At 64.8% G+C, this 54,387-nt stretch carries 65 protein-coding genes (1 of these 65 running past the window's edge); 62 read left to right on the top strand and 3 right to left on the bottom strand.

Annotation, left to right across the window (positions count from 1 at the left end):
* The first annotated feature begins 96 nt into the window (after positions 1–96).
* The 29 genes from G6R31_RS05190 to G6R31_RS05050 all read left to right on the top strand — a co-directional run bounded on the left by G6R31_RS05190 (position 97) and on the right by G6R31_RS05050 (position 22,650).
* Positions 97–348: a helix-turn-helix domain-containing protein gene (locus G6R31_RS05190; protein ID WP_040383957.1), complete on the top strand. Its 252-nt coding sequence runs from the start codon at positions 97–99 to the stop codon at positions 346–348.
* Positions 349–585: 237 nt separating this feature from the next.
* Complete coding sequence (locus tag G6R31_RS05185) at positions 586–1,044, top strand: hypothetical protein (RefSeq protein WP_152423440.1); 459 nt, start codon at positions 586–588, stop codon at positions 1,042–1,044.
* Positions 1,041–1,388, top strand: coding sequence for a hypothetical protein (locus G6R31_RS05180; protein ID WP_017869234.1), 348 nt, complete (start codon positions 1,041–1,043; stop codon positions 1,386–1,388). Before G6R31_RS05185 ends, G6R31_RS05180 begins: the two co-directional genes overlap by 4 nt.
* Before the next feature lie 87 nt (positions 1,389–1,475).
* Positions 1,476–2,369, top strand: coding sequence for a Rad52/Rad22 family DNA repair protein (locus G6R31_RS17150; protein ID WP_017869232.1), 894 nt, complete (start codon positions 1,476–1,478; stop codon positions 2,367–2,369).
* Positions 2,369–2,890 carry an HNH endonuclease gene (locus G6R31_RS05170; RefSeq protein WP_152423439.1) on the top strand — a complete coding sequence of 174 codons (522 nt, stop codon included), beginning with the start codon at positions 2,369–2,371 and terminating at the stop codon, positions 2,888–2,890. Before G6R31_RS17150 ends, G6R31_RS05170 begins: the two co-directional genes overlap by 1 nt.
* Complete coding sequence (locus G6R31_RS05165; RefSeq protein WP_017869230.1) at positions 2,877–3,473, top strand: hypothetical protein; 597 nt, start codon at positions 2,877–2,879, stop codon at positions 3,471–3,473. Before G6R31_RS05170 ends, G6R31_RS05165 begins: the two co-directional genes overlap by 14 nt.
* Positions 3,470–3,907 (top strand): GIY-YIG nuclease family protein, encoded by a 438-nt coding sequence (locus G6R31_RS05160; RefSeq protein WP_017869229.1) that lies wholly within the window; start codon positions 3,470–3,472, stop codon positions 3,905–3,907. The genes G6R31_RS05165 and G6R31_RS05160 overlap by 4 nt, the downstream gene beginning before the upstream one ends.
* Positions 3,904–4,857 (top strand): hypothetical protein, encoded by a 954-nt coding sequence (locus G6R31_RS05155; protein ID WP_152423438.1) that lies wholly within the window; start codon positions 3,904–3,906, stop codon positions 4,855–4,857. Before G6R31_RS05160 ends, G6R31_RS05155 begins: the two co-directional genes overlap by 4 nt.
* On the top strand, positions 4,854–5,798 hold the full coding sequence (locus tag G6R31_RS05150) for an ATP-binding protein (protein ID WP_017869227.1): 945 nt from the start codon (positions 4,854–4,856) through the stop codon (positions 5,796–5,798). The genes G6R31_RS05155 and G6R31_RS05150 overlap by 4 nt, the downstream gene beginning before the upstream one ends.
* Complete coding sequence (locus tag G6R31_RS05145; RefSeq protein ID WP_017869226.1) at positions 5,795–6,193, top strand: hypothetical protein; 399 nt, start codon at positions 5,795–5,797, stop codon at positions 6,191–6,193. The genes G6R31_RS05150 and G6R31_RS05145 overlap by 4 nt, the downstream gene beginning before the upstream one ends.
* Positions 6,190–7,062 carry an N-6 DNA methylase gene (locus tag G6R31_RS05140; protein WP_152423437.1) on the top strand — a complete coding sequence of 291 codons (873 nt, stop codon included), beginning with the start codon at positions 6,190–6,192 and terminating at the stop codon, positions 7,060–7,062. Before G6R31_RS05145 ends, G6R31_RS05140 begins: the two co-directional genes overlap by 4 nt.
* The gene (locus tag G6R31_RS05135) at positions 7,062–7,304 is read left to right on the top strand and encodes a hypothetical protein (RefSeq protein WP_017869224.1); all 243 of its coding nucleotides are present in this window, start codon (positions 7,062–7,064) and stop codon (positions 7,302–7,304) included. Before G6R31_RS05140 ends, G6R31_RS05135 begins: the two co-directional genes overlap by 1 nt.
* Positions 7,305–7,359: 55 nt before the next feature.
* Entirely contained in the window at positions 7,360–7,782 is a 423-nt protein-coding gene (locus G6R31_RS05130; protein WP_017869223.1) for a hypothetical protein, read from the top strand.
* A complete protein-coding gene (locus tag G6R31_RS05125) occupies positions 7,779–8,246 on the top strand; it encodes a hypothetical protein (RefSeq protein ID WP_017869222.1) in 468 nt (155 codons plus the stop codon). The genes G6R31_RS05130 and G6R31_RS05125 overlap by 4 nt, the downstream gene beginning before the upstream one ends.
* Positions 8,243–8,962, top strand: coding sequence for a 3'-5' exonuclease (locus G6R31_RS05120; RefSeq protein WP_017869221.1), 720 nt, complete (start codon positions 8,243–8,245; stop codon positions 8,960–8,962). The genes G6R31_RS05125 and G6R31_RS05120 overlap by 4 nt, the downstream gene beginning before the upstream one ends.
* Entirely contained in the window at positions 8,959–9,330 is a 372-nt protein-coding gene (locus tag G6R31_RS05115) for a helix-turn-helix domain-containing protein (RefSeq protein ID WP_017869220.1), read from the top strand. Before G6R31_RS05120 ends, G6R31_RS05115 begins: the two co-directional genes overlap by 4 nt.
* A complete protein-coding gene (locus G6R31_RS05110; protein WP_017869219.1) occupies positions 9,327–10,091 on the top strand; it encodes a hypothetical protein in 765 nt (254 codons plus the stop codon). Before G6R31_RS05115 ends, G6R31_RS05110 begins: the two co-directional genes overlap by 4 nt.
* Positions 10,078–10,386 carry a hypothetical protein gene (locus tag G6R31_RS05105; protein ID WP_017869218.1) on the top strand — a complete coding sequence of 103 codons (309 nt, stop codon included), beginning with the start codon at positions 10,078–10,080 and terminating at the stop codon, positions 10,384–10,386. Before G6R31_RS05110 ends, G6R31_RS05105 begins: the two co-directional genes overlap by 14 nt.
* A gap of 5 nt (positions 10,387–10,391) precedes the next feature.
* Positions 10,392–10,841 (top strand): PDDEXK family nuclease, encoded by a 450-nt coding sequence (locus G6R31_RS05100; protein ID WP_017869217.1) that lies wholly within the window; start codon positions 10,392–10,394, stop codon positions 10,839–10,841.
* Complete coding sequence (locus G6R31_RS05095) at positions 10,838–11,200, top strand: hypothetical protein (RefSeq protein WP_017869216.1); 363 nt, start codon at positions 10,838–10,840, stop codon at positions 11,198–11,200. Before G6R31_RS05100 ends, G6R31_RS05095 begins: the two co-directional genes overlap by 4 nt.
* Positions 11,197–12,678, top strand: coding sequence for a hypothetical protein (locus G6R31_RS05090; RefSeq protein WP_017869215.1), 1,482 nt, complete (start codon positions 11,197–11,199; stop codon positions 12,676–12,678). Before G6R31_RS05095 ends, G6R31_RS05090 begins: the two co-directional genes overlap by 4 nt.
* Positions 12,679–12,936: 258 nt before the next feature.
* The gene (locus G6R31_RS05085) at positions 12,937–16,416 is read left to right on the top strand and encodes a class I SAM-dependent DNA methyltransferase (RefSeq protein WP_025566563.1); all 3,480 of its coding nucleotides are present in this window, start codon (positions 12,937–12,939) and stop codon (positions 16,414–16,416) included.
* Between the two features lie 150 nt (positions 16,417–16,566).
* Positions 16,567–17,205, top strand: a complete 639-nt coding sequence (locus G6R31_RS05080) for a phospholipase A2 (RefSeq protein ID WP_026138660.1) — start codon at positions 16,567–16,569, stop codon at positions 17,203–17,205.
* A 545-nt stretch (positions 17,206–17,750) separates the two neighbouring features.
* The gene (locus G6R31_RS05075) at positions 17,751–18,608 is read left to right on the top strand and encodes a ParB N-terminal domain-containing protein (RefSeq protein WP_025566561.1); all 858 of its coding nucleotides are present in this window, start codon (positions 17,751–17,753) and stop codon (positions 18,606–18,608) included.
* Positions 18,605–19,339 (top strand): hypothetical protein, encoded by a 735-nt coding sequence (locus G6R31_RS05070; protein ID WP_200858951.1) that lies wholly within the window; start codon positions 18,605–18,607, stop codon positions 19,337–19,339. The genes G6R31_RS05075 and G6R31_RS05070 overlap by 4 nt, the downstream gene beginning before the upstream one ends.
* On the top strand, positions 19,339–20,127 hold the full coding sequence (locus G6R31_RS05065) for a phosphoadenosine phosphosulfate reductase domain-containing protein (RefSeq protein WP_017869211.1): 789 nt from the start codon (positions 19,339–19,341) through the stop codon (positions 20,125–20,127). The genes G6R31_RS05070 and G6R31_RS05065 overlap by 1 nt, the downstream gene beginning before the upstream one ends.
* A 158-nt stretch (positions 20,128–20,285) precedes the next feature.
* Positions 20,286–20,789: a class II glutamine amidotransferase gene (locus tag G6R31_RS05060; RefSeq protein ID WP_017869210.1), complete on the top strand. Its 504-nt coding sequence runs from the start codon at positions 20,286–20,288 to the stop codon at positions 20,787–20,789.
* The gene (locus G6R31_RS05055) at positions 20,777–22,138 is read left to right on the top strand and encodes a DUF3440 domain-containing protein (RefSeq protein WP_017869209.1); all 1,362 of its coding nucleotides are present in this window, start codon (positions 20,777–20,779) and stop codon (positions 22,136–22,138) included. Before G6R31_RS05060 ends, G6R31_RS05055 begins: the two co-directional genes overlap by 13 nt.
* The gene (locus tag G6R31_RS05050) at positions 22,135–22,650 is read left to right on the top strand and encodes an IbrB-like domain-containing protein (protein WP_017869208.1); all 516 of its coding nucleotides are present in this window, start codon (positions 22,135–22,137) and stop codon (positions 22,648–22,650) included. Before G6R31_RS05055 ends, G6R31_RS05050 begins: the two co-directional genes overlap by 4 nt.
* Here G6R31_RS05050 and G6R31_RS05045 read toward each other — a convergent pair.
* Complete coding sequence (locus tag G6R31_RS05045) at positions 22,625–23,416, bottom strand: hypothetical protein (protein ID WP_152423435.1); 792 nt, start codon at positions 23,414–23,416, stop codon at positions 22,625–22,627. The two genes, G6R31_RS05050 and G6R31_RS05045, sit on opposite strands and share 26 nt — an antisense overlap.
* A 39-nt stretch (positions 23,417–23,455) precedes the next feature.
* Here G6R31_RS05045 and G6R31_RS05040 point away from each other — a divergent pair, with 39 nt between their 5' ends.
* From G6R31_RS05040 to G6R31_RS04950, 19 genes are all read left to right on the top strand, one after another.
* Positions 23,456–24,058 carry a hypothetical protein gene (locus G6R31_RS05040; RefSeq protein ID WP_017869206.1) on the top strand — a complete coding sequence of 201 codons (603 nt, stop codon included), beginning with the start codon at positions 23,456–23,458 and terminating at the stop codon, positions 24,056–24,058.
* Positions 24,045–24,548 carry a hypothetical protein gene (locus G6R31_RS05035; RefSeq protein ID WP_017869205.1) on the top strand — a complete coding sequence of 168 codons (504 nt, stop codon included), beginning with the start codon at positions 24,045–24,047 and terminating at the stop codon, positions 24,546–24,548. The genes G6R31_RS05040 and G6R31_RS05035 overlap by 14 nt, the downstream gene beginning before the upstream one ends.
* Positions 24,548–25,972 carry a hypothetical protein gene (locus G6R31_RS05030; protein WP_152423434.1) on the top strand — a complete coding sequence of 475 codons (1,425 nt, stop codon included), beginning with the start codon at positions 24,548–24,550 and terminating at the stop codon, positions 25,970–25,972. The genes G6R31_RS05035 and G6R31_RS05030 overlap by 1 nt, the downstream gene beginning before the upstream one ends.
* Positions 25,950–27,482 carry a hypothetical protein gene (locus tag G6R31_RS05025; protein WP_161617815.1) on the top strand — a complete coding sequence of 511 codons (1,533 nt, stop codon included), beginning with the start codon at positions 25,950–25,952 and terminating at the stop codon, positions 27,480–27,482. Before G6R31_RS05030 ends, G6R31_RS05025 begins: the two co-directional genes overlap by 23 nt.
* Positions 27,436–27,594 (top strand): hypothetical protein, encoded by a 159-nt coding sequence (locus G6R31_RS05020; protein WP_017869202.1) that lies wholly within the window; start codon positions 27,436–27,438, stop codon positions 27,592–27,594. Before G6R31_RS05025 ends, G6R31_RS05020 begins: the two co-directional genes overlap by 47 nt.
* An 11-nt stretch (positions 27,595–27,605) precedes the next feature.
* Positions 27,606–28,934 (top strand): hypothetical protein, encoded by a 1,329-nt coding sequence (locus tag G6R31_RS05015; RefSeq protein WP_017869201.1) that lies wholly within the window; start codon positions 27,606–27,608, stop codon positions 28,932–28,934.
* Positions 28,931–29,383 (top strand): hypothetical protein, encoded by a 453-nt coding sequence (locus tag G6R31_RS05010; protein ID WP_017869200.1) that lies wholly within the window; start codon positions 28,931–28,933, stop codon positions 29,381–29,383. Before G6R31_RS05015 ends, G6R31_RS05010 begins: the two co-directional genes overlap by 4 nt.
* Positions 29,384–29,462: 79 nt before the next feature.
* Entirely contained in the window at positions 29,463–30,698 is a 1,236-nt protein-coding gene (locus G6R31_RS05005; protein WP_017869199.1) for a phage major capsid protein, read from the top strand.
* 59 nt (positions 30,699–30,757) lie between these two features.
* Positions 30,758–31,495: a hypothetical protein gene (locus tag G6R31_RS05000; RefSeq protein ID WP_152423433.1), complete on the top strand. Its 738-nt coding sequence runs from the start codon at positions 30,758–30,760 to the stop codon at positions 31,493–31,495.
* A 5-nt stretch (positions 31,496–31,500) separates the two neighbouring features.
* Entirely contained in the window at positions 31,501–31,884 is a 384-nt protein-coding gene (locus G6R31_RS04995; RefSeq protein ID WP_017869197.1) for a hypothetical protein, read from the top strand.
* Positions 31,881–32,255 carry a hypothetical protein gene (locus G6R31_RS04990; protein ID WP_017869196.1) on the top strand — a complete coding sequence of 125 codons (375 nt, stop codon included), beginning with the start codon at positions 31,881–31,883 and terminating at the stop codon, positions 32,253–32,255. Before G6R31_RS04995 ends, G6R31_RS04990 begins: the two co-directional genes overlap by 4 nt.
* 8 nt (positions 32,256–32,263) lie before the next feature.
* Positions 32,264–32,503, top strand: coding sequence for a hypothetical protein (locus G6R31_RS04985; protein WP_017869195.1), 240 nt, complete (start codon positions 32,264–32,266; stop codon positions 32,501–32,503).
* Positions 32,500–32,952, top strand: coding sequence for a hypothetical protein (locus G6R31_RS04980; protein ID WP_017869194.1), 453 nt, complete (start codon positions 32,500–32,502; stop codon positions 32,950–32,952). The genes G6R31_RS04985 and G6R31_RS04980 overlap by 4 nt, the downstream gene beginning before the upstream one ends.
* 9 nt (positions 32,953–32,961) lie before the next feature.
* Positions 32,962–33,645, top strand: coding sequence for a hypothetical protein (locus G6R31_RS04975; protein ID WP_017869193.1), 684 nt, complete (start codon positions 32,962–32,964; stop codon positions 33,643–33,645).
* Between the two features lie 258 nt (positions 33,646–33,903).
* The gene (locus G6R31_RS04970; protein WP_017869192.1) at positions 33,904–34,320 is read left to right on the top strand and encodes a hypothetical protein; all 417 of its coding nucleotides are present in this window, start codon (positions 33,904–33,906) and stop codon (positions 34,318–34,320) included.
* Positions 34,317–34,670: a hypothetical protein gene (locus G6R31_RS04965; RefSeq protein ID WP_017869191.1), complete on the top strand. Its 354-nt coding sequence runs from the start codon at positions 34,317–34,319 to the stop codon at positions 34,668–34,670. The genes G6R31_RS04970 and G6R31_RS04965 overlap by 4 nt, the downstream gene beginning before the upstream one ends.
* A gap of 3 nt (positions 34,671–34,673) precedes the next feature.
* Positions 34,674–35,138, top strand: a complete 465-nt coding sequence (locus tag G6R31_RS04960; RefSeq protein ID WP_017869190.1) for an HK97 gp10 family phage protein — start codon at positions 34,674–34,676, stop codon at positions 35,136–35,138.
* Between the two features lie 136 nt (positions 35,139–35,274).
* Positions 35,275–35,628, top strand: a complete 354-nt coding sequence (locus tag G6R31_RS04955) for a hypothetical protein (RefSeq protein ID WP_017869188.1) — start codon at positions 35,275–35,277, stop codon at positions 35,626–35,628.
* A gap of 57 nt (positions 35,629–35,685) precedes the next feature.
* Complete coding sequence (locus tag G6R31_RS04950) at positions 35,686–36,561, top strand: DUF4238 domain-containing protein (RefSeq protein ID WP_081608176.1); 876 nt, start codon at positions 35,686–35,688, stop codon at positions 36,559–36,561.
* Positions 36,562–36,646: 85 nt separating this feature from the next.
* On the opposite strand, the gene G6R31_RS04945 is transcribed toward G6R31_RS04950, so the two are convergent.
* Positions 36,647–36,877: a helix-turn-helix domain-containing protein gene (locus G6R31_RS04945; RefSeq protein WP_017869187.1), complete on the bottom strand. Its 231-nt coding sequence runs from the start codon at positions 36,875–36,877 to the stop codon at positions 36,647–36,649.
* A gap of 171 nt (positions 36,878–37,048) precedes the next feature.
* Between G6R31_RS04945 and G6R31_RS04940 the strand changes: the two genes are divergently transcribed.
* From G6R31_RS04940 to G6R31_RS16765, 4 genes are read left to right on the top strand one after another with little or no spacing between them, the layout of a single operon-like run.
* A complete protein-coding gene (locus tag G6R31_RS04940; protein WP_017869186.1) occupies positions 37,049–37,285 on the top strand; it encodes a hypothetical protein in 237 nt (78 codons plus the stop codon).
* Complete coding sequence (locus G6R31_RS04935; protein ID WP_017869185.1) at positions 37,282–37,794, top strand: hypothetical protein; 513 nt, start codon at positions 37,282–37,284, stop codon at positions 37,792–37,794. The genes G6R31_RS04940 and G6R31_RS04935 overlap by 4 nt, the downstream gene beginning before the upstream one ends.
* Before the next feature lie 53 nt (positions 37,795–37,847).
* The gene (locus tag G6R31_RS04930) at positions 37,848–38,174 is read left to right on the top strand and encodes an HNH endonuclease (RefSeq protein WP_017869184.1); all 327 of its coding nucleotides are present in this window, start codon (positions 37,848–37,850) and stop codon (positions 38,172–38,174) included.
* A gap of 36 nt (positions 38,175–38,210) precedes the next feature.
* On the top strand, positions 38,211–39,080 hold the full coding sequence (locus G6R31_RS16765; protein ID WP_040383953.1) for an HNH endonuclease: 870 nt from the start codon (positions 38,211–38,213) through the stop codon (positions 39,078–39,080).
* Positions 39,081–39,217: 137 nt separating this feature from the next.
* On the opposite strand, the gene G6R31_RS04920 is transcribed toward G6R31_RS16765, so the two are convergent.
* Complete coding sequence (locus G6R31_RS04920; protein WP_152423432.1) at positions 39,218–39,661, bottom strand: hypothetical protein; 444 nt, start codon at positions 39,659–39,661, stop codon at positions 39,218–39,220.
* A 53-nt stretch (positions 39,662–39,714) separates the two neighbouring features.
* Between G6R31_RS04920 and G6R31_RS04915 the strand changes: the two genes are divergently transcribed.
* From G6R31_RS04915 to G6R31_RS04870, 10 genes are all read left to right on the top strand, one after another.
* Complete coding sequence (locus G6R31_RS04915; protein WP_081608174.1) at positions 39,715–45,777, top strand: phage tail tape measure protein; 6,063 nt, start codon at positions 39,715–39,717, stop codon at positions 45,775–45,777.
* Positions 45,778–45,835: 58 nt separating this feature from the next.
* The gene (locus G6R31_RS17145; RefSeq protein WP_081608173.1) at positions 45,836–46,453 is read left to right on the top strand and encodes an HNH endonuclease; all 618 of its coding nucleotides are present in this window, start codon (positions 45,836–45,838) and stop codon (positions 46,451–46,453) included.
* A 48-nt stretch (positions 46,454–46,501) separates the two neighbouring features.
* Positions 46,502–46,876 carry a hypothetical protein gene (locus tag G6R31_RS04905; RefSeq protein WP_017869180.1) on the top strand — a complete coding sequence of 125 codons (375 nt, stop codon included), beginning with the start codon at positions 46,502–46,504 and terminating at the stop codon, positions 46,874–46,876.
* Positions 46,876–47,205: a hypothetical protein gene (locus tag G6R31_RS04900; protein WP_017869179.1), complete on the top strand. Its 330-nt coding sequence runs from the start codon at positions 46,876–46,878 to the stop codon at positions 47,203–47,205. The genes G6R31_RS04905 and G6R31_RS04900 overlap by 1 nt, the downstream gene beginning before the upstream one ends.
* A gap of 17 nt (positions 47,206–47,222) precedes the next feature.
* A complete protein-coding gene (locus tag G6R31_RS04895; RefSeq protein ID WP_025566552.1) occupies positions 47,223–50,585 on the top strand; it encodes a fibronectin type III domain-containing protein in 3,363 nt (1,120 codons plus the stop codon).
* Between the two features lie 2 nt (positions 50,586–50,587).
* Positions 50,588–50,764 carry a hypothetical protein gene (locus tag G6R31_RS04890; protein ID WP_164993964.1) on the top strand — a complete coding sequence of 59 codons (177 nt, stop codon included), beginning with the start codon at positions 50,588–50,590 and terminating at the stop codon, positions 50,762–50,764.
* Between the two features lie 20 nt (positions 50,765–50,784).
* Positions 50,785–53,040, top strand: coding sequence for a hypothetical protein (locus tag G6R31_RS04885; protein WP_152423430.1), 2,256 nt, complete (start codon positions 50,785–50,787; stop codon positions 53,038–53,040).
* A 7-nt stretch (positions 53,041–53,047) separates the two neighbouring features.
* Positions 53,048–53,494 carry a hypothetical protein gene (locus G6R31_RS04880; protein WP_017869176.1) on the top strand — a complete coding sequence of 149 codons (447 nt, stop codon included), beginning with the start codon at positions 53,048–53,050 and terminating at the stop codon, positions 53,492–53,494.
* Between the two features lie 2 nt (positions 53,495–53,496).
* Positions 53,497–54,243: a hypothetical protein gene (locus G6R31_RS04875; protein ID WP_164993963.1), complete on the top strand. Its 747-nt coding sequence runs from the start codon at positions 53,497–53,499 to the stop codon at positions 54,241–54,243.
* Between the two features lie 74 nt (positions 54,244–54,317).
* A protein-coding gene (locus G6R31_RS04870) for a hypothetical protein (protein ID WP_017869174.1) crosses the window boundary here: on the top strand, positions 54,318–54,387 show its beginning. It continues 869 nt past the right edge of the window; the window shows 70 of its 939 coding nt (coding positions 1–70); it begins with the start codon at positions 54,318–54,320; its stop codon lies off the right edge, out of view.

Below are 54,387 nucleotides of genomic sequence, written 5' to 3'. Positions count from 1 at the left end.
TGGTACTACGCGCATGGTAGTTAATCCGTTCCCGATATCCAAACGAAATAATGGTCAGAGTTCTTGCCTTCTGCCATTATTATGGTAGAGTAAGGCATGACCGATATGACGTTTGGGCAATTTGTGGCCCAAGAACGCAGTGCCCAGGGGTGGTCACAGGAAGAGTTGGCCGAAAAAGCCGCACTCAGTACCCGTGCCATCTCTGCCATAGAGCAAGGGCAGGTCAAGGATCCTCGAATCAGCACGGTTCGTGCTTTGGCCCGTGCCTTCGGGGAGTCTTTTTTTGCTGAGGCTTATCACTATTTCGATAAGCGCCGTACTCCCGCCCAGGAGGATTCCACCGCATGAACCCCCCGCTTGCCCCCGCAACCGTGTTGGTCACGTACATGCCCGATCCCCAGCGCCGTCGTCGTCTCTGGGACTTGATTGCAGGGGTGACCGGAGACGAGCCGGAAACTCCCAATCCCACTCCGCCCGCGCTTCAGGCGCGTCAAGAGCAGGCCGAACCGGACACGGCGGCCTGAAAAAAAACACATCCCCCGCTTCACAGCCGGTGCAACGGCTCAGCGGGGGAGAGGAGATCGAATGAACTGTACCGCAAGACCCACCCTCGTGACCACCCCCCCGCCGCTTAAGACGGTGCTGGAAACGGTGGTCAATGCGTTCGAGAAGGACGCCTACCCGCTGGCCCTCACCAGCAAGCTCGGCAAGCGCCGCATGTTCCGCCACCGCGCCTGGGCCGCGCCCGACTGCGCCTGCCCCGGCTGGCTGCGGATTTTTGTCACGCCCGGCTGGATCACCCGCACCCCGGCGGGCAACCAGAAGGTCAGCCGCATGTTCATCTGTGAGGAAGGCGAGCTGGACCAGACCCTCGCCGAGATTCAGGAGCGGCACGGTGTCCACCTCTGGTTGGCACCGATCAACTTCCCGCACACCCCGAAGGTCGGCAACTGGTTTTACCGGGGCGTCTCCCGGCACAGCCGCGTCAGGCTGGCCGACGAGCTGCCGCAGTGGCGCGGCGTCCTGAAGGCGGTGGCCGCATGACCCGTGACGAGCTGATCCGTCAGGCGGCGCACCTGCTCGAGCTGGCCCGGCAGCCCGGCGAGCCGCTGCCCCTCGGTGCCCTGATCGACCACCTCATCGCCCCGCAGCCCCGGCCTGAAGGCGTCAGCGAGAAGGCCCACCTCGCGGCGGAGCATGACCGCGCCCGCGAGCTGGGGAGCCTGCTGTTCAGTGAGCACGTTCGCGTCTTCCGCGAAGGCAACGCCCGCTGGGATGCCTGGGAGAACGCCCCCGGCGGCCTGATCGAAAAACTGAGCCGCTTCGAGGCGACCCAGACCGGGCTGGCCGACTGGCAGTTGGAAGAAGCCCTCGGGGGTCGCCGGTGAGCGCCGCCCTGGTCGTCGTCGTGTTCCTGCTCGGAGCGGCCCTCGTGTACGCGCTGTGGCAGGTGCCCCGTCAGGTGGAGGATCGCCGTGAAGCTGAGTGACATCAAGAAGCGTCTGGAATCGCCGTTTCCCGCCCACGTCGTGACGTGGAAGCCCGGCGCGATGAACAAAGAAAAGACCCGCGCGCTGATGATGCCCTTCGTCGACGCCCGCGCCGTCATGGACAAGCTCGACGCCATCTGCCCCGACAACTGGAGCTTTGACGCCGCCGAAGTGCCCGGCGCCAAGGTGCCCACCGTGCGCGGCACGCTGACGGTCCTCGGCGTCTCGCGCACCGACTTCGGCGAGGGGGACCCCAGCAGCGACGCCGGGAACTCGTACAAGGCGGCGTGCAGTGACGCCCTGAAGCGCTGCGCGGTCCACTTCGGCATCGGGCGCTACCTCTACGACCTGCCGAAGCAGTGGGTGGAGTGGGACGAGCACAAGCGCCAGCCCCGACAGGTCCCGGCCCTGCCCGACTGGGCGCGGCCCGACCACGAGCGCAGCGCGGGCGGCGCCCACCTGTGTCAGGCCATCGAGCAACTGCGCCACGAACTGCCCGAAGACGTGGACGCTCAGCGCGAGGTCTACAAGCACCTCAAGGCCGCGCTGGGCGCCATCCACCCGCCGCGCCTGGAGGCGTCGGGCCGGGAAGCCGAATCGGAGGGCGACTCAGTGTCGCCTGCCCTTACTGATCCGGCCAGCGGCGGCGTGAGCAAGGCGACCAAGCAGCGCCTCGCGCAGCACGTCACCCGCCGCTGGAACCTTGACCGCGCCAGTCGACTGGGCTTCGTGACGTGGCTGGCCGAGCGGGAAGAAGTCCTCACCTCCACCCAGCAGCTGACCGAGGCCGAGGCGCAGCGCGTCCTGGCGCGGCTCACCGCCCCGGATTCGGCGGCGCTGTTTACGCAGTGGAGCGGCGGCGCGAGGGCGGTGGCCTGATGGCTGAGCTTCCCCTGCACGGCAAGCGGGGGGAAGGGAAGGTCGCCCTGTGCGACGACGCCGACGTGGCCTTCCTTTCCCAGTACCGCTGGCACCTGAGCAAGAACGGCTACCCCCGCACCCGGATTCCGGAAGCGGGCACGGCGGGCCGGGTGCGCGACATGCACCAGCTTCTGACCGACGAGCGCGGTCAGCGTTACCGCGATCACGTCAGCGGCGACAAGCTCGACAACCGCCGGAGCAACCTGCGGGCCTGCACCCAGCAGGAAAACTCCTTCAACCGCGCCCGGCACAAGAACAACCGCAGCGGCTACAAGGGCGTCACCCGCTGGAAAGGCCAGTGGCGGGCGACCATCACCAAAGACGGGGCGCAGCTCTACCTGGGGCTGTTCCCGCATCCGGTCCTCGCGGCCATCGCGTACAACGCGGCGGCCCTGGCGCTGTTCGGGCCGTTCGCCCGCGTGAACGTGTTGCCGCTGGTCAGCGTCGCCGAGGAGGTGGCTGCTGATGCCGCGGACTAAACGCCAGTCCGACCCGATGTTGCCCCGGCTGCTGGAAGAGATGTTCACGGCCAGTGTCGAGCGCAAAGCCGCCGTCCACCGGAAGCTGATGAGCGGCCTGCACGTCAAGGTGGCGCTGCGCGGCGAGAAGCGCCAGGTCATTCTCTGGCGCGACGGTGAACGCCTGCCCAGCCGCAAGGAGTGCGAAGTCATCGCGCGTGACGCTGGCTTCCAGAATCCGAAGTACCGCCTCTGGAAGTGCCAGGAATCCGACGAGGCATTCCTGCTCACCGAAGGGCCGCAGATCTCGACGCCACTTGTTCCTGTCCTTGCGCCCGCTGCGGCCCCTGTTGCTGTGCGGGAAGCGCGGGAGGGAAGTGAGCTGCGTGGTGAAGTCTGCGGGCTGTGCCGACACGGGCAGGGGGACGAGTACGGCCTGATCGCCTGCACGCTCGGCTGGGAGGCACATGACGGTCTCTGGAGCGAGATCAAGAAGACCTGGGCCGTCATGGGGCACGCCGGGGTGCCGGTGCCGCTGCTCTCTCCCCAGTGCCGCTGCATGGCGGTGGGCGGGCGCTGGGTGCCGAGGACGGTGGCCGCGTGACACGACTCGTCAGCCACCAAGAGATCCTCCGCAATACCATTCCGTTCGACTACCCCGTTGTGCGTGGAATTTATTTCCTGCTTGCTCAGCGGCAGATCGTGTACGTCGGGCAATCCATCAATTGTCACAACAGAGTGCGTATGCACTTGGCGGACAAAGACTTTGACAGCTATGCCGTCCTTCCTGCCACACCGACAGATGATCTGAACACGCTTGAGGCCCTCTACATTCTGCGTTTTCGGCCTGGATACAACTTGGCTCTGCCCACCACACTTCTGCTTATCTCGGCCTACTCGCTGAAACGCAAGAAGGTTTCCCGCTTTCTGTTGCGGAAATTGACCGACGACGGGGTACTTGAGCCAGTCGTTTTCCAAGGCGTGACTTACTACTGGCGCGCCGAGATTGAGGACGCCGTGGAGAGGGGGTTATTGTGAGCTTCAGCCCTCCCAATTACACCCAGACCCCCAATGAGCTTTTCGCCCTTCAGAAGCTGATGAAGGAAGCGGAGCTGCGCGTCACGCTGGTTATTGTCCGGGAAACCTTCGGCTGGAACCTCGGCGGCCACGCTGCGGCCCTCTCGCTGCAGAACCTGATGAATGAAACGGGAATGTCGAAGCAGGGCGTTCTCAATGGCGTTGAGGCTGGTCGTCAGCGCGGCACCATTCGGACGGTCAAAGTGGGCAAAGAGGTGTACTACGGCCTCTCGGTCAAAGACGTCATCGTGCCCCAGGAAGGTCAACTTAGTAGACCCAAAACGGTCAACTTGGTGGACTCTGACGGTCAACTTAGTGGACCCATCGCAAAACCCAAAGGTCAACGAAGTGGACCCAAACGGTCTACTAGGTTGACCCAAACGGTCAACGAAGTAGACCCAGATGGTCAACGTAGTAGACCGACGACACCTGTTTTTGACCGTCCTGAAGGGCAGATTTCGGCGTCTAAAGACAATGAAAGACAGGAAAGACAAGAAAGACAAGACGTCGTCTATGTCGAGACTGAGGTGTTTGAAGGGAAGATTCCCGCTCCCGAAACGGCCCCCTCGACTCAGGCTCCTGTCCAGGTTCCCCAAGGCCCCTCGAACGCTGGTGAAACCGACGCCCCGAGCACTGAAGATGTTCCGCCCGCCGCCGCGCCGCTGGACGCGCTGCGCCAGGCCCTCTCGCCCTGGAGCGCCGACAAGCTCATCGCCGAGCGCGTTGCACGCCAGGGCGAACGCGGCTGGCAGTCGCTGAGCACTGAACGCATCCACGAACTGCGTCAGCAGGCGTTCGACAAGCGCGGCAACCGCTACCGGGGCGACCTGTGCGCCCTGCTGGACACCGAGATCACAAAAAACAACCACGCGAACGGCACCGACGCTGCCGAAAAGGACTGGCTGGCATGACCACGTTTGAGCCGGATTTTGCCGAGATTCTCCCCTTCGCCCAGGCCCAGCTGAAGCAGGCCCGCGCCAATGACCTCGCCCTGAACCCTGGCCCCTTGCCGCTGCCCGACCTCACGGAGCAGACCGCCGACGCCCTGGACGCAGTGACGGCCCCCACCTCGCCCGCTGAGAAGTTTCTGGCGATGGTCCCACGCTCCGAAGTCGCCGTTCCCGCTCCCGCTTCGGAGTGCGGTGACCCGGAGTGCTTTGACGGCTGGGTGGACTCCCCCGAGGGTGCCCGGCGCTGCCCGCGCTGCGCGGCGCAGGCCCAGACCCTGAAGCTGGCCGAGCAGTACGCCCGCGCCGGGGTGGAGGGCAGCCTGTACCACCTGACCTGGGAGGACGTGCGCCTCCGGCACGAAAGCTGGCGGCTGGTTCGCGCCCTGGGCCGAAGCATCCGCGACGTGATGCGCGACTGCTTGAGCGTCGCCATGGTGGGCGAGCGGGGCCGGGGCAAGACCCAGGCCGGGGTGCTGCTCGCCAAAGATGCGATTGAAGCCGGATACAGCGCCCTGGTGACCGACTGGGCCGAGTGGGTGGACGAGGTGCAAAGCGACTACACCCGCCGGGTCAGAACCCAGGCCGAACACGTCACGGCCCTGACGACGCCTGACCTGCTGGTGCTTGACGACGTGGGCGCGGCGGCTTCGGCGGCGGGAGACCTGGAGCGCAAGCTGTTCACCCGTGTCATCGGTGCCCGCTACAACCGCCGCAAGCCGACCATCATCACGGCCAACCTCAGCAAGAGCGAGTTGCAGGCGGCGATGGGTGAGCGGGCCTTTGACCGCATCGAACACGCCTGCGCCTGGGTGGTCTTCAATGGGCCGTCCGAGCGGGCCGAGGTTGAGCGCAACCGGGTACAGGACACGCTGGAGCGCATTCGCCGGGAGGCGGGGCTGTGAGCGGGGTGGACACGAAGGCCCTTTGGGACCTGCTGGATTCCCTGGGACTCGACATCATCAACATCAACGTAGACCGCCAGCAGCAGGGCTTGGAAGTTACGGTGGACGAAGGGGAACTGCTGGCACATGGCGTCCAGATCCTCATTCGTCAATTGACGCGGGAAAGCCAGAAGTTCGATGCCCTCTCCAGCGCCTACGCTGCCCTGCGCCGCGAGCACATTACGGCCCTGGTCAGGCTGCACCGAGCGCACGGCGTGGTGTCTGCGGCAGCCCTGCGCCACAAGGACGAGAAGCTGGCAGCGCTGGCGCGTGATGAGCTGCGCGGCCTGAACAAGCTCGACGCTGAGGGGAAAATCCCGCGTGCAAGCGAAGTCCTGAAAGGGGCCGGGCTGTGAGTCGCCTTCTTCGCAACATGCAGCGGCAAAAAGCCCAGGCCGAGCTTGACGGCGGCTGGATGGCTGACCCGCTGCGCCTGCCCTTCATGCGGATTCTGGAGGAGGTCAAGCACCTGGGCCTCTCCGAAGCCTTCCGGATTCTGGTGACCTGCGGGGCCTGCGCCCTGACTGCCGGGCAGCAGGAGGAGCTTTACCTCGACACCATCCGGGGCGTCAGACGCGAAGACCTGGACGTGATTGTCCGGGCCTTCGGTCAGCTGCAACTCGATATGGAGGACCGCCCCTTCCGTGACCTGCTGGGGCCGACGTACATGGCGATTGCCCACAAGCTCGACCGGGACGCGCGTGGGGAGTTCTTTACCCCGCACTCGCTCTGTTACCTGCTGGCGAAGATGCACCTCGGAGACGACCCCCGCGAGGTTATGACGCCGGGAGAAATCCTGACCTGCAATGAGCCTGCCTGCGGGTCGGGCGGCATGATTCTGGCCTTCGCCGAGGTGCTGGTGAGTGGCGGCGTCAGTCCCATCCACATGCGCTGGGTCGCGCAGGACCTCAGCGCCTTGAGCTGCTACGCGACGTTCGTGAACACCACGCTCTGGGGGATTCCCGCGCAGGTCATCTGCGGAAACACGCTGAGCCTGGAGACCCGCTGGACCTGGAACAACCATTTCTGGCATCAGGCCCGGCCCCTGCCCGAGCAGCCCACCCAGGCCGAGGAGTCCCGCCTCGTGCAGCTGGTCGAGGCGTTCCGGGCGCTGCTCGCGGGCGAGAAGCCGGACGTGCCGGAAGCTGCCCCGAAGCCGGAAAAACCTCAACCCGCTGCGCCTTTCGGGGCGGAGTTCGGACCGCTGTTCGGGGGTGAGTGGTGATGGAGTGGACGTTCGTCCGAATTCACCCCCACGGTCAGCTTCATTTCACCGCGGACGGCAAGCGTACTCACTGCTCCCTACACCTGCGCGACAACAGCGTGATCGCCACCCCTGACAACCCTGAGAACGAACCTCACTGCCGCCGCTGCCTGCGCTGGCACGGGATTTACCACTACTTCCTCACTGAGTTCGGGGGCGACATAGAAGCCGCCCGCGAACAGATGAAACACACCAGCTACTAAGCCCTCTCACCGGGGGCTGGCCCGCGCTGGCCCCCGTTTCCCAAAGAAGTGCGCCATGAAAGAGACCATGACCGTGAAGCTGGACGCCCTCAAGCACGAATACGACAGGGACGGCTACCCCTTCACCACGCTGCACCTCGAACTGCCCAGCGGCACCGACCTGAAGTTTCTCCAGAAGGCCCACCGCCTGGCCCGGAAGGACGATGGCCGCCAGGAAATCACCTTCAAGCTGAAGGTCTACAGCGACGGCGACCGCCGGACGTGGAAACTGACCAGCAAGGGCAGCAAGACCAAAGATTTCAAGGTGGTGGCGGTGATGGAGCGGCAGTTCGACGCCAGCGACCGCGCCGAGCTGCTGTTCAACCCCGCTGACCCGCGCACGGTGGAACTGGTGTTCGAGGTGGAGATCGTCGAGCCTGAGCGCCCGCTGTTCCCGCCCCAGGACGACGACAAGGACGAGAAGCGGGTGAGCGCATGAGCCTCACCGACTTCCTCTCGCTGTCCCGCCCCTGGACGGCAGCCGTGGAGCGGCACGGCAAGCGCGTGGAGAACCGCCCACGCTGGCTGCCGCATCCGCACCTTGTCCGGCAGGCCGAGCGCCGCGTCGGGCAGGACATCGCCCTGCACAGCAGCGGCAGCTACAGCGTGGACGACGCCCGGTACGTCGAAAGCGCCACCGGCGTCTGGTACGCCCGGCGCGACGTGCCGGACAAGGCCCTGACCAGTGTCGTGAAGATCACCGGCCTGCTGTTCCCCGGCGACGAATGCCCGGCAGGACAGGAGGCGTGGTACTTCGGCGGCTTCGCCCTGGTGCTGGGCGACGTGCGGGTATTGCTCACCCCGGTGGACATGCCCGGCGACCTCGGCTTCAAGAAAATCCCTCAGCCCCAACTCTCTGACGTTCTGGCGCAGCTCGACGCGCTGAAAGGCGGCCACCGATGACCCGACCCGACGATATTGCCCTCGACCAGGAAGCCCTCGCCCTCCCCACGCCCGAGCAGCAGGCCCAGGCCGTGATCGACCGCTTCCTCGACTGGGCGACTGACCCCCGCCTCGCCGTGCTGGACACCGAGACGACGGGCCTTGGCCCCGGTGAGCAGGTCATCGAAATCGGCATGGTGGACCTTGAGGGGCGCCCGCTGATGAACCAGCGCGTCCGGCCCACCTTCCCGGTGCCTGCCGGGGCAACGGCCATTCACGGCATCACCAACGAGGACCTGAAGGACTGCCCGACCTTCGATCAGGTGTGGCCGCGCCTCTGGAAACTGCTGCAAACCCACCGCGTGGTCGTCTACAACGGCGCCTTCGACTTCAACCGCATCGCGGACAGCCTGAACGCGGCCCTGCCGGGGTGGTACCAGGGCGACGGCGGCCCCAGCGAGCTGCTCCAGGCCTGGAACGCCCTGATTCCCCCCATGCAGCGTGACGGCTGCGTCATGGAGGCCTACGCCCCGCTGCACGGCGAGTGGAACGCGTGGCACGGCTCCTACCGCTGGGCACGGCTCTCTGCCGCCTGCGCCGAGCGCGGCGTGGACACCAGCGACCTGAAAGCCCACAGCGCCCTCGACGACGCTCGCGCCACGCTGCGGCTGATTCGGGCGGCCGCGCAGCTCACGCCGGAGCAGTTGCCCTGGATCGGGCGCGAGGACGAGGCGTGAGCGGGCAACCCGAGTTCGGGCGGATTCTGCGGCAGACCCGGCAAGCCGCAGGGCTGAAGCTCTACGACGTGGCTGAGGTGCTGAAGGTCCACCACACCTACCTCAGCCGCATAGAAACCGGGCAGGAGCGGCCCCCGAGCAACCGCGTGATCTCCCTGCTGGCCGACCTGTACGGCGTGGACCGTGACGCCCTGTTCGTGGCCGCTGGCCGCCTGCCGCCCGAGCTGTACGAGATGGCGGCGACGGCGCAGGGCGTGCAGCTCCTCCGGGCCTTTCAGGAGTTCCAGCGAAGCGATGACCCAGCCCCGCTTTCGGCCCAGCAGCGGGCGGAGAACGTGCGCCTGAGCCAGCAACTGGAGCGGCCATGACCGCCCAGCACGTCCTGCAACTCCTCGCCCCCGAGGAAAAAGCACGGCTGACCGAACTGGAGGAGCAGGTCATGGTCGGCGCGTCGGCGGCAGTCCTGGCAGGCCGGGCGCTGACCGAAATTCGTGACAGCCGCCTGTACCGCGAAAGCCACGACAGCTTCCAGACCTACGCCGAGCAGCGCTTCGGCATGAGCCGCCAGCGGGCCTACCAGCTGATCGACTACGCGGCGACCGCAGGCGAGTTCGAGCAGCGCGGCCTGCAGCTTCCCCCCGAGCGCATCACCCGCGCCCTGGGGGGTGTGGTGCCCGACGACTACGCCCTGGTCCTCGACGTGACGCGGGGCGTGACCGGCAAGGACCGGCCCAGCAGCGCCGACGTGCAGGCCACCGCCGAGGTGGTGCGTGACCTCGTCGCCGGAGCGCACATCGAGCACCCGGACACGCAGCAGCCGGTGCCGCTCAGCCAGATTCCCCCGGAGCGCCGCGTCGAGGCCGTGAGCAAGGCAGTGCAGCGCGGCGCGGCGGACCGGCGCACTTACCAGGGGACCGACGACGTGAAGCCCCTCGACTGGCTTTCGGGCTTTCAGCAGATGGGGCTGAGCGGGTCGGTTCACTTCGACGCCGCCGGCTACTGGGTCGAGCTGACCGACAGCGACACCGGCGAGATGAGGCAAGGGCCGAAGGGCAAGACCTTCTGGGACGCGATTCGCGCCGCGCGGGTGGCGTGGGAAGGCGAGGTGAGGACTGATGACCAGGAATGACCGCCGCAAGGCCGCCCAGACCATCAGCAGCCTGGGCGCCGTCGTGAGCCTGAGCGAACTCGAGGAGCGGGCCGAGGTGCTGCTTCCGTTTGGCGACGACGGCAAGGTGCTGCGCGGCATGTACCGGGGCATGGGCGTACGGGCCGCTGAGGAGATGGAGGTCGGCCACCTGCTGCGCCGCCACACCTACGTTCGGCGCAGCGTGGTGACCCTGCGGCCCTGGTGGCGCTGGTGGCTCAACACGCGGGCGGTGCGCCTGCTGGCCTTCGACGCGGTGGAGGTGCAGCCCGATTGACCCGCATGTCCGAGAGCGAGCTGCGTGAGTACCGCCGCCGCCACCCCCACCTCTTTCCCGAGCCGCCTGCTCCCGCCCCGGCCCCCGCGCCGTCGGCGGGCTTGCCCGCTTCGGCCACCAACGGCTACGCCAGCGAAGCCGACTTTCAGGACGCCGTCGTCCGCGCCCTCGTCGAGCGGGGCTGGACGGTCTGGCAGATGTACCGAGGCTCACAGCGCGGCGGGAGCGTGTGGGCCACCAAAGGGATTCCTGACCTCTTCGCCTTCCGCGCCCCCGGCCTGCTGCTGTGGCTGGAACTCAAGCAGCCGGGCAACAGGCCCAGTCCCGCCCAACTCGAACGCCACGAGGAACTGCGCCGCGCCGGGCTGCCGATCACGGTGGCCTGGACGCTCGAGCAGGTGCTCCTGGCCGCCCGCGCCCTTTCCCTTCTTGTCCCAGACGAGGTTTCCCCATGACACAGCGCCCCGACATCTACCGCCTGCTCAGTGCCTTTTCCGGTGAACCTCGCAGCCCGTATGACGCCCTGCGCGCCTCCGGCCTGTGGTGGGGCGAGGACAGCGAGTCTTTGCCGCCGGAGCTGCGCGCCCTGCTGCGGCAACTGAGCACCGAGGGGCGCGTCCGCTGGGTGGAGTGGAAGCAAGGCGAGGTCGTGTTGCGACAGGGGTACGTCCTGACCGGCTGCGGGGAAGCGGCGCTCGACGTGTATCTCGCCGCCTACGGCCCGGTGCGGCCCCGGCTGGCCGAAGTCGCCCTGGAGAACAGACGGGCCGACCTGCTGTCCACGCTGCACGCCCGCCTGGAGGCTCTGGCATGACCGGCTGGAAAGAACAGCTTCAGCGCGAGTTCGCCCTGCTGGAAAAGGAAGAGGCGCTCAGGGGCTACAAGAAAAAGAAGGTCATTCCCGGCGGGCTGCTGGCGCTGACGGCGGGCGACGCGGCCTACTTCGTCCCCGGCAAGGTGAAGACGGCGGGCTACGGCCAGCGCGTCAAGGTGGTGCAGACGGCAAAGGCGGACGCTCTCAATCCCACGGCCCGCGTCGAGTTCCCCGATGGCACGCAGCGCCGCGTGCCGCTGCGCCAGTTGCGCCACGCCCTCCCGAACGCCGAACCCGCCTACCTGCTCGACGCCCGGTCCCGCCCGGCCTGGAAGCGGCTGGTGCAGGTGCTGCTGACGCCGACCGACGACCACCACGCCGAAGCCCTGAGCGACTGGCGACGGGGCGGGCAGGTGGGACCAGCCCCCTGTCCGGTCCTGATCACCACCGACGACGCCACCCACCGCGCCCGGCAACTGGCGGGCATGGTGGCCCCGGCAGGCGCGGCGAAGGCGGACAAATCGGAGATGGCCCGGACCATCCTGGCGGCGGCGGGGGTGGAAGCCGTGCGGAAGGTGGCCGAGCTGCCGGGCCGGGGCGGGAAAGGCCAGCCGGTCCGCGAAAAGCTGCCCGAGCCGACGCGCACCCTCAGCCCGCGTGCCCTGGAGCAGGAGCGCCGGGCGCTGATCAACAACGTCGCCAAGTGCATTCACCGCCGGTACTTTCTCTCGGACAAGGAACTGGCCGAGCTGACCGAACAGGAACGCGAGCGCCAGGGCATCCACCGCGTGCTGCGGCAGATCATCGGCCTCGGGGAAAAGCAGGTGGGCAGCGGCGGGCCGGTCGGCGGTGATCACCGCAAGGGTAGCGCCCTGCACGGTGAGGTCGAGTCGAACCTCACGGCGGCCTACCAGAAGGGGCTGGAAGTCGCGCGGCTGCTGGCTGGGGGAAAAGCGGACCTGGCCCTGGCGCTGGCCGACGAGGTGCAGGCCCACCGGGCGGCGGCGATGGCGGCCGAGGCCCTGCTGGAGAAGGCGAGGCGCAAGCACCACACCGGGCGCTTCTTTCACGGGGACATCCTCAGCGTGCGCGAGCTGCCGGGCGACGGGACGATGATTCAGCATTACACCCGCCTGACCATCGTCTACGCCGCCGACGGGCACACGGTGACGGTGGCAAACGCGGCAGAACTGGAAAGCTTGACCGGGCTCAAGGTGGGGGCGAGTGGCTGGGCGGCGCTGTGCCGCTGGATTGAAGACCAGAGTGAACGGATGGACGGGCGCAAGCAGGGCCGACGCCAGGACGACGACGAGCACCCGATTTACCGGAATGATCGGGGAACGCTCTGTCTCCGGGCAGGCCTGGGCGACGGGCTGGTGCTGGCGCTGGAGTGCGTGGCGCAGTCGCTGGTGCGGAGTGACGTTCTGCCGGAAGAGATTGGAGGGCATCCGGCGGCGGGGGTGCACGGAGGAAGGTAGGCTCCCACCGCCGAAGAAACGGTGTAGTTCTGCCTCTGCATTCGAAAAAGGTCTTTTTCCGGAGGAGGTGAACTTCCGCACTACTCTCGTCTCTTGCCCGTTCTCACCACTGCGCCCTGACCAAGCTTCTATTCTCGCTCTACCGAAACTAAACCTCCGTGTGTGGGGTTGCTCCTGGTGGAGGCACTTTTAAGAAATTTGACCGCCTAGGCGGCGACTTCTTGTTGTGCCCAAATTATTAGGAGCTGCCCTTTTGCCTTGCCCAAATCATCTTTTACCCCTGAAGAATTTGTAGCTCGCTGGTCGCCTTCGGGCGGTGGCGAGCGGGCCAACTACGTCAGCTTCCTGGCGGAGCTGTGTGACCTCATTGAAGTGCCACGTCCCGATGTCACGACCGCAGCAGGCAACGGCAGTTACGTCTTCGAGCGCGAGGTCAGGGAAGTGTTCACGGACGGCAAGAGCACGTCGCGCTTCATTGACCTCTACCGCCAGGGTTCGTTCGTCATGGAAACCAAGCAGGGCGTCGAGAAAGAGGAAAAGGGCGGGAATAAAGCCAAAAAGCCCGTCAAGAAAAAGGGTCATGGGGTACGCGGCACAGCGGGCTACGACACCAGCATGGTCAAGGCCAAAGCTCAAGCGGAAGCCTATGTGCGCTTCCTCCCCGCTGAAGAAGGTCGGCCACCCTTCGTCCTCGTGGTGGACGTGGGTTACATGATTGAGGTGTATGCCGAATTCACCCGTACCGGCGGTAATTACCTCCCCTTTCCCAGTGCGCTGAACAACCGCATTCCGCTGACCGACCTCCTCAAGCCCGAAGTCCGCGAGCGCCTCCGTACCATCTGGCTGGACCCGATGAGCCTCGACCCGTCCAGGCAGGCCGCCAAAGCCACGCGGGACGTGGCCGCCAAGCTCGCCGAACTCGGCAAGAGCCTGGAGAAGACCAAGGGGGAAAACGGGCAGCCCCGCTTTACGCCTGAGCAGGTCAGCACCTTCCTGATGCGGATGATTTTCACGATGTTCGCCGAGGACATGAACCTCTTCAGCGACGACCCGCAAAAGAAGCAGGAGCCGTTCAAGGCGGCTTTGGGGAGCATCAAGAACAAGCCCGCCGCCTTCGTGCCAAGCATGACCGAACTGTGGAGCAACATGGCGAAAGGCGGGTACAGCACCTTCCTTCAGGCTCAGATTCTGCATTTCAACGGCGGGCTGTTCGAGGACGTGGAAGTGCTGCCGGTCACGGCGGAGCAGTTGGAGATGCTGATTGACGCCGCAAAGATGGACTGGAGTGAAGTGGAACCCAGCATCTTCGGCACGTTGGTCGAGCGGGCACTGAACAAAGATGAGCGTCACCGCCTGGGGGCGCACTACACGCCCCGCGCCTACGTCGAGCGGCTGGTGCGCCGGGTGGTGCTGGAGCCGCTGCGTGAGGACTGGCAGGGCGTCCAAGTCGAAGTCGAAGACGCCCTGCGCGGCGTGGAGGAAGAGGACGACGCCGAAACCCACCGCAAGGCCCGCGAGAATGCTGTGGACAAGGTGCGGGCGTTTCTCGCAGCGCTCCGTGAGGTCAAAGTGCTTGACCCAGCCTGCGGAACGGGGAACTTCCTCTACGTCAGCATGGAACTGGTCAAAGACCTGGAAGCCGAGGTTGTGGCCTTTCTGGAACGTCTAGGCGGACAGGCCGAGCTGATTGAAGTGGGGCCAGAGAACTTCCTCGGCCTGGAAGTCAACGAACGGGCTGCCAAGGTTGCCAGCCTGGTGCTCTGGATTGGCTACCTGCAACTCTACGCCCATAGCCATGCCCGGCCCGTGCCGCCCGAGCCGATTCTCAAGTCATTCAAGAACATTCGGAACACGGACGCGGTGCTGCTGTACAGCAGTACACGGGTCAATGACAAGGCGACCCGATGGGACGGCAAGACGCGCATCAAGACTCCAGACGGGCAGGACGTGCCTGACCCGGAGGCCCGCATCCCTGACATGACCTACCTCTCTACGGCGCAGGCCCCCTGGCCGTTTGCAGACTTCATCGTGGGGAACCCGCCTTTTATCGGCGCAGGGCCGATGCGCGAAACCCTGGGAGACGGGTACGTGAAGGCGCTGCGCTCGACCTACAAAATCAGCAAACTGCACCCTGGCGTGCCGGACAGTGCCGACTTCGTCATGTACTGGTGGTTCCGGGCCGCCCAACTCATGACGTTGCCCAAGCTGCGGCGTTTCGGGTTCGTGACGACCAACAGCATCAAGCAGACCTTCAACCGCCGTGTCATCGAGCAGAGCGTGGACAACAAGACCATGAGCCTGCTGTACGCCGTGCCTGACCATCCCTGGGTGGACGAGGCTGACGGGGCCGACGTGCGGATTGCCATGACCGTGGTCGGCAAGGGGTCAGCCGAAGGGGTGCTGGAGCGGGTGGTCAGTGAGAAGGTGGGTGAGTACGGGGAATTTGAAGTGGAGACCGAAGCTGTGACAGGCCGCATCAACGCTGACCTGACGGTGGGCGTGGATGTGACGAAGGCGGTGGCATTGAAGGCGATGGAAGGGCTGAGCAATCCGGGCGTCAAGTTGCACGGCAAAGGCTTCATCGTCACTCCAAAACGCGCCGCAGAGCTGGGTCTGGGCCGCATCAAGGGCTTGGAGGAACATATCCGCGAGTACCGCAATGGGCGTGACCTGAACGGCAACTCACGCGGGGCAATGGTGATTGACCTGTTCGGCCTGAGCGAAAAAGAGGTGCAGCAGAGCTTCCCCGAGATCTATCAGCACGTCAAGCTGACGGTGAAACCGGAGCGTGACCTGAACAACCGGGCGAGCTACCGCAACAACTGGTGGATTTTCGGGGAGCCGCGGAGCGACTTTCGACCTGCCCTGACTGGCCTACCCCGCTATATCGCCACGGTGGAAACCAGCAAGCACCGCACCTTTCAGTTTCTGGATAAGTCCATCCTGCCGGACAACATGCTGGTGGCCATTGCCCATGACGACGCCTACGTCCTAGGTGTATTGAGCAGCCGTATTCATGTGGTGTGGGCGTTGGCTCAGGGAAGTCGTTTGGGCGTTGGGAATGACCCGCGTTACAACAAGACCCGTTGTTTCAATACGTTTCCCTTCCCTGAAGCTACCGCTGAGCAGAAAGCTGCCATTCGCGAAAGGGCGCAGGCCCTCGACGACCACCGCAAGGCCCGGCTTGCGCTGCACGACGACCTGACGCTGACCGAGCTGTACAACGTGCTGGAGAAGCTGCGCTCGGGCGTGGCGCTGACCGATAAGGAGCGCGACGTCCACGAGCGTGGGCTGGTCGACACCTTGAAAGGCCACCATGACGAGCTGGATGCCCTAGTGGCTGACGCTTATGGCTGGCCTGCCGAGCTGGACGAGCAGACCATTCTGGGGCACCTGAGCATCCTGAACGCGGAGCGGGCGGCCGAGGAGCGTCAGGACCGGGTGCGCTACCTGCGGCCCGAGTACCAGAACCCGAACGCGACGGTGCAGGCGTTGCTGGTGGAAGCCGAAGAAGCCGCTGCTGCCGAAGCCAAGCGGCCAACCTTCCCCCGCAAGCTGGGCGAGCAGTCACGAGTGATTCGGCAAGCCCTCAGAGAAGCGGCCCGCCCTATGAACGCCGAGCAGGTGGCCCGCATCTTCCGGGGGGCCAGGACAGACCGCGTGGAAGAAGTGCTGGAAGTGCTGGTCGCGCTGGGGCAAGCGCGGGAAGGCGCAGAACACGGGGGATATGTGGCTTAAACCTCTGTCTGATACACGCGAAATCGTCATTTCTGGGGATCGTCAGATCGTGGTCAAACTCGTGGGAAGTTGATAAGCACCTGATGAAATTGGCCTACTGTTCGAACACCAAAGCGGCACAGGTTGCTCTTCCTTGGTTTGGAGGTCTGTATGTCTCATAAAGGTTTTGCTGCATTCGTTCTGGGAAGCCTCTTGCTGGCGAGCTGTGGTCAGCAGGCTACGGTCATTCCTTCGCTCACCAGCGACTACGCTTCTCGCCCTGAATTGCAAGATGCCGAGAGCCAAGCGATTCTGAGCCGATACGCGAATGATGCAGGCCTCCTGCAAGCGCTCCAGGAAGCCTACGGCGAGCGCCCCAGCGAGGTGCGTCTGCCGCAGGCCCCTGCTTTGCAAGGTCAGAGTCTCGCTGACGACCGACTGAGCTACATCAAGACAGTTGCCTGGGGAACGGTGGCCCAGTACAACACGCAGTACGCCACGTACAGCGGCACGGCGGCTCCTTACAGCGGCCTTGATTGGTCACGTGATGGTTGCAGCGCTCCTGATGGCGTCGGCCTGGGCTACCGTGAAGACTTCCGCCCCGCCTGCAACGTCCACGACTTCGGCTACCGAAACCTCAAGGTGTATCAGCGAACTGATGCCAACCGTAAAACCACCGATGAGGCCTTTTACGTCAACATGAAAAGCATCTGTGCGGCCAAGAGCTTCCTGACGCGTCCTGCTTGTTATGCAGCGGCCTATGCCTACTATCAAGGCGTGCGTATCGGTGGTGGTAGCAGCTTTCAGTAAATTCGTTACGCCGCCAAGTGCGAGTCTAGGCCAGTCCTACTTCTGGGCTTGACAATTTCCCCGCAGAAATCGCCTAATTTCAATTAACCTGCGCCGAAGTCTACCGAGCTGTTGCCCCCGCCCACGCGGGGGTGCTCGCTTTTTTGGCTCAGGATTCCCAGCCCTGGAGGTGAGGCGGATGCGCCACTGACCCCGTACCCGCCTGCCGCCGCGAAAATCACGAGTCCGGCGGCAGTTCGTCCAAACGGCTGTTCTTGCTCACAACCGGGCGTTACCTTCCAGTCATACCCACAACGTAGCCCGCCCGAGTGAAGGCGGAGGGTCCCGGCTCCACTGCGGAGCCGGTTTTTATTGCCTGGCGACAAGGCCACAGCACTGGCACACCCGCTTCTGCTGCCCTGGTTCAAGTCCAGGGGTCGCCACCACCGGGCCGCTGCGGAATCCCCGCCCCCACGATCACCTCAAGCGCCGCTGCCTTTCGGGCAAATCCCTGTGCGCGCCCCCGCATGTCTACCCCGGTAGACCGAGCGGGGGTTTGGAGTTTCATGACCCCCAAGAAGACCGCTCCGCCTGCCGCCCTCCGCATCGAGTATCTGCCGCTCGACCAGCTTTCCCGTTGGCCCGGCAACCCCAAGGCGCATGCCGACGACGCCATCGCCGCCAGCATCAGCCGCTTCGGGTTCCGTGACCCGCTCGCCATTGACGAAACGAGCGGGCGGCTCATCGCCGGGCACGGACGCCTGACCGCCCTGGAACGTGCCCACGCCGCAGGCAGCCCCGCGCCGCAGTTCGTGCAAGTCCGGGACGACGGCATGTGGCTGATTCCCGTGACCCGTGGCGGCAGCTTTGCCGACGAAGCCGAGGCCAGCGCCTACCTCGTGGCCCACAACCGCACTGGCGAGCTGGGCGGCTGGGACGACGCGTTGCTGGCTGACTTCCTGAAGCCGCTCGACGAGGAGCTGCTCAGCGCCACGGGATTTGACTTCGACGCCTTTCTGCGCGACGCGCCGAAGTTGCCGGACGTGCTTCCGTCGGCGCCCAGCGAGTTCCTGAACGACCTGATTGCGCCCGCCGCGCCAAGCGTTCCAGTGGCCGTTCCGAGCCTTGCTCCTGCTGCTGTTCAGACTGCTGTCTCTGCCACTGCCGACGTCGCTCAGCATGCCCCAGATGCTGCTGGTCCTGTCCCTGCGCCGGATGGTCAGCCCGCCGCGCCGCCGCCCCAGGCCCCGCCCGCTGAGGAACCCTACCTCCAGGTGGTCTACGTGGTCCGCAAGAGTGACCGCGACCTGGCGCTCGAGGCCATCAAGAAGGCCCGCGCGGGTTTCGGCGTCGAGACGGCCCCCGAAGCGTTCATGGCGATCATCCGCGACTACCTCGCCCGCACCGGGGAGGTGGCCGCGTGAACCCTCAGCCCATGAAAGTCCACGCCGACGATGAGAACGAAATCCACGACGTGGCGACCTTCGTAGACCCGGCGCAGAACGTGGTGACGCCCGTGCTTCAGCTTCCCGCAAACCTGTCGCTCCCGCTGGTGCAGGCCTTCGCCGCCCTCGTGCGCCGCGCCCACGTTTCGGACGCCGCCACCACGCCCGACGACGACGGCATCACCCGCGCCCAGGTCTTCGAGGAAGGCGACGTGTACATGCTGGAAAAGCCCTTCGACGGGTACTTTTCTAGCCGCTACCTGATGGACTTCTACGATGTCGAGGAACGCGGCATCTGCTCGCGGATGCACCTGCACACGGGCCTGCGCTTCGTACGGATGATGACCGGCCCCGACACCGTGATTCGGGTCGGCAGCCTCAGCCCCTTCGTGGTGACGGACATTCCTGGTGTGACCCCTTTCCAGCCCGAGCAGTTCACCGATGAGCTGCCCGACCTCCCTGAAGGCGTGCGGCGAGAGCGCTACAACCTCGTGGTTCCGCCGAACAGCTTCGTGGACATGCAGATTCCGCGCGGGGTCAGCCACCAGTTCAACGCGCTGGGGCCACACGCGGTCATCGATTCGGTGCACCCGGAAGAGAGCATCGAGACCTTCCGCGAGCGCATGAGCGGCTACCGGATGATGGCCCAGACCATCTTCCTCACCGAAGACCGCCCCGACGCCGAGAGCTGCACGCTGGAGCGCCCCTGATGGCCGCGCCTGTTCCCCGCAAGCAGATCAGCACCCAGGCCGATTGGCTGCGGGCCTGGGAGAACGCGGAGAGCCTCATGCCCGCCGCCGACCTCGACGCCCTGATCGAGCGCACCCTGGCCGAGATGCGCGGCAAGCTGACCGGGAAGCGCGTGGCCTTCGCCTGGAGCGGCGGCAAAGACTCGCTGGTGATCGAGTGGCTGTGTTCGCAGCTGGGCATCACGCAGTCGGTCTTCGCCATGACCAACCTGGAATACCCGGACTTCCTGGCCTGGGTCACCAACCACATGCCGCCTGAGCTGACGACCATCAACACGGGGCAGGACCTGGCGTGGCTGGCGAAGCACCCGAAGCTGCTCTTTCCACAAAGTGCCACAGACAACGCGCAGTGGTTCAGGGCCGTGCAGCACCGGGCGCAGCGGCAGTTTTTCCACCAGAAGGGGCTGGACGTCCTGGTGCTGGGGCGCCGTCACGCCGAGGGCAACCACTGCGGCCCAGGCGGGGTCTACACCAACCGCGAGAAGGTCACGCGCTACAGCCCGATTCGGGACTGGTCCCACGAGGCGGTCCTCGCCCTCCTGAAGCGCGAGCGCTACAGCCTGCCGCCCATCTACGGCTACCCGCGCGGCTGGCAGGTCGGCACCGGCAACTGGGCGCAGCGCCTCTACACCAAGACCCGCGAGCAGGGCTGGGACGAGACGTGGCAGATCGACCCGAACATCGTCCGGCAGGCGGCGGGCGTGCTGTCCCAGGCCCGCGAGTACATGGCGAAGAAGGGGCTGGCCTGATGTGCGGCCTCTACGGATTCCAGAGGCGGGTCGGGCGGCCTGACGCAGCGCTGCTTGCTCACCTTGCGCAGCTCGCCGGGCAGCGCGGCCCCCATGCCCACGGGCACGCGGCAGAAGGTAGGCGGCACGTCGCCCTCGGCCCGGTTCAGCCGGAGGCCATGTCTACCCCGGTAGGCAGCCTGATCGGGCACACCCGCCTCGCCACCTCGGGCCGCCATGACGACCTTGCCGCCGCGCAGCCCTTGCAGGCCGGACGGTTGTTCGTCGCCCACAACGGCACGGTGCCCGGTGCAGCCCTCTATGCCGAGCGCCTTCACCTGACGCCGACGACAGAGAGTGACTCCGAGGTGCTGGCGCTGCTGCTCGCAAAGGCGACAACCCTGGGCGGCGCGGCCGACACCCTCGACCTGCTGACCCCCGGCGTGCCGCTGGCGCTGCTGGTGCTGGAGCCGGGCGGGTCTGTCCTCGCGGCCCGGCGCGGCCACCCGCTGCACGTCTCACGCCGTCCCGAGGGCACCTACTTCTGCTCCCTGCCCTTCGAAGGGAGCGAAGCCCTAACCGACAGCACCGTGACGCGCTTCTCGGCAGGACTGGAAGAGGTGCAGGCCCTAAGCACGACGGTCAGCCTCCGCAGCAATGGGGGTGCCTCGTGGACGCTCTGACCCCTACCGGTGCCAACGGTCAGGTCGCTGCCGAGCTAGGCGTCAGCGCCCCGCACCCGGACCTGAAGCCGTACCGCTACAACCCGAAGCAGGCGGGCCTGAAAGCCCAGGAAGTCGAGAAGGACGTGCTGACCCTCGCCCGCGAGCGGCTGCGGCACATCTATGACCTGTTCGACCACGTCTCGGTGTCGCTCTCGGGTGGCAAGGACTCCACGGTGATTCTCAACCTCACCCTGGAGATTGCCCGCGAGCGGGGCCGCCTGCCGCTCGACGTGGTGTTCTGGGACGAGGAGTGCATCTACACCGAGAACGTGGACTACATCCGCCGCGTGGCCCGCGACCCGGACATCGCGCTGCGGTGGCTGTGCATTCCGGTCAAGCACCGCAACGCCTGCTCCAGCGAGCAGCCGACGTGGTCCCCCTGGGCACCCGAGGACCGCGACAAGTGGGTGCGCGAGCTTCCCGCCGAGGCCCTCACCGAGCTGCCCGGTTATGACCCCACGGATCCTGCCGCCCGCCTGTCCATCCCTGAACTGTCGGGCCTGCTCTTTACCCCGCAGCAGGGGAACGTCTGCCAGATCCTGGGCATCCGCGCCGACGAGTCTTTGATTCGCCGCTCGGCAGTCAGTCGCCGCACGGAGGACAACTACATCATCAAGGACTCCGGCGGCTACGGCGGCGCGACGGCGGTGCTTCACCCCGGCAACGTCTGGAAGGCGTACCCCATCTACGACTGGCGCACCGACGACGTCTGGTACGCGCCTAAAATTCTTGGCTGGGATTACTGCCGGGTCTATGACGCGATGGACAAGCTGGGCTTCTCGCCCGCGCAGCAGCGCCTCGCCCCGCCGTTTGGTGAAGAACCCATGCAGCGCCTGCACCAGTACCACGAGATCGAGCCGGAGTTGTGGGACCGCATGGTGTTCCGCGTGCCGGGCGCGGCCACCGCCAAGCGCTACAGCCGAACCGAGCTGTACGCCTTCGGGGAGCTGCCCGACAGGCCACGTGGCCTAACCTACGAGGCATGGCTGCGCGACCTCGTGTCGGCCAACTTTCCCGAGAAGGAACGGGCGCAGGTCAGCAAGGCCATCCGCTCGCACCTGCGGATGCACTACCGCAAGACGGCTGACCCGCTGGCCCCGAACGTCGAGCACCCGGTCAGCGGTTACGCCTGGGCCTTCTTCGTGAAGATGGCGATGCGCGGCAACTTCAAGGACCGTCGCCAGCCGAGCATGAAAAGCCGCACCCCTGAAGAGTTCGCCCACTGGCACGCCAAGTACCGGGCCGACTTGCAGCCCTACCTCGACGAGCTGGCCGAGGCCCGCGCCACCACTGGAGAGACGCCATGAAAAAAGGACGTGACGCCCAGCCGCTTTCCCGAATCGAGTGGGTTCACCGCGACGACCTGCACGCCAACAGCTACAACCCCAACAAGGTCGCCAAGCCTGAACTGGAACTGCTGAAGGTGAGCATCCTCGAAGACGGCTGGACCCAACCCATCGTCGCCCGGCCCAATGGGGAAATCGTGGACGGCTTCCACCGCTGGACCGTGAGCGCCGACCCGCGCCTCTACGCCATGACCGACGGCTTCGTGCCGGTGGTGCGCCTGGAGCCACCTGCGACGGGGGACCAGATGCTCTCCACCATCCGCCACAACCGGGCCAGGGGAGAGCACGGCGTTCTGCCGATGGCCGACATCGTGCGCCGCCTGATCGACGAAGAGGGGCTGACGCCTGAGCAGGTCATGACCCGTTGCGGCATGGAGAAAGAAGAAGTCACCCGCCTCTATGACCGGGGTGGGATGACTGAGCGGGGGACGCAGGGGAAGGAAGGGTTTAGTCGGGGGTGGGTGCCGAGTTGACCGTAGTTTTTAGCTTGCGCGTTTCTCTTAACATGCTTGGGTCCGTGTAACCGTCGAGAACTCTTAAATATTCTTGGTAAGAAAAGATCTGGGAATGAAACTCTTGGCTCGTAGGCTCCAGAGCTTGACCAAACGGGCCAAGCAGTTGGTGAATAGGTAGTAGTTGGCCTTTCACTTGTGGGTCGTTAAGCAATTCAAGAAGCTGTTTGCGCTTTCGCTCAGTAAGCGCAATACGGACTTCTGGGAGTAGGCAGTCGTAAATCGCTTCCCACACCTCGGAAAGCACAATTTCCGTTTCCCCTTCCGTTGGTTCATACCCTTCGTGAGCACAACGATTCCTAAGGTTTTTCATGTCGACACCTTTGACTCTTGCCTCAAGAGTTGAAGGAATCTTATTAAAACGTGTCCAATAATCAGCTACAAAGGCACCTAATTGCCGCTCGGATAGCTTTATCGAATTTCGCAGTGTTGGTTCTGTTTGAAAAGAAAGGAATGTGATTAGATATTCACGCCTGAAAGCTTCTGTGGCTGAGAAAGCTGAAAGTACAGCTTCACGTCTATAGCCATCCTGATAAGCCAAAATGGCTTGGAGAAGAGCAATTTCAAACAGAAAGAAGCCATGCCAAATCACATGCTCAACGTCATTTTCACAAATAACTCTTTCCAACTCTGGGGGTTCGCTAAATGGTTTTAACCTTATTTTGAGGGCAAACATCGCAACATACATGTCCTCATTTTTGAGGCAGCAGACGGGAGAGATGTACATAATCTCAGGATAACAACTAGCCAAAGGAGGTGAACCCCCATGCCCGACCCCGCCGACAAGACGACGACCAAACCGCCCAAGCAGCCCGCCCAAGCGACGAAGCCCAAAGCAGGGAAGGGCCAGGCGGCAAAGCCAAAAGCAGCCCGGCACGGCAACCGTCAATACGACTGGACGTCCCTCCGGCGGGAGTTCATCCGGGGTGACGACCTGCTGACCCTCAAGGCCATGAGTGCCAAGGAGGGCTATCCCGCTTACGACACGCTGAAAACCCGTGCAGCAGCGGAAGACTGGTCAGACCTGCGCACTGAATTCAGGCACCAAGTCGACACCAAACTCCGCGAACTCGACCTCGACATGAAAACCGAGGTCCGCTCCACCCTCGGCAAGCTGGGGCAGGCGCTCATCAGCATCGGCATGAAGGGCGCGGCCACCATCCAGCCCGACAAGCTGGAACCCATCGACGTGGCCCGCTTCGTGAAGATCGGGGCCGACCTGAAGGTGAAAGCGGCGGGCATGGACGAGGTGAAAGTCCGCCTGGGCCGCATCAAGTCGGCAGCGGACTTGGAAAAGCTCTCCGACGACGACCTGTGGCTGCTGGCCGGGATGGTGCCGCCCGGCGAGGAGGAAGATGACGAGTTCTAGCCGCCGCCTGCCCGAGGACGTGAACGCCCGCGCCGTGCAGCAGGCCCTGGCCCTCAACGAACTCAAGCGCCGGGGCGTCTACAGGCCGACGACGACCACCGCAGGCGACGAGCAGAAGAAGTACACCGACCGCTACGCCCGTGACCTCATCGGCTTTTGCGAGCGCGTGCTGGGCATGACCCCCTGGAAGGGCGTGAACGGCAGGGCCGGACAGTACGAGGTGCTCAGGGCCATTCAGGACAGCGTCTGTCGCCAGCTCGACGGGGAGCAGAACGTCCCGTTCATCTTCGTGGTGGAGGCGGGCCACGGCGTGGGAAAACCTACGGGCTGGAAGCGCCGGTCATCGCGTGGTTCTACCGGTGCTTTCAGCCCTCTGTCGTTCAGTCCACCGCCAACACCAACGACCAGGTGCGCGACACCCTCTGGAAGGATGTCCGGACCCACGTCACCAATGCGAGGCACCGCCGCCGCAATGTCATGCCGGGGCTGATGCCCAAAGACATGCGAGCGGAGCAGGCTGCCAACCACTTCGCCATGGGCTTCGTGACCAGCGACAGTGGCGGCACCGGCACCGAGCGCGTGCAGGGCCAGCACAACGATTACCACCTGTGGGTCTTCGAGGAAGCCGAGGGCATCCCCGAATTCATGTACGACGCCGTCAAGCGTCAGTTCACCGGGAACAAGGTGCGCCTGTGGCTGCTCATCGCCAACCCCAAGACCAGCACCTCGACCTTTCAGGAAATGAAGCTGCACCCGATGGCGCAGGTCTTCCGGTTGTCGCTGCTGGATTTCCCGAACGTCTGGAACGGCACCAGCGAAGTCCCCGGCGGTACTGACCGGACGACCTTCAACAACTGGATCGAAGACCAGCGCACCTTCGGCTGTGAAGTGGTGCCGGAGATGGACGAAACGCGCCACACCTTCACGGTGCCCTGGGACGTCCCCAAAGCAGGCGGCGGCTTTCACCCGGCAGGCACCATCTTCGCCCCCAAGCGGGGCTTTTTGTATGGCGCTCTGGGCATCCCGCCGAGCGGCGGCGGCGGTGACACCTTCATCAGCGCTGGGCGATACGACGCGGCCAGAGAGCGGGAGGTGACGGCTCGACCACTCCTCGAAGGTGACGTGCCCGAGTCTCTGAACCTACTTGGTCTAGACCCGTACACACTGCCTGCAGGAGTGACTCACACTTACGGGACATCAAAGTTCCGCCTCATCTGGCACGTCCAGCTGGGCATCGACTGCGCCCGCTACGGCGACGACGCCGGGACCATCTACAGCCTGTTTCGCCGCGTGCTGCGCTTCGAGGAAGCCATTCAGGGCGCAGGCGAACTGGATGAGATGACCCGCACCCGCCGCTACGTGCAGGCGACCGCCAAGGCCCTGCGCCGCTATGCCGATCAGGGCGCGACGCGGGCCAGCATCCGCGTGGACGCCGGGTACGGGGGCGGCATCGTGGACCTGCTACGCGAGCAGGCCGACCTTCAGGAACTCTTCCCCGACGGCTTCACCGTTCACGAGGTGGCGTTCGGCTCCCTGCCGAAAGACGAAGAGCAGTACGCCGACCTCGTGACCGAGATGTACGCCAGCGCCGACGAGGTTTTGTCGGTCACGCGCATTGACCCAGGAAGCGCGCCGCTGCTGCTCAAGCGTGACCTGACCGAGCGCAAGTACGGCTACGTCCTGAAGGGAGACCGGGAGGTCAAGAAATTGGAAAAGAAAGATGCCTTCAAGAAACGCACCAAGGGCCAGAGCCCCGACGACGGCGACGGCGCGGTGCTGGCCCTGGCCCCCGAGGGCATCTTCGGCACCCGCCTTCGCCGTGACCCTTCGGCGCAGGCGGCAGCGAGCCTGACCGTGCAGTCCGTATCCGAAGCCGATGGAGGTGAATACAGTGAGCTTTATTCTTGGTCCTGACGGACAACCCGTGAGCAGCCAGCAGGAAGCCCACGCTCCCTCGGCCCTGCTGCGCGGCGGCAGCCTGCCTGCCAATCCCACCATCGCCGACGCCTACGGCCTCGACCCCGGCCTGCGGGGAGGGTGGACGTATGCCGACGGGCTGGGCCGCCCCAGCCTGCGCCCAGGACGTTACGGCGTGAACCGGGACGCCGAGCGCTACAAGTGCCGCTCGATGTACTACCTCAACCCGCTGTTCTGGGGGGCCATTCAGATCGCGGTGAGCTTCCTCGTCAGCGACTCGTTCTCTTACGGTGAGGTCTACGACAGGGCGGCCCGCACTGCCCTGGAGGACTTCTGGCAGGCGAACAACCTCGGCACCCTCATCTCCGAGCGCTGGATGCCCGAGTTTTTCCTCGACGGCGAGCAGGCCACCGTCTGGCCGACCGGGGACCTCGACCCCGGTGCCGACGCCCCGGCCCGCATCGCCTTTCTCGACCTCGACGCCGGGGTGCGGGTGGAAGGCGACACGGCGCTGGGCACGGTGGCCGCCGACATGGTCTACGCCCTACACCTGCGTCAGGGCATGCGCGAACGCACCTGGAACCGGGGGGAGTTCGTCTGGACCGCCCAGGACGCCCTGCATAACGACCCGCGCGGCTTTCCGCTGGCGAGCGGGGCGGCAGACGCGGCGATGGCCTACATCAGCCTCGCCAACAACCGCCTGAACATCCACGAGATTCAGCAGCGCATCGTCGGGGTCTACACGGCGATGCTCAACCCCGAGGAACCCGACGGCGGCGACGCCAAGTGGCGGGCCAAGGGGGGCGCCTTCCGGCACATCCCGCCCAAGGGGGCCGTCGTGCCGCTCATCACCCGGCCCGGCTACACCGACAAGAACGGCAACAAGTACGACGGCGTGACCGAGAAGCTGGAGTTCCCACGCCCGGCTTCTGGCGCGAGCGACGCCAAGGAGGACATGCGGGTCTTCCTGCGGATTGTCGGCCTGTGCCTCGGCGGTCTGCCGGAGCACTGGCTGGGCGAGGGCGGCTCTGTCAACCGGGCGACGGCCAGCGAGATGAGCACACCCGCCGTCACACTCGGCCTGCGACGACAGGCGACACTGCGCTCCTACCTTGACCGCACCCTGCGCACCGAACTCAGGCGGCGAAACGGCTCGGACCGCAAGTACCGCCTGCCCTACAGCAAAGTCAGCAAGGATGGGCTGAGCCGCTCCACCGGCTACCGCACCGTGACCGCCGACCTGATGGAGTTCCCCTGGAACCTGCCCCGGCTCGACGACGACAGCCTCGACACGCTGCTGCGGGTGGTCACGACGATGGCCGACCGGAGCTGGCTGAGTGACCAGACGGCGGCCAGTCGCCTCGGGGCCGACGTGCCTGCCGAAATCGAGCTGATGGCGGCGGCAGGCCGGACGTTCGGGCAGGGCCGCGCCAATGTCCCAACTCCAGGAGGTGATGGACATGCCCAAGGAAACCAAGACCCGGCAGCAGGAGCGAACGCTCCGTGAACCGGCACCCGACGAGCAGGGCCGCCCCACGCATGAAGCGGGCGGCCCTGCTGCCGTCAAGCCCCGGCGCGAGCAGGCCGGGCGCAAGGAAGTGCTGCGCGAAGTGCGCTGAAAGGAGGCGTTATGCCACAGATGAACCGTTCGCCCTGCACCACGTCCCTGAGCCGCTTGCTGCTGCGCGAAAGCGTGACCACCGAGCACGGCATGCGCCTGACCGAGCACCTCGGCCCCGACCGGGGCAACGCCAGCCTCCGCGAGGAAAAGCGCGGCGGCGAGACCGTGACCCTGGTGGACGTGACCGTCGCCACCGCAGGCCGCGTGAACCGCAACCGCCGCTACTACTCGCGCGAGGTGTGGGCCGGGGCCATCGCTGCGGCCCAGGACGACATCGCCGCCGGGAAGTTCTGGGGCCTGCTCGAACACCCCAAAGACGGCTGGGACGACTGGGACCCCCTCAAGGGTCGCCTGGAAGCCATCTGGGTGATCTACGAAAAGCTCTGGCTCGACGGGGACACCGTGAAGGCCACTGGCGTCCTGATCGACGACCACGCCGCCGGGCAGACCATGCGGGCGCTGCTGAAAAAGAAAGTGGCCGTGGGCATCAGCAGCAATGGCACCGGCAGCGGCCAGTATCTGCCGGCCAAGGAGATTCCAGGGCTGACCGATCCGGTAGACCCCGAAGAACTCATCGCCGTCATTCAGCCGGACTTCCGGCTGCTGACCATCGACGCCGTCTCCGACCCTTCCGACCTGTCGGGCACTGCCCGGCAGAAGGAAACCCACCGCCCAAAGGAGGGCACCATGCACCCGAAACTCAAGGCCCTGCTGGAGAAGTTCTCCGGCCTCACCCTGGAGCAGATCAAGGCGCAGCACCAGGCCGAGTACACCGCCGCCATGGTCGCCATCGCCGAAGAAGTGGCGCAGGGGCCGAATACGCCCCCCACCAACCCCGCGCCGACCCCTGCGCCCGCCCCTGCGAACTCTGCGCCCAGCAGCCCGCCCGTACCCGCACCCCAAGTCCCTGCCAGCCAAGCGGAAAGCACGCTGGAAAACACGGTGCTGGGCCTGACCACCGAACTCCAGCGCGAGCGGCAGGAAAAGCAGGTCGAGCGCCGCACCAACATCGCCATCACTGCCCTGGAAGCCGCGCAGCTGCCGCGCGCCCCGAAGGTCGGCGAACTCGACCTTGACGCCCGCTTCCGCGAGCAGCTGATTAACGCCTCGGTGACCGCTCGGGACGACGCCGAAGCCAAGGCCCTGGTGGAGCAGATGATCGGCGAACGGGCGGCCCTGATGGGTGCGGCCCAGCAGCGCGGCCAGCGTCCCCAGGAAAGTGCTTCTCAGCGGGCCGGGGGCGTCAGCCTGCCCACCGGCAACAACAGCGCCCCCAGCCGCCAGCTCGAAGGCCATAACCCCGTCGCCAGTGCGCGGGGCTTTCTCAACCTGAAGTGAGCGCCGCACCCACCGCGCCCGGGGTCCGCCTGGACCAGGGCGCTTTTCTCTTCGCCCCCACTCCGCACGAGGTGCCCACCGTGAAAACCCGCGCTCATGGCTCGCCCGATCAGGGCATCACCCTCCCCCTCAACATGCCTGAAGGCACGCAGGAAGGCATTCCCGCCACCTACGGCGACGGCGGGCTGGTCGTCGTTCCCGTGACTGGCCGCGTCAGCGCCGACGACCTGAAGAACCCGGCCAAGATCACCCCGCAGGGTCTGCGCGCTGGGCAGGCCAGCTGCTACCTCGCCGGGGTGCAGCTGGTGCTGAGCGTCAAGATCGCCGCCAGCGTCGCCGAGGGCGGCAAGGTCTACAAGCAGCCCGACGGCACCTTCAGCGAAGCCGCTGGCGGCGTGTTCGTCGGCTGGAAAGTGAACGGCAAGCTCGCCCTGCGCGCCAGCCAGTAAAGCCTTCTCGCCCCGCCTGCGCCCCATGTGCGGGCGGGTTTCGCCTGTCCTTTTCGCCCCCACTCCCCAGGAGGACACGATGTCCCAGGTTTCCAAACTCCGCATGGGCTTCCGCGAGGCCGCCATCCGTGGCTACATCCCCGAGCACCTCGCCGACAAGCTCACCATGATGACCATTCTCGAAGCGGGCATCCAGGCCTTCCACAAGGGCTACTTCAAGGACCTGCTCGACCAGAACCTCGAAAAGAGCCGTGAGCAGCGCATCAGCAACCGCGAGGGCTGGGACATGGCGCTGGCCGCCCAGGACGCCCTGCTCGACGACATCACCGGCGTTCGCTGGGCGCACCGGCAGACCGAGACGCTGACCACCAGCGACTTCGCTCTGGCGCTGGCCTACACCCGCGACGCGGCCCAGAAGCCCGGCTACGCGCCGTATGAAAGCGAACTGCTCAAGGTGGCCCGCACCCGCACCGTGGCCAACTTCAAGCCCATCAAGGCACGTGGCGCGACCAACCTGCTGCACCGCTTTCTGGCGCTGCGGCCCGAGGCCACCAACGTGCTGTACACCGGCTTCATCGGGCAGGGCGACTTCTACTCGGTGGCGAACTACGAGCTGGCGATTGCCTACACCTGGGAAATGTACGTCAACGACGAAATCGGCGAGTTCGTGGACGCGATGGAAGAACTCGGGGAAGCGGCCGCCCGCACCCGTGCCTGGAGCGTCATTGACGCCATTGCCCGCATGGTGCCGCGCGTGCCGCTGCTTGACGGTGAACTCGGGCCGACCATCCAGAACATCCTGGCGATCCAGGCCGACATGGCCGAGCAGACCGTGGACGGGCGCTTCGTGGCCCGGACCCTGACCGATCTCTACCTCCCCGCGACGTGGAGTTCGCTCGCCAGCGTGGTTCTCAACAGCCAGCAGCTCGGCTACACCGGCGGCGGCTCTGGCCCGGCAGTCGGCCAGCCCACCACCAACCCGGTCTACAAGGCGGCCACGCCCCACAGCGAGCCGCTCATGGCCGAAATCTTCGCGGCGGGTCCTGAAGGCAACCCCCGCTACAACGACCCGGCTGCCGGGTACGCCGAACTCAGCCCGAAAGACTGGGTGGCCCTTGACCGGGGCGCCCGCCCGCTGGAAATCAGCTACCTCGAAGGGTTCCAGAGCGGTCCCAAGACCTACACCAAGGCGCCCGATGTGGTGGAACTCAACCACGGCGCGTTCGAGAACCACACCTTCGCCGTGAAGGTGGGCGACGTGCATGGCGCGACGGTGGCGGACAAGACCGCCATCCGCATCGCCCAGGCCTCCTGACCTGAATCTCTCGTGACTGACACTGGGCCGGAGCCTTTCCCCCGGCCCGGGAGGAACCTGTGACCGCAAGCAAGAAACTTGTCCTCGCCATGCCCTTTTTCGACGGCCTTCAGTGGCAGCGGGGTGTGGGCGAGGTCTTCGACACCAGCAAGCTCGACGAGAAGGTGGCCGAGAAGCTGGAAGCCAAGGGCTATCTGGTGACCGAGCAGGTCTACCGTGCCCGCCTGAACCCTGAAGCGGCACGCATTCAGGAAGCGGCGGAAGCGTCGCAGGGCGAGTTGCAGAGCATCTACGCCCTGTTCCCCGGCGTGACGACGACCGAGGGCGTCAGGGCAGCCGTGACCGCCCTACAAGCGAAGGTGCCCAGCGCCGAGGACCTGCAGAAAGTCAGCAGCGCCCGGACCTTCGCGCAGCAGCTTGGGCAGCTTTACCCGGACGCCAAGACGCCCGACGACCTGCTTACGGCGGTCCGTGAAGGCCAGAGCCAGGTGGGGCAACTGACGCAGCAGCTTCAGGTGGCCGAGGCCGATCTGACGGCAGCTCAGGCGAACGCCACGAAACCCGAAGATGCTCAGGCGCTGGCCGAGTACCGCTCGTCGGTAGGCGAACTGCTGCCGGGCAAGATCACGGCGCAGGCCCGCAAAACGCTGCTTGAGCATGGGTTTGTCGGCAAGGCCCTGGTTTCTCGCTTGAGCGACAAGGAGCTGCTTGACCTGCCCAACGTGGCCCAGGGGACGCTCGACACGCTGCGGGAATGGGCGCCTGCCACGTTGCCGGTTGAACCCAACGGGGGCTGATCGGGATGACGCTGGCAGAGCAACCCGACCTTACTGCGGCAGAACTGCTTGAGGCCCATTACGGGCTGACGGCAGACGCCCTGGGGCTGACAGCAGAAGGCTATGCGCAGCGCCTCACGCTCTGGGAGCGCGCTGTGGAAGCTCGGCCTGTCGAGCGGCGGGAAGCTGGCCTGCGGGCGCTCGCGTTGCGGGCCTGGGTCACGCGTCTGGTTGCTCAGGCAGATAAATTCCGCGCAGAAGGCGAGATCACGGTCGAGCGCGACATTCTGGGCCGAATTGAAGTGGTGCGTAGCTGGCTTGCTGCCGCAGAAGCCGAGGGCGCTGGCCCGGCGGCCGCGACTGGCCCTGCTAACCCCTCGCCTGAACTTGTTCCGTGGGGCATCGGATGAGTCTCACCGACGACCCCGAATTCCGCGCCTACCGCGCCGAGGCGCAGGCCACCGTCCGCGAGTACCAGGGGGTGATGTTCCGGCACCAGGGCGAGTTCACGCTCGGCCCCCACCGCTGGCCGTGCCGCTTCAGCGTGCAGGACCCAGCAAAAGCCAAGCCCGACGAGTTGGCCCGACTGCAAGCCTTCGCGGGGACGCGCGGGCTGGTGTACACCGACCTCCGGCTGCTGAAGACGCACCCTGACGACGACCTGCCGTTCCCCGGCGCCACGCTCCCCTGGGACGACGGCACCCTCGAAGTGCTGGACTGGTCCCAGGAATCCGACTTCACCGGCCTGCGCGTCGGCACCTGCGTGCTGCGGAGGCCATAGGAGACCTCATGCTGACAATTGACCAAATTTACGAATACTGGCCGAAAATAGGCGAGCTGACAGCGCATATTGTCGGCGCGAGCGCTGACGAGCTTGCCGCCCTTTTCCGTGTTCAACAGGTGTCGTACGACGGTCAGGCATTTGCCGTTCAACGCCTCGTGGTGATCGAAAAGAGCTTTTTATCTACACAAGATAAAAACTCTCTGGTGAACTGGAAAGTGGAAGTGACAGCTCAGCGTATTTCATGATCGCCCAGGACATTCATGATCGCCTGCGGGCGGTCCTTCCCGCCTCGGTGCCGATTCTGTTGCCCGAGCAGCAGCGTGAGCCGCTGGACGCCGCGCCGGTAGACGCCCAGGGCCGCCCAGTGGTGGGCGGCGGCGAGCGCGGCCTCGGGACCTACCTGCACCAGCATCCGCAGGGATACGTGCAGGTGGAATTTGCCCAGGCCATCCGCTCTGCTGGCCCTTTGCGAGTGTTCTGGGTCGCCGTGGCCTGCACCACCCCTACGCAGGATGGGTGCCAGTTCCTTATGGACTGGGTCAGCCGCACCCTTATCGGCATTCCGGGCCGGGACCCTGGCCTCTACAGCGAGGTCACGCCCGGCTTGCCCCAGCCCCTCGCCCTCACCTCGCCTCTCGTCTGGCAGGCCCGCGCCGTGCTGCAGCCGCTGCACGTCGGCGGGCGCCTGGCCTAAGGAGTCATCATGCTCACTGTTGCGAACACCAACACCGCTCTGGACGCTGCCAATGCCCGTGGCAGCGGCCAGATCATCTACTTCGACCCCATCACCCCCGAGGGCCTGGCGACAGGCAACGGGTTCCTCGACCTCGGCTATTTTCCCGAGGGCACCCGCATCAGCCCCAACATCGAGGTCAACCGCGAAGATCTGCTGGCCGCTGGGCGTGAATCGGGCGCCAGCGTGCGTATCGCCAGCGTGATCGCCAACTCCACCATCGGATATGAAATCCCCGTTCTGACCCCCGACGCTCAGGTGCGGGCGCTGCACGCTGGCGCGGGCGCCGTCATTGCAACTGGCGAGACGCTGGCGGGCGTGCGGGCATACCAGATCAACCCCGAGGCCGCCGTCGTGGGCCGCTTTGTGTTCGTCAAGAAGCGGCCCAACGGTCCTCACACGGTCATCTGGCACCCGCGCTTCGAGCTGTCGGCCAACGGCACGGCGGACGGCGACGCGAACAGTGAGACGCTGAACTTCGTGGGCAGCGTGCAGGCCTACCGCTACAAGCCTGCTGAGGCGTTCGCCGGAATGGTCACGGCCATCGGTCAGTACGGCGTGATGTTCGAGGCCCCTACTGATGCTGGGCTCGACGCGCTGCTCACGGCGCTGGATGCGGAAGCGCTGCCCGACGCCACGCCTGCCCAGGCCTAGCCTCATTGGGCCGCCCGAGATAACGGTGCGGCCCATTTTTTAACAAAAGAATCTTCTTTTAGTTGGAGGGCTGAATGTCCAATTCCCGTATTCGTGATTTGGTGATGCGTACTCCGTTGAGCGAGGCACAGGCCGAGTGGCTGCTGGAGCAAATGCCTAACGCCAGCGACAAGACGCTGCAACAAGTTGTCGCGCTGGCCTGCTCCGGGCATCCCATCACCCGAATCATTGCCCTGGTTCGGTCGGGTAGAGGTCCCCGTGCTCCCCATTCGTGAAATCGTCGACCTCAGCACCGGCGCGGTGACCCTGCGGGCCTGGGGCGCCCACGTGGCCGACGCCTATTTGATCGACCTGCTTAAAATCACCGCCACCCTCGCCGCGTTGCGCGAGCACTGGCAGGACTTTCGGCGCGAGGACATCGAGCGTGAGCTGTGGCCCGCCTACTGGCGGCTGGTGCAGGCCAGCCTCGACGGCTGCACGCTGCCGAGAAACCTCAACTGGCACGACCGGCTGCTGCTGCTCGACGCCATGTGGCAGCTCAACGACATCGAGGCGAGCGAGGGAAAACTGAAGGCCCTGGAGCAGCGGGCGGCCCAGCGGCTGGCGCGGGTGACGCAACTGGTCCAGGGCCAGTTGACGACAGCCCCCCAGACGCCACCGTTGACGAGTTCGTGATCCGGGTCTTCGGCGTCACGGCCTACCCGCAGCTGATCCAGCAGCCTTACCGCCTGCTCCTGCGGGCCGCCGAGATCGCCGGAGAACGTGAAGCGGCGCTGCGGCTCGCGCGGGTGCAGGACGGGCGCATTGCCGACGGCATGAAGCTGGGACGCCAGTGGGTGCCGGGCCGCAAGGAAAAGGCCGACCCCGACGCCGGGCACTGGGACCTGGGGCCGCTGCTCCGGCACGAGGAACAGCTCGACCGGTTGGCGCGGCCCTGGGCGCATACCCCGGAGGCCATTGAGCGCCGCCTTGACGCGGAGCAGGACGCCGCCTTCCACAAGCTGTTCCAGGCCATGAAGGGGTAAGACATGTTAGACGCGCGAAAACTTACGGATGCATTGGTCAAGCTGGAGAAGGCGTGCGATTCGTTGCCTCAAATTGCCGAGACGGCTACATCTGAAAGCCAGGGGATGTTATTTGTCGCCGCTCAGGGGAATATTTACAGCACGGCCCCCGGGGCACGGAAACGGACCGGCGAGTACTTGCGGAGTCTCAGCGCCAAAGGTAAGGCGACAAAAAACGCTGCCGCGATCACGGTCAAAAGCGACAGCCCCTATGCCCTGTACATAGAGTTTGGGCGCCCCGGCGTCCCCGTCGCTCAGCTTCAAGCTCTGGCGCTAGCAGGCGCAATAAATGACCCACTGACCCTGGGGCGCAGCGGGCAGCAGTGGTGGGTTGCTGGGCCTGTACTTGTCAGCGGGCAAGCATATGCGGCGAAGCGGCTGCAAGATTTGTTTGCAAAAGAAGTGCGAAAGGTGGTGAAGGGGGGGTGACTACTCCTTCGGCACAGCAACGAGCTGAAGGCCCAAGCCGCCTAAGACCTACTTGTTCTGCTTATAGGCCCTGCGAAAGTAGGAACTCGCTCCTTTGAGGCTCTTGTGCCAAAAAACCTGCTCAAGGAGGTAAGTCATGCACTGGACCAAAGCCAGAAAGTTTGAACGCCTCAGCCGCAACATACGCTGTCACGTCGAGCACTTCACCCTTCAGGAGATGATGGACAAACTGGAAGCAGACGGTTGGTCGTGGAAGATCAAAAGCCACAACTTTGCCCATGGCCGCCGTTATGAGGCTTCCGTTTGGGATGGCGCCGTTGACCCTTCGGAGCGCCCCTTCGGCTCTAGTCGTGGCAACTCCACCATGCTCCTCGCGCTGCAAAAAGCTTGGGCTATAGCTTTCACCATGGCGATGCTCTACCCGAACGAGACTTTTGCCGGGAAGCGAGAGGTGTCTACCGAGGTGGACAGTTGTGGGATGGTGCTTTGAGGGGGGGCGTAAAGCTACAGCGACAAGGCCAGCATGTAGAGGCGATAGAATGGCTCCATGTCGAATCCCAAAAAGCATCAACATTTTGTTCCCCAATTTTACTTAAAATATTTTGCGGATAAAAATAATAGGCTGGCCGTTGTAATGCCAGATGGGAAGGTTTTCCCGAATCCTGTCTCAAAGGTTGCTCAACGCAGATACTTTTACTCCTCCATACTTGATGAACACCTCAAAGAATGGGGAGATCAACCCGTCGAGAACATGTTATCTATGATAGAGCCACTATACGCTCAATCATTTCGAAGATTTATAAAAAGCGTGAAGGATAATACACACCCAGACGTATTTGACAAACAACTGCTTGCGAAATACCTATTTCTGCAATTTGTCAGAACAGAGCAGGCAAGAAAGAATTTTGATCCTATAGAAATAAAAGGGAAGACAATTGATCAAGCTTCATTGCAGATCTATGGTATATCTACTTCCTTTAGAGAAGATAACGAGATGGTTCAGTCCCTGCTGGGAAAAAAATGGGAGGTATTGAGGTGTCACACGGGATTGCGCCTGCCAACATCTGATCACCCAATCGTTGTGAAGCCTGAGGTCGGTGGCCTACAACGCTTGATTGATCAAGGTCCTGATGGGATGATTAAGTGGAAGGAAACTACATTCTATTTTGCAATTAATAGCGAAATTTTGCTGAAGATTCACGGATCAACCGGAGAGAATTCCGGTTTAAAGATTTCTAAAATTAGTGCAGAAGAGTATTATTGGTATATTGGATATCTTATTGCCAATTCAGGAAGACAGGTGTTTGCCATACCAGGAGATCCGAGCGTGAAAGTGGCAAGCAGATTGTCGGCAGTATTGTATGCAAAGAGAGACGAAAGGAACTCGCAAATAGAAGACCTTAAAAAAAGCATCGGATTGTAGACTTACGAAAGTCAAACCTTGATTGCCCCCTTGCCGAAAGACAAGGGGGCATAGATTTGCCTCAAAGGTAGTAGAACGAGGTATTTTATTCGTCTGCGACGTACTCAAGCAAGTCGGTGATCTGCACGCTTTTTCCGGTCATAACGCGGAGAGTCGAAATCAATGTGTCGAGCGTTTCTAGCTTGACTTGCTTCGTATCAGCACGTGCGATCTCATAGATGGTGTTCCGACTGATCCGCCCTCTTGTCTTCTCAGAAAGCTTGTAGGGAGTGATACCGTTCTGCTCCAGAAACTGTCCAACGCGCCACTTGACCATTCCGCCAGTGTAGTGAGTTGCCGCCGAACTCCGCATAGCTTCCATGCCTCCATGTTACACCCATAGATTGACTATTTCAACCATAGGTGTAATAATGCCATTACCAAAAAGGCCCACCTACTTTGGACGGCGGGCCGGGCCTTTTTGGGAAACCTATTTAGGAGGCTTCACATGGAGTCTACGCGCATCACCCCGAAAGAGTTCCGCCCGGCCCCCCGGCCGAGAATCTTCGCCCTCATTGAAGACGCCCAGAAACGTGGCGTCACCGCCCTCCGCTGCTGCGACTGCGGCTACATCCACCGCAACCTGCACATGCTTGACCGCGTGTGCAACGCCGCTCACCCCGACATGGACCACTACGACGGCGAAATCTGCGGTGGCACGCTGGTGGAGGTGGTCGAAGCATGACCACCTCCACCGCAGAAGCCAAGGGCGGCTACCTTTTCTGGCACGCCCCCTCGCACCTCGGCCCTAACCTTTATGCCCTCGCACGCAATGCTGGCTTCAAGTGGCAGAAAGGCAAGAAGTGCTGGAAAACGAAAGATGGCGTCGTCAGCCGTCAATTCCTGCGAGAGCAGGGTGTGGCGATCAAGGAGGCCCCCCGCAAACCCTTTGCCCTGATGGGTAGCGAAACCTCTTGTGAGGGTTGCCTGTCGCGAGATGCCACACGGTACATCCATACGAATGGCACGGAAAGCCAGCTTTGCCCAGCCTGCGCTCAGCGCCATGCCCTTTGGGAGTCTGCCGCGCGGCAACTCAAGGCTCAGATAGAGCAGATTGGGCGCGATTGGCTTGCCACTTGGGGGAGCGTACCTGGAATTCAGCTTCTCTCGGACGCTCTTGCTGGAGTCGGGCGCGAGATTGAAAGCGAATCGACATCTCGGGAGGGAGTTCGATCCTTCCTCTGCGCAGCCTGAGTGATTGACCAGAGGCCCGCTTTCGGGTGGGTCTCATGGGGGTGAAATCAAGAATGACCAGCTACGTGACCGACGACAGACGACGCCGACAAAACCGCAGCCGCGCCCGCAAGGTCAAGGCCAAGGGCGTTTTCGATACCGCTGACATTGAAGCTCGCATTGATAAGCAAGACGCCTGCTGCCATTACTGCAGGCAACCGTTGGACTTCGATGGCCCGAACAAGTGGCAGGTGGACCACTTCATCCCCCTCAGCCGAGGCGGGAGCAACTGGGCCAGCAACATCGTGATTTCCTGCCGGGGGTGCAACAAAGCGAAGGGCGACAAGATGCCTTGGGAGTTCAGGCCTGCCCTCTTTGAGGAAGGCTGCGGAAGAGACTGAGATCACGCCCCTTCGGGGGGCATTGGAGGTGAAGAAATGGAAATGAAGCGGTGTTGCTCGTGCGGAGAAGAAAAGGCGCACAGTGAGTTTTATCTGAACAGAGGTAGGCCGTCTGGCAGCTGTAAAGCTTGCCGGGCAAAGCAAGACAAGGCGCGTAAGGCGGCCAAAAGCGGGCCCAGAAAAGTCGCCCGCAAAGAGAAGCTTGTCTTGGCAGAAAAGGGGCTGAAGCGTTGCGGGGACTGCAAGGCCATTAGACCGAAAACGACAGAGTTCTTCGGGCGGTCTACTCGATCAGAAGATGGTTGGCTGCATATGTGCAAGGCCTGCGAGAGCGCCTACAGGGCAGCGCTGTGGGCAAAAAACAGGGAGAAGAATCTCGCGCAGCAGGCCCAAGCTCGTAGGGATGCTGGTGTCCCAGAGCGAAAGCCTGCCCAGTCGACCGAGGAACGCAACCGCAAGGCCAGGGAGCGCGAGAGGCAGAGAAGGCTTGACCCCGCAAAAGGCGAGGAGCTTAGGCGTATGCAGCGCGAAAGGTTCAAGAGCAATAGGGAGGTCCTTCTTCAGCGTCAGCGCGACTACAACAGGCGGAACCCAGAAAAAATTCGTGAACAGAATGCCCGCAGCCGTGCTCGGCGTCTTCAGGTTGAGGGTGAGTACACGGGGAGCGACCTCAAGCGCATTCTCATCGCGCAAGACTTTAAGTGCTTCTATTGCGGCGATGTGGTTAAAAACGCCTCCCGGGCATGGCACGCCGACCACTTCATCCCCGTAGCGCGGGGCGGCACAAACCACCCAGACAACATCGTTATTGCGTGCGCGGATTGCAACCTGAGCAAGGGTAAGAAGCTGCCTTGGGAGTGGAGGCCCGAAAGGTTCCCGCCCCCTACCGAACGGTTCACGCCCTGACAGCCATCACTCTTGCTTCTCGGCCCTCCGCCTTGTCGGAGGGCTTTCTCTAAGACAGAGGCGTTGCCACATGCGTGCAGCCTTACACCAAAAGCCCGTCTACCGAGAGGCGACGGGCAAAGGTGATAGGGGCTGTACTAGTTATTGAAGAGAATATCGGCCTTGGTATACAGCGTGCCGCCCTTGCCATCGCCCTCGAAGGCACTGGTACAAAAAAACACGCCGCGCACCATGGCCCCGTAGCTATTCTGGGAATCAACTGAGCCTGTAACGTTGTAAGTGCCTGCATCCTGAAAGTAAATCGGGGCTGATATCCTTGCGAACTTTGCCACGCTAGGGGTTTTTAGCCCACTACGCACTTGTATGCCGCAAGCGTCCTTAATTATTTGAGCAGTGATAGCACCCTTAACTGTTTTTCTACCGATATAGGGATAAGCGTTCTCAATCGTCGAGTAATGGAAGCTCTTTAGCGATTCTGCTCCCACGTCCGAGATCTTTACGTCTGCGGCAGCATGGATTGAGGGGTTGATTTTGAAAGGCACCGCTAAGGCGTTGGCACCAGCTAGGACGGTCAACAGCATCAATTTCCTCATAAAGCAAGCTTATTCCGCTGTTCTGACAGGAGGGTTACAACATGACATCAGCCACCCTGCCACCCCTTACCGGGGTAGCCGACCTTAACATTGCCCCCTTCCGTAAGGGCGTAAGGGACGCATTAAATCTGGTGAGCGAGGTTGCCGAGTACGCCAAGAAAAACGGCACGCTGGCCCTGACGCTCAAGCTGTCGGGCACCAGCCTCCAGGCAGCTAAACAGCAGATCGACGCGGCAGTGGGCGGGCGGAATCTGCCCTTCACGGTCACTTTTGACCCGGTCAGCGTCAATGCGGCGGTGGCGGGCCTGCGTTCCACTCTGAACAGCGTGGTGGGCATCAACACCAGTGGCCTGACTGCCGTCCAGACCCAGATCAGCGCGCAAATTGCCGAGATGACGCGCCTCATCGCCGAACTGCGGGCACTGGGCAGCGGCGGCGGCACGAGCAGCGGCCGGGGAGCACTGGGCGGCCTGAGTGCCAACGCCCAGAATCTGTTGAGCCAGCTCCAGCTACTCAACAACGAGTACAAGCGGGGCGACGTGGACGCCTTGGCCTATGCTTCTCGGTTGGCTGGACTGCAATCGGCCCTGCGCGTGGCGGCCGCCGGGGCGACGGCAGGCAGCACCGAGTTCCAGCGCCTCGACCGCGCCGTGACCCAGACCGTGCAGGGCCTGCGAAACGTTCAGAGTGCCGAAATCACCAAGCTCCGTACCGAGTTGTCCGGGGCACGGGCGCAGTTTGACGCCGCTGCCGCCGCCGCGACCACCCTGGCCCAGCGCCGGGCCGCCATCGCGGCCTATGAGGGCGACCTGATCCGGATTCGCGTGGCCTTGCAGGGCATGGCCGCCGCTGGCAGGCTCACCGAACAGCAGCTCGGGCAGGTCAACCGGATGCTGGCCCAGACCGCCCGCGAGTCCAACACGATTCGGGGCGGCGTGAATATCGCTGGGCTGAGCGGCAACGTCAGCAACGCGCTCCAGCAGCTCATGACCTACGTCCCCGGCATGAGCCAGCTCAACGGCGTCCTGGGCAACACGCCGCCCCTGTTGATGGGGGTCGTCGGGGGATTGGCCGCCCTGACCGCTGGCATGGCTGCGTCCTTCCGCACCGCCGCCGAGTTTCAGCAGAAAATGGCCGACATCAATGCCCTGACCCAGCCGACAGCTGAGGGGCTAGCCCAGATGTCGGAGTTCGCTAAGGACTTCGGCATCCCACTAGGCATCGGGGCGCGTCAGGCCGCAGACGCCATGCTCTCGCTGTCCAAAGCGGGCCTGAGCACCGCCGACATCATGGGTGGGGGGCTTGCATCTGCCCTAAATCTTGCTGCGGCAGCGGGTATCAGCACGGCCCAAGCGGGCGAACTTGCAGTGACGGCCATGACCGCGTTCGGCATGGCGGCCAAAGACCTTCCGCAGATCGCTAATATTTACGCAGGGTTTGCCAACCAAACCACTCAGGACGCGGAGGCGCTCGGGAGGGCTCTGGCTGCTGTCGGTCCTGTGGCGAAGTCTGCTGGGCTGAATTTCGCCCAGTTGTCTGGCTATATGGCAATGCTGGCAAAAGGCGGCTTTGCTCGCATGGATGACGCAGGCACCTCCTTCAAAACCATGCTGCTCAGCCTCCAGTCGCCTAGCACCACCGCAGCAAAGGCTATGGCTCAGATCGGCCTGAACGCTTACGACGCGGCAGGCAACTTCCGACCCCTGGGCGAGACGCTTCAGGAATTGCGTGAACGGCTGGCAGGCCTCAGCGAGCAGCAACGCAACAACGTCCTAAAAAATATGTTCGGGACGGACGGTATCCGCGCCGCGCAGATTCTGTATCAAGCCACCGGCGAAGAGATCGCTAATGTCACAGACAAGATTGCGACTCAAGGGAATGCAGCTGAAGTCGCTAAAACCCGACTGGAGACCTATCAGGGCTCCGTTGACAAGATGAAAGCCAATTTCGAGGCCCTGCGCATCGAGCTGGGCGAAAAGTTCCTCCCTGCTGCCACGCGAGCGGTGGAGTTCTTCGACCGGGGCGTGACCAGCCTGCGCGACATGGCGAACAACACCAACACCCTGCTGGGTTATGTCATTCCGCTGGGAGCGGCCATGCTGGCACTCACGGCTCCGCAGATCATCGCCGGGCTGGCAGCCATCACCGCAGGCATCCAGGGGGCAGCCGCAGCCTCTATGGCCTGGGCGCTGGCTAATCCGTTCGGGGTTATTGCCGTGGGGCTCTCGGCGCTGGCGGTTTCCGTCAACAAAATCTACAGCGATACTCGCCGGATTTACGAGGGAGTGGACAAAGCCAACCAAGATTCACACGACAAGCTGATGGCGCGGGTACAGGCGCTTCGAGCTGAGGGAACAGAGCTTGCCAAAGCCCAGGCCGACTACCTCGAAGCCTTGGACGCTCGTAGCAAAGCGCAGGAGGGCAAGGTTACGGGCAAGACCATTTGGGGCGAGCGACTTGTCACTGTGGACGCCGATGAAGTTGCCAGAACTGGTAAAGAAGTAGAGCGCCTCTTTGAAAAAGTTAAGGAACTCCGCGCCGAGTCGGCCCCCAAGGGCAGCCCAGAGAAGACCACCACCGACGCCACCGGGATTGACCCCCAGGTGGTACAGCGGCAGTCGGTAGCCCTTGAAAGCCTGCGTAACGCCATTGCAGGCCGGATGGACGCGCTTGACGCCGACATGCCCCCCAAACTGGAAAGCAAGCTCGCCAAAATCAGCAACGAGTACAAAAAGCTGGGTAAAGACCTGAAGGAAGCCTTCGGCGGCAACCTCAACAACACCGAATACCTGAAGGGCGTGGCCGAACTGGAAGCCGCCCGCCAGAAAGAGATTTCTGCCGCCCGCCGCAAATGGGCCGCTGATGAGGCCAAAAAAGCCGCTGAGGAGGTGCAAAAAGGGACAGACGCTGTTGCCAAGGCCCAGCTCGCCGGGGAGCGACAGCGCATCGAGGCCATGCAGGACGGCCTAGCTAAGCGCCAGGCGCTGCGTGACCTCGAAATCAGGCAGGCCCAGGCTGACACAGCCCGGTCGCTGGAAGGTGTCAAGGACCCCAAGGCGCGGGCCAAGCTGGAAGAGGCAGGCCGAATCGAGGTTCTGACCATTCAGCGTCAGTACGACGCCGAGGAACTGCGCCTGTCCCGTGAGGCGGCTCAGAAAAGTCGTGAGCTGCTGACAAAAGCCCAGTTTGATACTGAGAAGGCCCGCGTGGATGCAATGCAGGAGGGCGTCGCCAAGCGTCAGTCTCTGCGCGACCTGGAGCTGCGTCACATCGAGAGCGAGACCCAGCGCTCCTTGCAAGGAGTGTCCGACCCCACCCTGCGGGCCGCCTTGGTGCAGCAGAGCCGGGAAGCCGCCCTGCGAGTGCAGCAACGGTACAGCGCTGAGGAAATCCGACTGGCACAGGAATCTGCCCAGAAGGTGCGTGACGTGCAGGTGCAGATGCAACTGGACGGCGAGCGGGCCCGCATCGAGGCGATGCAGGATGGCCTCGCCAAGCGTCAGGCCATTCGGGACCTCGAACTCCGCGAGGCCGCGCAGCGCACCCAGGACTCGCTGAAAGGGGTCACCGATCCGCGTCTCCGGGCTGCCCTGGAAGAGTCTGGTCGTCAGGCGGCGCTGCTTGTCAATCAGCGGTACGACGCCCAGGAGGCGCGACTGGCCCAGGAGTCGGCCAAGCGGCTGCGCGACATCCTCGACAAGGGCCAGCACGATGCCGAACAGGCCCGCATCAACCGGATGCAGGAAGGCTCAGCGAAGCGGGCGGCCCAGCGGGGCCTCGACTACCGCGACCTCCAGAAATCCATTCAGGACGAGGTCGACGCGCTGGCGGGCGACCCCCGCGCACAGGCCGCCCGGCTCCAGGCGGGGCGGCAGGAACTCAACAACCTGCGCCGCCAGTGGGCCGCCGAGGACCGGCAGCGCGAAGTGGAGGATGCCCGCGCCGCCGCTGACCTGAGTCTTCAGACCCTCCGCAGCCGTCAGGCCGCCGAGGTGGCCGCCATGCAGGACGGTTCAGCCAAACGCGCTGCCCAGCGCAAACTCGACATTCAGGGGGTGAGAGACGATGTGGCCCAGCAACTGCGCGACGCTGCTGACCAGCCCAAAAAACAGGCGGAGATCATCGCGGCGGGCAACGAACGCATCCGTCAGATCAACGCTAATTTTCGTAAGGGCGAGCAGGACGCGGCCCGCGAACACGCCCGTAAGCTGCTCGACATCGCCGTGCAACAGCTTCAGGACCAGGAAAACCTCGCCCAGGCCCAGCGCGGCGAGGCGCTGGCCCAGTTCGACCTCGACGCGGGACGCCAGCTCGCGGCCTTCAAGGGCACCGCTCAGGAGCGCATCCGCTACGAGGCCCAGGTGGCCCAGCAACGGGCGCAGCTCGTCGAGCGCCAGGCCCGGGAAGCGGTGGCCGCCCAGCGCCGTCAACTGGCCCTGGAACGCGATCAGGCCCTGTCCGCCGACAACCTGAGCGCCAGCGACCGCCAGCGCATCTGGGAGCGGTACCGCACGCAGCTTTCTACCCTGGAGGCCAAAGCCCATTCGGAGGCGCTGCAACGCCTCTCCGAACGGGAACAGCGCGAGCAGGAGGCCGCCCAGAGAATTCACGAGGCCAACGTCAAAGCCGCCCTCAAGCCCGTCGAAGACGGCAAAAAGGGCATCGACGAACTCAACTTCCAACTCTCCCTCGCCGAGACGGCGTCCGAGCGCCTCGCCCTGGAGACCCAGATCGGGCAGGCGCACCAGCAGCAGGTGGCCGTGCTGCAGAGGCTCCTGGCGGACGCCAACAAGATGAACCTGACCGAGGAGGAACGCACCCAACTCGCCGAGCAGCTCACCACCGCTCAGCGGGCCGTCCAGACCTCGGCGGCCACCGTCCTGAAGACCCAGCAGGACGTCACTCGGGAACTGGCCGAGCAGCAGGACAAAATGCGCCAGCTCTCGGAGCGTTACGGCGAGATTCAGGGCCTGCTCGGAGGCGGCACCACCGGCGTCGTGAAGGCCCAGGAGGACCTGACCGCCTCCACCGGCAAACTCTCGGACGCCTACGCCGAGGCGCTGCCCTACCTGCGCCAGATTCGTGAGCAGTCGCTCACCCCCGCCGACTACGACGACGCCACCAAGGCGCTCGACAAGTTCGTGGCGGCCCTGGGCGATCAGAAGGCCAAGCTCGAGGCCCTCCGCACCGAGTACGACCGTCAGCGGGACGCGATCAAGAGTGTGCAGGACGTGCTCTCCGGCTTCGGCAGGGACCTGGGCGACCAGAACCTGCTGGAAGGGGCCATCACAGTCAACCAATCCACCTACGACCAGGCCAAAAATGCGCTCGACACGCTGCTCAAGGGGGGGAAGTACGACGCCGTCCAACTTGCCGAAGCCACCAAGCGCCTGCAAGACAGCTACGGCGGCCTGAAAGATGCCCTGGCCGCGCTGGGTGAAGCCCGTGCCAGGGAATTCGAGAAAGAAAGGGACCGTATCAAAAACGAGTCGGACACGCGGACCCGTGCCCTGGACGCCCAGATCAAGGCGGCCAAAGATGCAGGCCTCGACACCACGGCACTGGAGCGCGAGCGCGACCGCCTCGTGTCCGAGACGGATCGCCGGGTCCGGGAACTCGAAGGCAAGGCCGAAGCTGCCCGCAAGGGCGCCCAGGACGCGCTGAGTGACCGGACAAAGGGTCTGGGGGATCTGCTGCAAGGCGTGGCTCAGGGAGCGGGCAAGGCCCAGAAAAGCGTGGACGACCTCGCGGGTCAGGTGGCGCAGGCCGAGAAGGATGTCGCGGCCAGTGCCGCCCGGATGCGCCAGGACCTCGGCGGCATGTTCAAGGGCCTACCCGCCCAGGCCGGGAAGGCCGGGCAGCAGGCGGGCCAGCAGTTCATGGCCCAGCTCCAGGCACAGCTCAAGAAGGTCAAGCTGCCCTCCGTCACGGTCGGCGGGGCCAACCTGCCCGCCGCGATGCGTGGGGCCGGCAACGTCTCGATCACGCAGACCTTCTACTGGAATGGTCAGCAAGTTACGGGGCCAGCTAGCCCGAATACGAAAAGCCTTCTGAGAATGCTTGCAAATGAAGCTGACGCCGAGTGTCGCCGTCGAAATTCATAGTTCTAGACGTGGTAAACTGAGATTATAAGGCCCCCGCACTGTTGGAGCAGTCGAGGGCATGGCAATCACATCGGAGGTGATTTGCATGGAGAGTATGACATGCGTTGTATGTGGTGAGGAAAAGCCACTTACGGTCGAGTTTTGGAGGCGGCAAGCGAGCACCCCATCTGGTTTTCGTCGGCGCTGCAAGACCTGCCTCAGAAAACAGGACGGGGGCTACCGTGAACGCAACGCAGAGGCGGTTGACGCGCGGCATAGAACTTGGCGCTCCAAACCCGAAAACAAGGCGAAGATAAAGGCAAATGGTGAGCGTTGGACCTCCAACAACCCAGAGCGTGCGAGAGAGCGGGCGCGTAGGTGGCGAGCGAATAATCCGCTGGATGCACGGGTCGTGTCGGAAAATTACCGAGCAAGACGGCAGGCGGTGCCAGGAGAAATCACCGGATTCCTACTGCACCAGAAATTTATAGACCAAGGGGGCTGCTGCTACTACTGCCAGAAGAAGGTTGGGCGGGGGCGAGCAGGCTGTTGGCACGTGGAGCACATCATTCCCATTTCTCGCGGTGGAACCCATGACCCAGAAAATATTGCCATTGCCTGCTCAGACTGCAACTTAAGAAAGAACAACAAGATGCCCTGGGAGTTCGCCCCAGATAGATTCAGTCCGCCAGTTTAGTAATCCTTGCCTCGCTTCGGCGGGGTTCTTTAATTTAGGGGTACACCCATGTACAGCATGAACATCGGGGGGGTGGAACTCAGCGTTCTGCCGCCCCCTTCCGGCGTGACCGTCTCAGGCGGGGGGCGGGCGGTTGGCGAGCGGCTCACCATCGAGGGGCGCATCGTCGCCACCCGCAGTCCCCTGCCGGGGAGCAAGAAAATCACCGTTTCGACCAGCGACAACCACGTCATCACGGCAGCCGACGCGGCAGCCATCGCCGCGCTCGGCGACGGGCCGTTCACCTTCTCGCTGACCGGCTACGACGGCGCGGGCAGCTACGGTGGCTGCGTGTTCGAGGAGCCGCCCAGCTTCCCCAGTGTGGGTCACCCGGCCTACCGGGGCTGCAATTTCACCGTCTACATTCCGCAGGGAGGCAGCTGATGTACCGAGCCGGTTGGTATCTGGAATCTGGTGCCGTCGCCACAGGTCTCGACCTGGGCGAGGTCAAACCCGGCAGTGCGGCCAGCGTCGTGCGGCTGCTGAAAAACACGGGCGATCAGCCGTTCAGCGGCGTGCAGTTCACGTTGAAAGACGACGTGCCCGGCGTGCAGGTCAACGTGGGCGGGCAGCCCCTGACCCCCGGCCAGACGTACACCGCGCCCGGACTGGCCCCCGGCGAGAGCCTGCGTGTGGAGTATTCGCGTGCGGTCCCCGCCGAGGCCGAACCCGGGACGTGGTCGGCGTTCATCTCGATTCGTGCCCTGGTCTGACCCCGAGGAGGTGACCCATGCCCCTGCTGCTGCTGTTTCAGGCCTCCGATGTCCCTGCCAGTGAAATTGCTCTGGAACTCACCGAGGTGCTGACCGGGCGCGTGGGGGGCTTTCTCGAACTCTCGCAGATGCTCAGCGGGCGGGTGCCCGAGCCGTTCGTTCGCCTCGACACCTACCTGACGGGCGTGGTGCCAGGGTTTACGGCGCAGGCGGTCCACCCGGACGGCACGCCCGTCACGCCGATCTTCCTGCCCGGCGCCACCCAATCCGGCGGCGTGTTCGACCTCGCCATGAGCGCGGGCGGGCTGCCGGTGGAGTCCTTCACCTGGTCGGTCGAGCGCGGTCAGGGCGCCCGCATGGACGTGACGGTCATCGGGGACGCCCGCGGGAGCGCCGTGCCTGCCGTGACGGCCAGCGCCGGAAGCTACGGCGGCGCGTTCAGCGTGGCGGGCACCCTGCCCGAGTGGGAGTGGAGCCGGGACGCGAGCGGGCAGACGACCGTGCTGCACGGCAGCGACGGGGTGCTGGTCAAGGGAGACAAGCTCCCCGAACTCGTGCCCTGGGAGCGGCAGTCGGAAAAGGACGCCCGGGCGGCCACCGAACGCGCCGAGCGTCTGGCGAAGGTGCCCGTGGCCCAGCGCAGCAGCGCCCGCACCGACTGGCGCCGGATGCCCGTGGATCAGGTCGTCATGGAGGCGCTGGCAACGGTGCCCCACCGGCTGCTGGCGGCCCCGCCCTTCCCCGGCTACGATTTCCGGGCGCATGGCGATGGCCCCAGCTACACCACTTTCGGCAAAACGGCGCAGGAAATCGTGAACGACATCTGGGGCAAGGTCGGGATTCAGGCGGGCTGGGAAGGCGGGGTGCTCGTCATTCGCCCACCGGGACCGACCGGGGACCTGCTCCTGCCCGTGCCCATCGGCAGCGAACGGCAGGAGCGGATCACGCTGGACACCCCCACCCTCGAACTGACGGGCGGCACGGCGGCGGACGATCTGGACGATTCTTCCGGCGACGACCCGGACGACCCCCGCAAAAAAGACGACGAGCGCAAAAAGAACGACCCCGACAGCCGCGTCAACAGCCCCGACCCCGATGAGCGCAAGGACGAGGGGGGCAGCGGCTTTGCCGAGGGCATCAGTCCCACGCCGGAGGTCGGGGAGGTGGCGGCCACCGCTGTGCCGCTGTCGTGGGCGAGCGTGCCCACCGCCTCCCAGTACATCCTCGAACGCATCGAGGGCACCGACAGGGCGTGGACGATGTGGTCCCAGGTCGCCAACACCACCGCCACCCGCTGGACCGACGACACGGCGCTGCCCATGCGGACCTACGCCTACCGGCTGCGGGTCAACGCCGTGGCCTTCGAGAACGGGAAGCAGAACGTCATCTGGCAGCCGAGCGAGATCGTCCAGGTGACGACGCCGCCCGCCGACGCCGAGGGGGCGCCTGGTCCGGTGACGGACCTGACGGCCTACTACCGCTCGGAAACGGCGGTGGGGGTCAAGTGGACACCGCCCAAAGCAGACCCGCTCGATCAGCCGCCCCCGCGCAAGCCCGCTGCGGACCGCTACGACGTGGAAGTGCGCCGGGCCTCGGACAAAGTGCTGCTGAAAAAGGTGCTCGTCTGGCAGAGCTGGGTGCTGCTCGACGGCCTGCCAGTCGGAGCGAGGGTGGCCGTGAGTGTGCGCTCCCGCAATGGCGCTCATGCGGGCGAGGAAGTGGTGCTCGACGCGCAACTCATCAACCTGCCGCCCGCGCCGGTCGGAGAGGTGAGGCTCGAGGCGGAGAAGGAGCCGAAGACGGGCCGGAACGCCACGACCATCGAGGCGACCTGGGACGCAGCGTCGGGTGCAATCCGCTACCGGGTAGAGTGCGCGAAGGCCCCCGTTGGAATGCCGGAGGCCCAGTTTTCCTGGCGGTTGGTGGCCGAGTTCAGCCCAGAGCCGGTGCCGCGTGACCCCCCGAAAGAGGGTGAGGACAAAGGGAAAGAACGCTTGCACACGACCGTCCAGGGGGAATACGCCACCCGCTACGCCGTGCGGGTGCGTGGGCTGAATGAGGTTGGCGCCGGTGGTTGGTCACCTATGGCCTACGAGGTCACCGCCGACGCGCCGCCACAGCCCGAGCCGGACCCCGAGGTGGACGCCTTCGAGCGCAATCCCACCACGGCCATCACCACCAGCCGCCGCACCGACAACTTTGCGGAGTCCACGACGGTCTGGAAACAGGCCGGGCGGGTCATCGCCACCGAGCAGCAGCAGGAAGGCCGGGTGGCTCTGGTGGAGCGCGACACCGACGAGGCCACCCTCGACCCGTCGAAATCCGTGTGGCTGCCGTTCAGCCGGACGACGACGAAAAACTTCTACGAAATCCCTGACTGGCCTGAGACTCTGACCGCCAGCGTGACCGAGACGGTGATGTATGACCGTTCTCCGCAGCGGAAGGGGCAGGAGTCGGGCAGCGAGCGAACGCGCGTGCATCAGGAATGGAGTCCTCAGGGGTGGCTGGCCCGGCGCACCACCGAGAAGCTCAAGGCCGCCTGGGTCATCGGAGAGGAAAACGACGAGGGCGAGATCGTGGCGCGGCGGGTCGGCTCGCACGCCGAGTACATGGTGGAAACGTGGCTGCCGGTCGGGGGTGGCCTGTGGCTGTACCAGCGCTCCGGCACCCTGGCAGCCCTGACGCCCACCTATGTGCCCGGCCCCCTGGAAGATGGCAGACCCACGCCGGGGGAGTGGACCCATCTCGAAACGATGGTCAGGCCCCTGGAAGGGGAAACCGCTGTGTCGGAGGATGCTCCCCCACAGGCCACGCAGCCCCGGAAAAAGGAGGACCCCGAAAAGAAAGCGGAGGTGCCACCACTGCCGCGCAACACCAGCAGCCCGGCCCTGCGGCGCTACCCCCTCGACGAGCCCTGGTTCGAGGTTCGGGCGCCGGGGCCCACGCCGGGCGACGAGGGGCCGGACACCAGAACCGATGGTGATCCGGACGATCCGCCCCGGGAGCCACCTGCGGGACCCGACGACCCGCCCACCGCTCCCGAGGGCAGTGGCGATACCAGCGGCAGACCAGAACCGGACGAGCCGAAGCTGCCGCCGGACCCGGAAAAGGACCGCAAGCCGAAATACAGCAAAACTCCAGGGGGCGGCCCGCTCAACAGCAGTGGTTCGACGGTGAGCAGCAGCATTCCCTGGGTCCGCACGGCGGCGGGCCTGGCCCGGTACGCCGACATGCTGGCGCAGGCCTACGGCCCCCGCATCCGGATCACCCGGCAATACCTGTTGCCAACGACACCGCCGAGTCTTGACCAAGCGGTGAGCGCGAGCGCCAGCGGCAGCGCCGGGCAATTTGAGATGACCGTCGTGACTGAAACGAGGTGAGCATGAACACAGAGCAGAGAACAGGCCGGGTGTTGCGCAGCCTGCCTGACAAACGGGTGGTGGTGCTGGCCGACGGCAAGGAGATCACCGCGCGGGCGTCCGGCCTGGCGCCGCGCCGAGGCGCCGATGTGCTGATCGTCAATCCGGGGAACGGCTGGGTGGTGGCCTCATGGCACTAAGCCCGGGTCCAGCCTCAACCGTGCTGCGCTTTCTCCGGGGCGGGTGCGGCGGCGACTGCCTCTGTGGGCGCCTCTGCGAACCCTGCCGGGGGCCGCGCGGCCCAGAGTTTTACCGGGGGGTGGTAGACCGGGTGCTGCCCGAGCAGGTGGTGCTGCGCGATGGGCGCGTGTTCCGGCGTCCTGGGGGGTCAGCTCCCCGACCTGGCCAGGACGTGCTGGTAGACGACCGGCCCGGCCTGATTGTCCAGACGCCGCAGCACCAGCCGAGAGGGGGTGAGACGCTGCCGCCCGCCTTCGTGCCCCTTCCCCCCTCCTACGACACCCCGCAGCGGCCTGGAGCTTGGGGTGCCGGCGCGATTCCCAGCGTTGCGCCTGAGCCGCCTCGCCCGCCGCGCTTGCTGACCCACGAATCGGTCGGCGCGACCGCCACCCTGCCGGTCCCTAAAGACTTCTTCCCGCGTGCTTATCAGCGTGCAGACGGTATGAACCTTCCGCTTCCTGACGCTCCGACGCGGCTGAGGGCAGCGCAGGGCGCTCTCACGGTCAGCATCGTGCGACGCACTCTGTATCCGGCCCCCTTTGCTTATGCCCTTGACCCCTACGGGCAGGCAGGGGTCTACCATCCACGAGGCGATATTCAGGCCACGCCAGAGAGCCTCTCGCCATTCGGGGAGCTGCCCGGCATTCCGGTACCGGAGCCGGGTGCCAGTGTCCCACTCCAGCTTCCTGCCATTCGCTACCGCACCACGCGGGACGAGGCCGGGCGTCTGGTGCTGAGTGCGTGGCATCCGCTCCTGCCGCGCCACCTGCTTCTCGTCACTGGGCAGCAATGGGACGCCTTCGACGCCATTGGTGCTCGCTGGCAGGAGCGCCTGGTGGGGGGTGGCTGGCCGGTGCTGCCGTCACAGGGGGAGGAGGCTGTCATCGAGCGGCGCGGCCCTATTACGCGGGGGTGGCTGCGCGAGGAAGACGGTGCCCAAAACCCGATGGGCGACGTGCGCGAGTTGCAGGTCTACCGCGAGGAGAGACCGCTCAGCGAGGGCGGCGCCCGCTACTGGACGATCGGGCGGCAGCGCGAGGTGCTTGAGAGCGGCGAAGTCCCGCAGACGCCGGTGCCCGAATCGGACCTTTGGCAGTCCGGCGTCGTCCTGCAGATTCGGCAGACCGGCGACCCTTACCCGTGGGGGCTCTACACCTGCACATGGCTCAACTCCATGCCGCGTGAAACCCAGCCCGAACCCCCACTGCCCTGGACAGACCGCACATGGCAGACGTCGGGGCAAGAGGTCGTCTGGTTGGCCGACGACGGAGGCAAGCTCACCGCGTACGGGCACACGCTCAGCGGCGGCACCTGGACCGGGATCAGCCCGCCGGAAGGCTCGCCCGAGGGCCGGGCGCTGATCCTGCACGAGCAGGGCGACACTGTGACAGGAATCTGGCCGGACGGACGGCGCGAGGAGTGTTCCAGGAAAGACTTCGAGGCCAAAGTCCTGAAGTGCGAGCCGGGCGCCTTCCGGCAGTTCTCACCTGTGGGCTTGGGCGCGAACGCATGGCCGCCGCAGTGGGGCTGGGCGGTCACCGGCGACGACGAGGCCCGCGCCGTCATCCTCTGGGACGCATGGCGCGACCTGACGACCCGAGAATGGCCCGCCCGCCCCCGGTCCCGCCCGAAGCGCCCGAAGCCGCCGGCCCTCCCAAAGCCGCTGGGGCCCCCGGCCCGCCTCCTGCCCCCGCTGGGTGTGACGCTGGCAACGACGGGCCGGATACCGGTCTACGAGGAGCCCCTCAAGATCATCGAAGGCAAGCAACAACCGCCCTGGCATGTGCCGGCCACGGTGGAGCGGTGGGCGGGCGGCACCTGGGTCGCTGATCCGGCGGCGCTGGCCGCGCTCGCCAAGCCGCCGCTCTCCCCCCCGGCCGAGCAGCTCGAGGCGCTCAACGACCGCACGAGCGTCCGGGGCCTGCTGCGCGTGACCTGGGCCGGGGAAGCCTTGCCGAGCGGCGATACCGGCCACGACATGCAGGCCGCCCTGTTGCTGCGCCTGAAGGTCGGTGGGGCCCCGCCGACGCTGACGGTGGAAGGCGCCCCGGTCCTGCTCCGGCCGCTCGGTCGCTCGGCTGGGGCGCGGGGTTGGCAACCCTATCTTGCGACCTGGGGCGCCCCCTACGGCACCGTTCGGGAGGCGTCCCTGATCCTGCGCTGCTCGGCGCCGCTCTCCCGCTTGCTGCTCGCCCGCATCGGTCTCGGTGAGCGGGCGAGCGGCAACGACAGTTGAGGTACCTATGAATCGCATTCTCATCCCCAACCCCATCCTTTTCGGGGCCACGCCGCCGGAGGGCGCGGTCCTGCCAGTCACGGCAGACCTGGGCGGCCTCGATCAATACCTGGCGCTGGGCTTGGTCGGCCCGGCAGCCACCGTAGAAGTCGCCGAGGGCGCTGGCTGGGCGGCGCTGAGCTACCCGCATCTGCTCACGGCCGGGCAGACCTTACGGCTGCGGCGCAGCGACCCGCAGCCCACGCTCACCACACTCCTGATGCTCGCGCCAGTCGCCGATCTGCCGCCCGACGGGACGGGCACGACGCCGGCTTTCGTTGTCTCGACTGATCTCGACGGGTATCAGACCATCGAGGGGGCCGAGATCACGCTCGACGCCGAGGGCTACCAAACCATCACGAACGCAACGGCCACCGCCGACGCAGACGGCTACCAGACCGTCAAGGAGAGCTGAGTATGGTTGCAGGACCGTATCCGACAAAGGCAATGTTCGAGCAGTTGAAAGGGCGCGTAGACGCGCTCGGCAGTGGCGGCGCCAGCGGCGGCGGGGCTGCGGCCAGCGCCGACCCAACACCAACTGTGGTTATTGCCCCGCAGGGCACGCCGACAACAGGCCCGGCCGATTTGCGCGGGGCGCAGATCACGTGGCAACGGCGAACGCTCAACCTCGCGGCGGTCGCCATCGCGGGCGACGTGACACTGACGGGGCTGAGCGTGCTGGGCGCGAGCGGCCAAGAAAGCGTGCTCGCAGAGTACGAAGCCGCCCTGCTCCCGCGCCGCGTAGACGGGCAGGGCACGCCCCAGCTCTCGACCGTCTATGCCCTGCCGGAGCCGATGTTGCTGACGGACGGCGCGGTGGTGCTCACCTTCGCCGATCAAGCGCCGCTCACCTTGTTCAGTGAGGCTTCGGTGGCGCCTACAGGGGTGCGGCTCAACGCCTGGCGCCCGGACGCCTCGGCGGTGCCGTTTCGCCTCGCCGCTGCGCTGTGTGAGCTGCCCTGGGAGGGGCTGCGCGTGGTCCCGGCGCCGACCGACCCGCTGAGCAATTTCACCGAGTTTGACGCGAGTTATACGCCGCCGCGCCGGGTGGAAGTGGTCTGGCCTGCGTCGGGGAGCCCCTACCTGCACGTCCTGGTCTTCAGCACCGCATCCGCAGATGGGCAGTCGTTTTCTGTGCCTCTCTCACCCGGCCTGCCTCAATAACCGCCTTTCCTTCTGCCCCCAGCCGCCTGCGCCCCGGCTGGGGGCTGACCTTTGCCCTGGGCGCGAGGTGAGGCATGAATCTGAAGCGCAGTCTTGAAAATCTGTTCAGGGGGCAGGCGGTGCTGCTCACCACGCGCAGCAAGG

Source organism: Deinococcus wulumuqiensis R12 (assembly GCF_011067105.1).
Classification (GTDB): Bacteria; Deinococcota; Deinococci; order Deinococcales; family Deinococcaceae; genus Deinococcus; species Deinococcus wulumuqiensis.
Note: the sequence above shows the minus strand (reverse complement) of the source record. Positions and strands in the feature narration are given on the sequence as shown.

What these genes read in the sequence shown, in the direction of transcription:
- G6R31_RS05170 (WP_152423439.1), top strand. Translation starts at nt 2,369, where the DNA reads ATGGCTGAGCTTCCCCTGCACGGCAAGCGGGGGGAAGGGAAGGTCGCC.
- G6R31_RS05190 (WP_040383957.1), top strand. Translation starts at nt 97, where the DNA reads ATGACCGATATGACGTTTGGGCAATTTGTGGCCCAAGAACGCAGTGCC.
- G6R31_RS05095 (WP_017869216.1), top strand. Translation starts at nt 10,838, where the DNA reads ATGACACAGCGCCCCGACATCTACCGCCTGCTCAGTGCCTTTTCCGGT.
- G6R31_RS05180 (WP_017869234.1), top strand. Translation starts at nt 1,041, where the DNA reads ATGACCCGTGACGAGCTGATCCGTCAGGCGGCGCACCTGCTCGAGCTG.
- G6R31_RS04900 (WP_017869179.1), top strand. Translation starts at nt 46,876, where the DNA reads ATGTACCGAGCCGGTTGGTATCTGGAATCTGGTGCCGTCGCCACAGGT.
- G6R31_RS05110 (WP_017869219.1), top strand. Translation starts at nt 9,327, where the DNA reads ATGACCGCCCAGCACGTCCTGCAACTCCTCGCCCCCGAGGAAAAAGCA.
- G6R31_RS04935 (WP_017869185.1), top strand. Translation starts at nt 37,282, where the DNA reads ATGACCACCTCCACCGCAGAAGCCAAGGGCGGCTACCTTTTCTGGCAC.
- G6R31_RS04995 (WP_017869197.1), top strand. Translation starts at nt 31,501, where the DNA reads ATGACGCTGGCAGAGCAACCCGACCTTACTGCGGCAGAACTGCTTGAG.
- G6R31_RS04920 (WP_152423432.1), bottom strand. Translation starts at nt 39,661, where the DNA reads ATGCTGTTGACCGTCCTAGCTGGTGCCAACGCCTTAGCGGTGCCTTTC.
- G6R31_RS05130 (WP_017869223.1), top strand. Translation starts at nt 7,360, where the DNA reads ATGAAAGAGACCATGACCGTGAAGCTGGACGCCCTCAAGCACGAATAC.
- G6R31_RS16765 (WP_040383953.1), top strand. Translation starts at nt 38,211, where the DNA reads ATGGAAATGAAGCGGTGTTGCTCGTGCGGAGAAGAAAAGGCGCACAGT.
- G6R31_RS05075 (WP_025566561.1), top strand. Translation starts at nt 17,751, where the DNA reads ATGACCCCCAAGAAGACCGCTCCGCCTGCCGCCCTCCGCATCGAGTAT.
- G6R31_RS05060 (WP_017869210.1), top strand. Translation starts at nt 20,286, where the DNA reads ATGTCTACCCCGGTAGGCAGCCTGATCGGGCACACCCGCCTCGCCACC.
- G6R31_RS05065 (WP_017869211.1), top strand. Translation starts at nt 19,339, where the DNA reads ATGGCCGCGCCTGTTCCCCGCAAGCAGATCAGCACCCAGGCCGATTGG.
- G6R31_RS04915 (WP_081608174.1), top strand. Translation starts at nt 39,715, where the DNA reads ATGACATCAGCCACCCTGCCACCCCTTACCGGGGTAGCCGACCTTAAC.
- G6R31_RS05120 (WP_017869221.1), top strand. Translation starts at nt 8,243, where the DNA reads ATGACCCGACCCGACGATATTGCCCTCGACCAGGAAGCCCTCGCCCTC.
- G6R31_RS04985 (WP_017869195.1), top strand. Translation starts at nt 32,264, where the DNA reads ATGCTGACAATTGACCAAATTTACGAATACTGGCCGAAAATAGGCGAG.
- G6R31_RS05135 (WP_017869224.1), top strand. Translation starts at nt 7,062, where the DNA reads ATGGAGTGGACGTTCGTCCGAATTCACCCCCACGGTCAGCTTCATTTC.
- G6R31_RS04940 (WP_017869186.1), top strand. Translation starts at nt 37,049, where the DNA reads ATGGAGTCTACGCGCATCACCCCGAAAGAGTTCCGCCCGGCCCCCCGG.
- G6R31_RS05020 (WP_017869202.1), top strand. Translation starts at nt 27,436, where the DNA reads ATGCCCAAGGAAACCAAGACCCGGCAGCAGGAGCGAACGCTCCGTGAA.
- G6R31_RS04930 (WP_017869184.1), top strand. Translation starts at nt 37,848, where the DNA reads ATGACCAGCTACGTGACCGACGACAGACGACGCCGACAAAACCGCAGC.
- G6R31_RS05015 (WP_017869201.1), top strand. Translation starts at nt 27,606, where the DNA reads ATGCCACAGATGAACCGTTCGCCCTGCACCACGTCCCTGAGCCGCTTG.
- G6R31_RS05045 (WP_152423435.1), bottom strand. Translation starts at nt 23,416, where the DNA reads ATGTACATCTCTCCCGTCTGCTGCCTCAAAAATGAGGACATGTATGTT.
- G6R31_RS05105 (WP_017869218.1), top strand. Translation starts at nt 10,078, where the DNA reads ATGACCAGGAATGACCGCCGCAAGGCCGCCCAGACCATCAGCAGCCTG.
- G6R31_RS05185 (WP_152423440.1), top strand. Translation starts at nt 586, where the DNA reads ATGAACTGTACCGCAAGACCCACCCTCGTGACCACCCCCCCGCCGCTT.
- G6R31_RS05080 (WP_026138660.1), top strand. Translation starts at nt 16,567, where the DNA reads ATGTCTCATAAAGGTTTTGCTGCATTCGTTCTGGGAAGCCTCTTGCTG.
- G6R31_RS05090 (WP_017869215.1), top strand. Translation starts at nt 11,197, where the DNA reads ATGACCGGCTGGAAAGAACAGCTTCAGCGCGAGTTCGCCCTGCTGGAA.
- G6R31_RS05050 (WP_017869208.1), top strand. Translation starts at nt 22,135, where the DNA reads ATGAAAAAAGGACGTGACGCCCAGCCGCTTTCCCGAATCGAGTGGGTT.
- G6R31_RS05150 (WP_017869227.1), top strand. Translation starts at nt 4,854, where the DNA reads ATGACCACGTTTGAGCCGGATTTTGCCGAGATTCTCCCCTTCGCCCAG.
- G6R31_RS17145 (WP_081608173.1), top strand. Translation starts at nt 45,836, where the DNA reads ATGGCAATCACATCGGAGGTGATTTGCATGGAGAGTATGACATGCGTT.
- G6R31_RS04950 (WP_081608176.1), top strand. Translation starts at nt 35,686, where the DNA reads ATGTCGAATCCCAAAAAGCATCAACATTTTGTTCCCCAATTTTACTTA.
- G6R31_RS04880 (WP_017869176.1), top strand. Translation starts at nt 53,048, where the DNA reads ATGAATCGCATTCTCATCCCCAACCCCATCCTTTTCGGGGCCACGCCG.
- G6R31_RS05035 (WP_017869205.1), top strand. Translation starts at nt 24,045, where the DNA reads ATGACGAGTTCTAGCCGCCGCCTGCCCGAGGACGTGAACGCCCGCGCC.
- G6R31_RS04890 (WP_164993964.1), top strand. Translation starts at nt 50,588, where the DNA reads ATGAACACAGAGCAGAGAACAGGCCGGGTGTTGCGCAGCCTGCCTGAC.
- G6R31_RS04990 (WP_017869196.1), top strand. Translation starts at nt 31,881, where the DNA reads ATGAGTCTCACCGACGACCCCGAATTCCGCGCCTACCGCGCCGAGGCG.
- G6R31_RS05040 (WP_017869206.1), top strand. Translation starts at nt 23,456, where the DNA reads ATGCCCGACCCCGCCGACAAGACGACGACCAAACCGCCCAAGCAGCCC.
- G6R31_RS04975 (WP_017869193.1), top strand. Translation starts at nt 32,962, where the DNA reads ATGCTCACTGTTGCGAACACCAACACCGCTCTGGACGCTGCCAATGCC.
- G6R31_RS05165 (WP_017869230.1), top strand. Translation starts at nt 2,877, where the DNA reads ATGCCGCGGACTAAACGCCAGTCCGACCCGATGTTGCCCCGGCTGCTG.
- G6R31_RS04960 (WP_017869190.1), top strand. Translation starts at nt 34,674, where the DNA reads ATGTTAGACGCGCGAAAACTTACGGATGCATTGGTCAAGCTGGAGAAG.
- G6R31_RS04905 (WP_017869180.1), top strand. Translation starts at nt 46,502, where the DNA reads ATGTACAGCATGAACATCGGGGGGGTGGAACTCAGCGTTCTGCCGCCC.
- G6R31_RS05005 (WP_017869199.1), top strand. Translation starts at nt 29,463, where the DNA reads ATGTCCCAGGTTTCCAAACTCCGCATGGGCTTCCGCGAGGCCGCCATC.
- G6R31_RS04980 (WP_017869194.1), top strand. Translation starts at nt 32,500, where the DNA reads ATGATCGCCCAGGACATTCATGATCGCCTGCGGGCGGTCCTTCCCGCC.
- G6R31_RS05125 (WP_017869222.1), top strand. Translation starts at nt 7,779, where the DNA reads ATGAGCCTCACCGACTTCCTCTCGCTGTCCCGCCCCTGGACGGCAGCC.
- G6R31_RS04955 (WP_017869188.1), top strand. Translation starts at nt 35,275, where the DNA reads ATGCACTGGACCAAAGCCAGAAAGTTTGAACGCCTCAGCCGCAACATA.
- G6R31_RS05030 (WP_152423434.1), top strand. Translation starts at nt 24,548, where the DNA reads ATGCCCAAAGACATGCGAGCGGAGCAGGCTGCCAACCACTTCGCCATG.
- G6R31_RS04875 (WP_164993963.1), top strand. Translation starts at nt 53,497, where the DNA reads ATGGTTGCAGGACCGTATCCGACAAAGGCAATGTTCGAGCAGTTGAAA.
- G6R31_RS04945 (WP_017869187.1), bottom strand. Translation starts at nt 36,877, where the DNA reads ATGGTCAAGTGGCGCGTTGGACAGTTTCTGGAGCAGAACGGTATCACT.
- G6R31_RS05100 (WP_017869217.1), top strand. Translation starts at nt 10,392, where the DNA reads ATGTCCGAGAGCGAGCTGCGTGAGTACCGCCGCCGCCACCCCCACCTC.
- G6R31_RS04895 (WP_025566552.1), top strand. Translation starts at nt 47,223, where the DNA reads ATGCCCCTGCTGCTGCTGTTTCAGGCCTCCGATGTCCCTGCCAGTGAA.